Annotated in this window: 54 protein-coding genes and 2 pseudogenes (2 of these 56 only partly in view); 32 read left to right on the top strand and 24 right to left on the bottom strand. The window is 74.3% G+C overall.

Annotated elements, in window-relative coordinates:
- Nucleotides 1-100, top strand: partial view of a ChaB family protein gene (locus tag D7193_RS23360; protein ID WP_120782168.1) — the end only. Its footprint begins 308 nt before the window's first position; only the last 100 of its 408 coding nucleotides appear in the window; its start codon lies off the left edge, out of view; its stop codon occupies nt 98-100.
- Between the two features lie 97 nt (nt 101-197).
- Here the strand turns inward: D7193_RS23360 and D7193_RS23355 are convergent, their stop codons facing one another.
- Nucleotides 198-2,357, bottom strand: coding sequence for an amylo-alpha-1,6-glucosidase (locus tag D7193_RS23355; protein ID WP_241563332.1), 2,160 nt, complete (start codon nt 2,355-2,357; stop codon nt 198-200).
- Nucleotides 2,358-2,658: 301 nt separating this feature from the next.
- Here D7193_RS23355 and D7193_RS23350 point away from each other — a divergent pair, with 301 nt between their 5' ends.
- Together D7193_RS23350 and D7193_RS23345 are read left to right on the top strand one after the other, a co-directional pair.
- On the top strand, nt 2,659-4,233 hold the full coding sequence (locus tag D7193_RS23350) for a Na+/H+ antiporter (RefSeq protein ID WP_120781680.1): 1,575 nt from the start codon (nt 2,659-2,661) through the stop codon (nt 4,231-4,233).
- Nucleotides 4,234-4,330: 97 nt separating this feature from the next.
- Complete coding sequence (locus tag D7193_RS23345) at nt 4,331-5,203, top strand: SDR family NAD(P)-dependent oxidoreductase (RefSeq protein WP_241563330.1); 873 nt, start codon at nt 4,331-4,333, stop codon at nt 5,201-5,203.
- 53 nt (nt 5,204-5,256) lie between these two features.
- Here D7193_RS23345 and D7193_RS23340 read toward each other — a convergent pair whose 3' ends face one another.
- Both D7193_RS23340 and D7193_RS23335 read right to left on the bottom strand, forming a co-directional pair.
- Nucleotides 5,257-7,305, bottom strand: a complete 2,049-nt coding sequence (locus D7193_RS23340) for a glycosyl hydrolase family 28-related protein (protein WP_120781678.1) — start codon at nt 7,303-7,305, stop codon at nt 5,257-5,259.
- A gap of 73 nt (nt 7,306-7,378) precedes the next feature.
- Nucleotides 7,379-9,748: a galactose-binding domain-containing protein gene (locus D7193_RS23335; RefSeq protein WP_120781677.1), complete on the bottom strand. Its 2,370-nt coding sequence runs from the start codon at nt 9,746-9,748 to the stop codon at nt 7,379-7,381.
- 197 nt (nt 9,749-9,945) lie between these two features.
- Here D7193_RS23335 and D7193_RS23330 point away from each other — a divergent pair, with 197 nt between their 5' ends.
- Nucleotides 9,946-11,139, top strand: a complete 1,194-nt coding sequence (locus D7193_RS23330) for a low temperature requirement protein A (protein WP_120781676.1) — start codon at nt 9,946-9,948, stop codon at nt 11,137-11,139.
- A 12-nt stretch (nt 11,140-11,151) separates the two neighbouring features.
- Here the strand turns inward: D7193_RS23330 and D7193_RS23325 are convergent, their stop codons facing one another.
- Nucleotides 11,152-12,336, bottom strand: coding sequence for a low temperature requirement protein A (locus D7193_RS23325; protein WP_147434436.1), 1,185 nt, complete (start codon nt 12,334-12,336; stop codon nt 11,152-11,154).
- Between the two features lie 172 nt (nt 12,337-12,508).
- Here D7193_RS23325 and D7193_RS23320 point away from each other — a divergent pair, with 172 nt between their 5' ends.
- From D7193_RS23320 to D7193_RS23275, 10 genes are all read left to right on the top strand, one after another.
- Complete coding sequence (locus D7193_RS23320) at nt 12,509-13,243, top strand: YqjF family protein (protein ID WP_241563328.1); 735 nt, start codon at nt 12,509-12,511, stop codon at nt 13,241-13,243.
- Nucleotides 13,244-13,355: 112 nt separating this feature from the next.
- Nucleotides 13,356-14,255 (top strand): alpha/beta hydrolase family protein, encoded by a 900-nt coding sequence (locus D7193_RS23315; RefSeq protein ID WP_120781673.1) that lies wholly within the window; start codon nt 13,356-13,358, stop codon nt 14,253-14,255.
- A gap of 198 nt (nt 14,256-14,453) precedes the next feature.
- Nucleotides 14,454-15,239: an ABC transporter ATP-binding protein gene (locus D7193_RS23310; protein ID WP_120782166.1), complete on the top strand. Its 786-nt coding sequence runs from the start codon at nt 14,454-14,456 to the stop codon at nt 15,237-15,239.
- Between the two features lie 76 nt (nt 15,240-15,315).
- Complete coding sequence (locus D7193_RS23305) at nt 15,316-16,050, top strand: ABC transporter ATP-binding protein (RefSeq protein WP_120781672.1); 735 nt, start codon at nt 15,316-15,318, stop codon at nt 16,048-16,050.
- A 20-nt stretch (nt 16,051-16,070) separates the two neighbouring features.
- Entirely contained in the window at nt 16,071-16,949 is an 879-nt protein-coding gene (locus D7193_RS23300) for a branched-chain amino acid ABC transporter permease (RefSeq protein ID WP_120781671.1), read from the top strand.
- The gene (locus D7193_RS23295) at nt 16,946-18,061 is read left to right on the top strand and encodes a branched-chain amino acid ABC transporter permease (RefSeq protein WP_120781670.1); all 1,116 of its coding nucleotides are present in this window, start codon (nt 16,946-16,948) and stop codon (nt 18,059-18,061) included. Before D7193_RS23300 ends, D7193_RS23295 begins: the two co-directional genes overlap by 4 nt.
- 75 nt (nt 18,062-18,136) lie before the next feature.
- Nucleotides 18,137-19,423 (top strand): ABC transporter substrate-binding protein, encoded by a 1,287-nt coding sequence (locus D7193_RS23290; protein ID WP_120781669.1) that lies wholly within the window; start codon nt 18,137-18,139, stop codon nt 19,421-19,423.
- 134 nt (nt 19,424-19,557) lie between these two features.
- Nucleotides 19,558-20,355, top strand: coding sequence for an SDR family oxidoreductase (locus D7193_RS23285; RefSeq protein WP_338324104.1), 798 nt, complete (start codon nt 19,558-19,560; stop codon nt 20,353-20,355).
- A gap of 106 nt (nt 20,356-20,461) precedes the next feature.
- Nucleotides 20,462-21,073, top strand: a complete 612-nt coding sequence (locus tag D7193_RS23280; protein WP_120781667.1) for a TetR/AcrR family transcriptional regulator — start codon at nt 20,462-20,464, stop codon at nt 21,071-21,073.
- Nucleotides 21,074-21,174: 101 nt separating this feature from the next.
- Entirely contained in the window at nt 21,175-23,913 is a 2,739-nt protein-coding gene (locus D7193_RS23275) for a helix-turn-helix transcriptional regulator (protein WP_120781666.1), read from the top strand.
- A 648-nt stretch (nt 23,914-24,561) separates the two neighbouring features.
- On the opposite strand, the pseudogene D7193_RS34750 reads toward D7193_RS23275, so the two are convergent.
- The 7 genes and pseudogenes from D7193_RS34750 to D7193_RS23240 all read right to left on the bottom strand — a co-directional run.
- Nucleotides 24,562-24,759, bottom strand: a pseudogene (locus tag D7193_RS34750) (MerR family transcriptional regulator); the annotation flags it as partial.
- Nucleotides 24,760-24,803: 44 nt separating this feature from the next.
- Complete coding sequence (locus D7193_RS23265; RefSeq protein ID WP_120781665.1) at nt 24,804-25,565, bottom strand: ABC transporter permease; 762 nt, start codon at nt 25,563-25,565, stop codon at nt 24,804-24,806.
- A gap of 9 nt (nt 25,566-25,574) precedes the next feature.
- Complete coding sequence (locus D7193_RS23260; RefSeq protein ID WP_120781664.1) at nt 25,575-26,423, bottom strand: ABC transporter ATP-binding protein; 849 nt, start codon at nt 26,421-26,423, stop codon at nt 25,575-25,577.
- 61 nt (nt 26,424-26,484) lie between these two features.
- A complete protein-coding gene (locus tag D7193_RS23255) occupies nt 26,485-27,261 on the bottom strand; it encodes a GNAT family N-acetyltransferase (protein WP_120781663.1) in 777 nt (258 codons plus the stop codon).
- 75 nt (nt 27,262-27,336) lie between these two features.
- Nucleotides 27,337-28,410, bottom strand: coding sequence for an alcohol dehydrogenase catalytic domain-containing protein (locus tag D7193_RS23250; protein ID WP_174242710.1), 1,074 nt, complete (start codon nt 28,408-28,410; stop codon nt 27,337-27,339).
- Nucleotides 28,407-29,825 carry an aldehyde dehydrogenase family protein gene (locus D7193_RS23245; RefSeq protein ID WP_120781662.1) on the bottom strand — a complete coding sequence of 473 codons (1,419 nt, stop codon included), beginning with the start codon at nt 29,823-29,825 and terminating at the stop codon, nt 28,407-28,409. The genes D7193_RS23250 and D7193_RS23245 overlap by 4 nt, the downstream gene beginning before the upstream one ends.
- Nucleotides 29,826-29,872: 47 nt before the next feature.
- Nucleotides 29,873-30,538, bottom strand: coding sequence for a TetR/AcrR family transcriptional regulator (locus D7193_RS23240; RefSeq protein ID WP_120781661.1), 666 nt, complete (start codon nt 30,536-30,538; stop codon nt 29,873-29,875).
- Nucleotides 30,539-30,662: 124 nt separating this feature from the next.
- On the opposite strand from D7193_RS23240, the gene D7193_RS23235 reads away from it, so the two are divergent.
- The 5 genes from D7193_RS23235 to D7193_RS23215 are packed head-to-tail and all read left to right on the top strand — an operon-like array spanning nt 30,663 to nt 35,795.
- Nucleotides 30,663-31,811, top strand: a complete 1,149-nt coding sequence (locus D7193_RS23235) for an acyl-CoA dehydrogenase family protein (protein WP_120781660.1) — start codon at nt 30,663-30,665, stop codon at nt 31,809-31,811.
- A 16-nt stretch (nt 31,812-31,827) separates the two neighbouring features.
- Nucleotides 31,828-32,586 carry a 3-oxoacyl-ACP reductase FabG gene (gene fabG, locus D7193_RS23230; RefSeq protein ID WP_120781659.1) on the top strand — a complete coding sequence of 253 codons (759 nt, stop codon included), beginning with the start codon at nt 31,828-31,830 and terminating at the stop codon, nt 32,584-32,586.
- A gap of 34 nt (nt 32,587-32,620) precedes the next feature.
- The gene (locus D7193_RS23225) at nt 32,621-33,793 is read left to right on the top strand and encodes an acyl-CoA dehydrogenase family protein (protein WP_120781658.1); all 1,173 of its coding nucleotides are present in this window, start codon (nt 32,621-32,623) and stop codon (nt 33,791-33,793) included.
- Nucleotides 33,790-34,254, top strand: a complete 465-nt coding sequence (locus D7193_RS23220; protein ID WP_120781657.1) for a MaoC family dehydratase — start codon at nt 33,790-33,792, stop codon at nt 34,252-34,254. The genes D7193_RS23225 and D7193_RS23220 overlap by 4 nt, the downstream gene beginning before the upstream one ends.
- The gene (locus tag D7193_RS23215; protein ID WP_120781656.1) at nt 34,251-35,795 is read left to right on the top strand and encodes a long-chain-fatty-acid--CoA ligase; all 1,545 of its coding nucleotides are present in this window, start codon (nt 34,251-34,253) and stop codon (nt 35,793-35,795) included. Before D7193_RS23220 ends, D7193_RS23215 begins: the two co-directional genes overlap by 4 nt.
- Before the next feature lie 153 nt (nt 35,796-35,948).
- Here D7193_RS23215 and D7193_RS23210 read toward each other — a convergent pair whose 3' ends face one another.
- Entirely contained in the window at nt 35,949-36,218 is a 270-nt protein-coding gene (locus D7193_RS23210; protein WP_120781655.1) for a hypothetical protein, read from the bottom strand.
- A 25-nt stretch (nt 36,219-36,243) separates the two neighbouring features.
- Here D7193_RS23210 and D7193_RS23205 point away from each other — a divergent pair, with 25 nt between their 5' ends.
- From D7193_RS23205 to D7193_RS23190, 4 genes are all read left to right on the top strand, one after another.
- Nucleotides 36,244-37,035, top strand: coding sequence for a DNA-formamidopyrimidine glycosylase family protein (locus D7193_RS23205; RefSeq protein WP_206611950.1), 792 nt, complete (start codon nt 36,244-36,246; stop codon nt 37,033-37,035).
- Between the two features lie 176 nt (nt 37,036-37,211).
- On the top strand, nt 37,212-37,550 hold the full coding sequence (locus tag D7193_RS23200) for a PadR family transcriptional regulator (RefSeq protein ID WP_120781653.1): 339 nt from the start codon (nt 37,212-37,214) through the stop codon (nt 37,548-37,550).
- On the top strand, nt 37,547-38,374 hold the full coding sequence (locus tag D7193_RS23195; RefSeq protein WP_120781652.1) for an ATP-binding cassette domain-containing protein: 828 nt from the start codon (nt 37,547-37,549) through the stop codon (nt 38,372-38,374). The genes D7193_RS23200 and D7193_RS23195 overlap by 4 nt, the downstream gene beginning before the upstream one ends.
- Nucleotides 38,371-39,060, top strand: a complete 690-nt coding sequence (locus D7193_RS23190; protein ID WP_120781651.1) for an ABC transporter permease — start codon at nt 38,371-38,373, stop codon at nt 39,058-39,060. Before D7193_RS23195 ends, D7193_RS23190 begins: the two co-directional genes overlap by 4 nt.
- A gap of 40 nt (nt 39,061-39,100) precedes the next feature.
- Here the strand turns inward: D7193_RS23190 and D7193_RS23185 are convergent, their stop codons facing one another.
- The 7 genes and pseudogenes from D7193_RS23185 to D7193_RS33770 form a co-directional block, all read right to left on the bottom strand.
- A complete protein-coding gene (locus D7193_RS23185; protein WP_120781650.1) occupies nt 39,101-40,324 on the bottom strand; it encodes an RNA polymerase sigma factor in 1,224 nt (407 codons plus the stop codon).
- A gap of 4 nt (nt 40,325-40,328) precedes the next feature.
- Nucleotides 40,329-40,664: a YciI family protein gene (locus D7193_RS23180; protein WP_120781649.1), complete on the bottom strand. Its 336-nt coding sequence runs from the start codon at nt 40,662-40,664 to the stop codon at nt 40,329-40,331.
- 91 nt (nt 40,665-40,755) lie between these two features.
- Nucleotides 40,756-41,181: an isochorismatase family protein gene (locus D7193_RS23175; RefSeq protein WP_338324115.1), complete on the bottom strand. Its 426-nt coding sequence runs from the start codon at nt 41,179-41,181 to the stop codon at nt 40,756-40,758.
- On the bottom strand, nt 41,067-41,339 hold the full coding sequence (locus tag D7193_RS34745; protein WP_338324103.1) for a cysteine hydrolase family protein: 273 nt from the start codon (nt 41,337-41,339) through the stop codon (nt 41,067-41,069). The genes D7193_RS23175 and D7193_RS34745 overlap by 115 nt, the downstream gene beginning before the upstream one ends.
- Before the next feature lie 39 nt (nt 41,340-41,378).
- The gene (locus D7193_RS23170) at nt 41,379-42,785 is read right to left on the bottom strand and encodes an MFS transporter (RefSeq protein WP_241563324.1); all 1,407 of its coding nucleotides are present in this window, start codon (nt 42,783-42,785) and stop codon (nt 41,379-41,381) included.
- Nucleotides 42,782-43,225 (bottom strand): MarR family winged helix-turn-helix transcriptional regulator, encoded by a 444-nt coding sequence (locus D7193_RS23165; RefSeq protein WP_241563321.1) that lies wholly within the window; start codon nt 43,223-43,225, stop codon nt 42,782-42,784. Before D7193_RS23165 ends, D7193_RS23170 begins: the two co-directional genes overlap by 4 nt.
- Nucleotides 43,226-43,243: 18 nt before the next feature.
- Nucleotides 43,244-45,787 (bottom strand): annotated as a pseudogene (locus D7193_RS33770) (CDP-alcohol phosphatidyltransferase family protein).
- A 91-nt stretch (nt 45,788-45,878) separates the two neighbouring features.
- Between D7193_RS33770 and D7193_RS23150 the strand changes: the two are divergent.
- The 8 genes from D7193_RS23150 to D7193_RS23120 all read left to right on the top strand — a co-directional run bounded on the left by D7193_RS23150 (nt 45,879) and on the right by D7193_RS23120 (nt 52,287).
- Nucleotides 45,879-46,859 (top strand): zinc-dependent alcohol dehydrogenase, encoded by a 981-nt coding sequence (locus D7193_RS23150; protein ID WP_120781647.1) that lies wholly within the window; start codon nt 45,879-45,881, stop codon nt 46,857-46,859.
- 3 nt (nt 46,860-46,862) lie between these two features.
- A complete protein-coding gene (locus D7193_RS23145; RefSeq protein WP_120781646.1) occupies nt 46,863-47,261 on the top strand; it encodes a 6-pyruvoyl trahydropterin synthase family protein in 399 nt (132 codons plus the stop codon).
- A gap of 59 nt (nt 47,262-47,320) precedes the next feature.
- Nucleotides 47,321-48,346: a glycosyltransferase family 4 protein gene (locus D7193_RS33765; protein WP_241563425.1), complete on the top strand. Its 1,026-nt coding sequence runs from the start codon at nt 47,321-47,323 to the stop codon at nt 48,344-48,346.
- Nucleotides 48,343-49,158 (top strand): class I SAM-dependent methyltransferase, encoded by an 816-nt coding sequence (locus D7193_RS33760; protein WP_174242709.1) that lies wholly within the window; start codon nt 48,343-48,345, stop codon nt 49,156-49,158. The genes D7193_RS33765 and D7193_RS33760 overlap by 4 nt, the downstream gene beginning before the upstream one ends.
- Nucleotides 49,159-49,221: 63 nt before the next feature.
- Nucleotides 49,222-50,154, top strand: a complete 933-nt coding sequence (locus D7193_RS23135; RefSeq protein WP_120781645.1) for a lysylphosphatidylglycerol synthase domain-containing protein — start codon at nt 49,222-49,224, stop codon at nt 50,152-50,154.
- A 61-nt stretch (nt 50,155-50,215) separates the two neighbouring features.
- Nucleotides 50,216-50,869 carry a GTP cyclohydrolase II gene (locus tag D7193_RS23130; protein ID WP_120781644.1) on the top strand — a complete coding sequence of 218 codons (654 nt, stop codon included), beginning with the start codon at nt 50,216-50,218 and terminating at the stop codon, nt 50,867-50,869.
- 11 nt (nt 50,870-50,880) lie between these two features.
- On the top strand, nt 50,881-51,564 hold the full coding sequence (locus D7193_RS23125) for a RibD family protein (protein ID WP_120782161.1): 684 nt from the start codon (nt 50,881-50,883) through the stop codon (nt 51,562-51,564).
- Between the two features lie 132 nt (nt 51,565-51,696).
- Nucleotides 51,697-52,287, top strand: coding sequence for a VOC family protein (locus D7193_RS23120; protein WP_241563319.1), 591 nt, complete (start codon nt 51,697-51,699; stop codon nt 52,285-52,287).
- 13 nt (nt 52,288-52,300) lie between these two features.
- On the opposite strand, the gene D7193_RS23115 is transcribed toward D7193_RS23120, so the two are convergent.
- The 3 genes from D7193_RS23115 to D7193_RS23105 form a co-directional block, all read right to left on the bottom strand.
- Nucleotides 52,301-52,882 carry an HD domain-containing protein gene (locus D7193_RS23115; RefSeq protein ID WP_120781643.1) on the bottom strand — a complete coding sequence of 194 codons (582 nt, stop codon included), beginning with the start codon at nt 52,880-52,882 and terminating at the stop codon, nt 52,301-52,303.
- Between the two features lie 56 nt (nt 52,883-52,938).
- Entirely contained in the window at nt 52,939-54,039 is a 1,101-nt protein-coding gene (locus tag D7193_RS23110; RefSeq protein ID WP_206611949.1) for an L-dopachrome tautomerase-related protein, read from the bottom strand.
- Nucleotides 54,040-54,245: 206 nt separating this feature from the next.
- Nucleotides 54,246-55,205: an RNA polymerase subunit sigma-70 gene (locus D7193_RS23105; RefSeq protein WP_206611948.1), complete on the bottom strand. Its 960-nt coding sequence runs from the start codon at nt 55,203-55,205 to the stop codon at nt 54,246-54,248.
- A 201-nt stretch (nt 55,206-55,406) separates the two neighbouring features.
- On the opposite strand from D7193_RS23105, the gene D7193_RS23100 reads away from it, so the two are divergent.
- Nucleotides 55,407-55,847: an SgcJ/EcaC family oxidoreductase gene (locus D7193_RS23100; RefSeq protein ID WP_120781641.1), complete on the top strand. Its 441-nt coding sequence runs from the start codon at nt 55,407-55,409 to the stop codon at nt 55,845-55,847.
- A 61-nt stretch (nt 55,848-55,908) separates the two neighbouring features.
- Here D7193_RS23100 and D7193_RS23095 read toward each other — a convergent pair whose 3' ends face one another.
- Both D7193_RS23095 and D7193_RS23090 read right to left on the bottom strand, forming a co-directional pair.
- Nucleotides 55,909-56,418: a hypothetical protein gene (locus D7193_RS23095; protein WP_206611947.1), complete on the bottom strand. Its 510-nt coding sequence runs from the start codon at nt 56,416-56,418 to the stop codon at nt 55,909-55,911.
- Nucleotides 56,411-56,897: the 3' portion of a molybdopterin-dependent oxidoreductase gene (locus D7193_RS23090; protein ID WP_241563317.1), read on the bottom strand. 872 nt of this gene lie beyond the right edge of the window; only the last 487 of its 1,359 coding nucleotides appear in the window; the start codon falls outside the window, past its right edge — the gene reads right to left on this strand; its stop codon occupies nt 56,411-56,413. The genes D7193_RS23095 and D7193_RS23090 overlap by 8 nt, the downstream gene beginning before the upstream one ends.

Below are 56,897 nucleotides of genomic sequence, written 5' to 3'. Positions count from 1 at the left end.
CGGCGTCGAGAGCCCGGAGGCGATGGCGAGGGACGACCTGGTGCGGGCCATCGAGAAGGCCAACGCCCGGGCCACGGCCCGCGCCCGGCGCCGCCGCTGACGGCGCGGCCGGTCGGACCTCGCGCGGCGGGGCCCGCCCTCGCCTTCGACAGCGTCGCCTTCAACGAACTCTGGACGATCCCGCCTCGCGGTTGAGGTCAGCCGGCGGGGAGCACCTCGCCGTGGGTGCCCTCGGCCTGGATGTTCCAGCGCCGGCCGAACGCCGGTACCCCGAGCAGCCGGACTCCGCCGAGCGCGTCGGGGAGGTGCGGCTCGACCACCAGCCGGCCGTCGACCACGTCCAGGCCCAGCAGTGTGCGCAGGAACAGCAGCGGCGCCCCGCTGGCCCACGCCTGCGGGTTGCAGGCGGTCGGGTAGGGGACCGGTCGCCGGCCGAACGTACGGTCGTAGCCGGAGAACGCCTCGGGCAGCCGGTGCTCCGAGTAGGACGACGCCTCCAGCATCGCGGCGATGATGCGGTAGGCGTCGTCGTGCCGGCCGTAGCGGGCGAGGCCGGCGGCGATGATGGCGTTGTCGTGCGGCCAGACCGTGCCAAGGTGGTAGCCGATGGGGTTGTAGCCGCGGTCGTCGGTGCAGAGGGTGCGTACGCCCCAGCCGGAGAACATCTGGTCGGACATGAGCTGGTCGGCCACGAGCTGCGCCCGGTCCGGCGGGACGATGCCGCTCCAGAGCAGATGGCCCATGTTCGACGTCATCGAGTCGATCTGCCGCCCGTCGCCGTCGAGGCCGACGGCGTAGTAGCCGCCGCGCTCCGGCACCCAGAAGTCGCGGTTGAAGCGGTCCCGCAGGGCCGCCGCCTCCGCCCGTAGCCGCCTCGCCAGCGCCGGGTCCCGCCACGGGCCGTCGGCGAGTTCGGCGATCCGCAGCTTGGCGTCGTACGTGTAGCCCTGCGTCTCGCAGGTGGCGATGGGCAGCGCCGGGATGGTGCCGTCGGCGAACTGCACGCCGTCGCCCGAGTCCCGCCAGCACTGGTTCCCCAGACCTTCGAGGGACCGGGTCGCGTAACCGACGTAGCCGGTGCCGTGCAGGTCACCGAACTCGTCGATCCACCGCAGCGCGGCCTCGGCGTTGGGCCGCAGCTCGACCGCGAGGCCGTCGTCCCCCGTCCAGCGCCAGTACTCGGACAGCAACAGCAGCCAGAGCGCAGTGGTGTCGGCGCCGCCGTAGTAGGGCTGGTAGGGCTTCAACCCGAGCTGGGTCAGCTCGCCGGACCGGAACTCGTGGAAGATCTTCCCCGGCTCCCGGTCGGTGAAGTCGTCGTGGTCGCGGGCCTGGTGCGCGGCCAGCACGAGGAGCGCGCCCCGCGCCACGTCCGGGCCCAGGGCGACGGTCTGGTACGACGTGATCAGGGAGTCGCGCCCGAAGATCGTCATGAACCAGGGCAGCCCCGCGGCGAGAAGGACGACCGGCTCGCCCCGGATGCGCTTCTCGATGCGCATCGACACCAGGTCGGCAGTGGACTTCCGGTACGCCGCCACGAGCCGGTCCGACGCCGCCTCGAGCATCGGCTTGGCCGCGAGCCAGCGACTGGACGGGTCCTCGGTATCCCGTTCGAAGACGTCGCCGAAGGTGCGCGCGACGGGTATCAGGTCCTCGTCGCCGCAGCGCAGCGGCACCCGCAGCTCGCAGCGCCACGCCTGACCGCGGGACATGCGCAGGTGCCACACCAGCGAGTCGCCGTCCAACTCGTCCGCGGCCGGGTCGGCCCGCACCCGCACGGCTGCCGAGTAGTCGCCGTTGCGGTAGGCGAAGCACAGCAACGACCCGTCCGGCTCGTGGCTTCGGACGATCTCCGTGGACCGGTCCCGGCCCGACTCCTTGATCTCGAAGAGGTCCGCGAAATCGGTGCCCACCAGGAGGCGGAGGCGGAACTCGACCGGCTCGATGCCGAAGTAGCGCAGCTCGATCCGCTCGTACAGGCCGTCGCCCACGAACCGTTGCCGGCGGACCCCCACCCGGTTGGCCGGCAGGGTCGGCAGCGCGGCGTTGGCGAGGAAGAACGCGGCGGAGAACGCGTCGACCGTGCCGGAGCCCAGCACCAGCAGGGGGAGGTCGTCGATGGTGAGTTCCCACCGGTCGAGGAAGCGGGTGTCGTCGTGCACCAGTCCTCCGATGGAGCCCCTGGGCACGTCCCCGGCCGCGTTCGAGAACATGAAGGTGCGGCCCTCGAGCACGCTCACGGCGTCCGGTCCGAGTTCCGGAGGCAGGTCACGGCAGGCGCCGCTGCTCGCGATCCGCGCGGCGGCGCTGTCCGGCCACGGTTGCGCCGGCGTGCGTCGTGCACCCGCAGCGGTCACGTACACCTCCCGCCGGTGAACCGGACATGCCGTTCAGCGGAAGCCTATGTGCCGGTGGGCGGGTCGCGCCGCGCCATCGACCAACACGACGGCCGCCCGCCGCTCATATAGGTGACCCTGGATATCTCTGGCGCGTCGGCGTGTCCGCGCCGCGGCAGGGAGGTCCAGGCCGCCAACGGCACGATCGGCCAGCGCGATCCTCGTCGAGGGCCCCTGCTCAGCGAGTTCAGCCTCCGCGGGCCGCCCCGACCGGCGACAGTGGTGACGACAGGGTCACCGGTGCGACGGCGGGGGGTGCGAGGTGAGCGCGCTCGTACTGCTCGTGGTGCTGGGCGCCACCGTGCTGGTGGGCACCACGCTGGGCGGGCGCTACCGGGTCGCGCCCCCGGTCCTGCTCATCAGCATGGGCGGCCTGCTGGCCCTGATCCCCCCGCTGTCGCACGTGGTCCTCGAGCCCGAGGTCGTCCTGGTGCTCTTCCTCCCGGCGATCCTCTACCGGGAGGCACTCAGCACCAGCCTGCGCGAGATCCGGGCCAACCTGCTGGTGATCGGGCTTCTCGCGGTGGTGCTGGTGGGGCTCACGATGGTCACCGTGTCGCTGGCCGCGCAGGCCCTCGGCGTGAACCCGGCCGCCGCCTGGGTGCTCGGCGCCGTGCTCGCCCCGACCGACGCCGCCGCCGTCTCCGGCCTCGCCAAGCGGATGCCGCGCCGGCTGCTCACCACCCTGCACGCGGAGAGCCTGATCAACGACGGCACCGCGCTCGTGCTCTTCTCCGTCACGGTCGGCCTGCTCGCGGGCGGCGCAGTTCCGACCGCGCTCAGCCTCACCGGCCAGATCACCCTCTCCTTCGTGGGCGGAATCGCGGCCGGCCTGGCCGCCAGCCTGGTGGTGGTGCTCGTTCGCAAGCGGATCGACGACCCGATGCGCGAGGGCGCCCTGAGCGTCCTCACCCCCTTCGTCGGGTTTCTGCTCGCCGAGGCCGTGCACGCCAGCGGCGTGCTCGCGGTGGTCGTCGCAGGCCTGGTCCTCTCCTACGCCGGCCCGCGGGTGATCCGGGCCCGCTCCCGCGTGGTGGCCTTCGCGTTCTGGGACCTCTCCACCTTCCTCATCAACGGCAGCCTGTTCGTGCTGCTCGGGATGCAGATCCCCCGCGCGGTGCGCAGCGTCACCAGCGTCTCGACCCGGCGCGCGCTGGTCATCGCGCTGGTGGTCACGCTGGTGGTCGTGCTGACTCGGATGGCCTGGATCTGGGCGTCGACGTACGTCATCCGGTTGCTCATCCGCACCGAGGCGCAACGGCGGGCCCGGGTGCCGAAACGGGTGCGGACGGTGGCCGGCTGGGCCGGCTTCCGGGGCGCGGTGTCCCTCGCCGCGGCGCTGGCCGTGCCCCTGACCGCCGACGGCCACCCCGTCCGGGAGCGTGACCTCATCATCTTCTGCACCGCGGTGGCGATCCTGGTGATCATGCTGGTGCAGGGCACCACGCTGCCGCTGGTCGTCCGCTGGGCCGGGCTCATGGGTGACCAGCAGCGGGTCGACGAGGTCCGGCGGGCACGCGTGCGTGCCGGGCAGGCCGGCCTGTCCGCGTTGCCGGACGTCGCGTCCCAGGTCGGCGCCGACGAGGAGGTGATGGACCGTGTCCGCACCGACTACGAGGCGCTGCTGGACGACATCCAGGCCGCCGAGCGCGAGGAGGGCCAGCCGCGGGCCCGGGAGATCGAGCGCCAGCTGCGGCTCGGCGTGCTCGAACACAAGCGCCGGGAGATCACCCGGATGAGGGACGCGAATGAGATCGACGACGTGGTGCTGCGGGAGCTCCAGGCGACCCTGGACATCGAGGAGATCCGGCTGCTCGGGCCGACCCCGTCGGACTGACGGGCGCCGCGGGGAGCCGGCCGGAGGAGGCGGCGTTGCGGGGAGCCGACCGGAGGACGCAGGCGTGGCGGGGAGCGGCCACGGGAAGGAGGACGAGGTGGGCGAGGGACGAGGCGTGCTGGAGGGACGTACCGCCGTCGTGACCGGCGCGGCGCGGGGCATCGGGCGGGCCGCGGCGGTCGCGCTGGCCCGGGCCGGCGCCGACGTCGCGGGGGTCGACATCGCCGCGCCGGTGAGCCCGATCCTCGACTACGCGCCGGCCACGGGCGCGGATCTCGACGAGACCGGCCGGCGGGTCGCGGCGCAGGGGCGCCGCTGGCTCGCCGCGACCGCCGACCAGCGCGACATCGCCCAGGTGCGGGCGGTCGCCGACCGGGTACGTGACGAGTGGGGCGGGGTGGACGTCCTCTTCGCCAACGCGGGTATCCAGGCGTTCCGGCCGCTGCTGGAAATGTCCGACCCGGACTGGCACGACCAGATCGACGTGAACCTCACCGGCACCGCCAACGTGCTGCGGGTCTTCGCGCCGTTGCTGGTGGCCCGGGGCGGCGGCCGGATCATCCTCACCTCCTCCACTCAGGGCCAGCACGGCACCAAGGCCGGCGCGGCGTACTCGGCGTCGAAGTGGGGGATCATCGGCCTCATGAAATCGGCGGCGCTGGAACTCGGCGCGCACGGCATCACCGTGAACGCGGTGATCCCGGGCCTGGTCGACACGACGCTGACCCGACATCAGGACCGTTACGCGCAGGCGCTCAGCGAGGCCGGTCGCACCCCGACGGGCGACGTGGCCCGGGACGAGCCAGCCGCCGTCGAGGCGCTGCGCGCCCGTACGCCGCTCGGGGTGCCGTGGCTCGCGCCGGAGGACGTCGCCCCGCTCGTGGTGTTCCTGGCCTCCGACGACGCGCGGATGGTGAGCGGCACCGCGTTCGCCGCCACCGGCGGCGACAGCGCCCACGTCACCGCCTGACGCCCCGCCCGGGACGCCGTCGGCACCCGGCGGTGCCGACGGCGTCCGGTAGCTCACCAGCGGGACGGCGGCGGCGGTGGGACGACCGGCGGACGGTCGTCGCAGGTGATGGTGTTCGGCAGCTGCCAGTCGGCGAGCCAGCCACCGTCGTTGCCGCCGAGGTCGGCGAGGGTGAACTCCGAGCCGGCCGGCGTGAAGTGGAACGACCCGCAGTTGTTCACCCCGACCGCGCCCACGTGCCGCGCGTCGACGTTCTCGAAGGACGCCGAGCCGGCCGTGCGGGCGCTCACGACCGAGGTGCCGGTGCCGTCGACCCGGACGTCGCGGAAGTGCACGTCGCTGATCGAGTAGAGGTCCTTCACGGCCCACTCGCTGACCAGCATGATCGCGTTGTAGGTGTTGTCCAGGTACGCGTCGCCGACCACCTCGATCCGCGCGTCGATGCTGCGGTCGAGCGCGTAGAACCAGATGGCGCCGAGCCCGATCTTCCAGTTCAGCTCCCAGGTGCCGGCGCGGGCCGTGGTGTTGCCGGTGATCCGCAGGTGCCCGGTGAACGGCTCGGCGCCGAACCGGGACCCGACCTGGATGGCGCTGCCCTCCCGGACGGGGTCGGCGACCAGGTTGTTCGAGACGGTGGTGTCCGTGCCGCCGTAGATCGCGATGCCGTTGGCCAGCACCGGCGACTGCACGGTGTTGTGGTCGAACCGGTTACGGGCGTTCGCCGTCGTCTCCGACCACATGGCGAGACCGTCGTCGCCGGTGTTGCGCACGAAGGTGTGTGCCACCAGGGAATCGGTCACGCCGGTGTGGAAGTTCACCGCGTCGGCGATCTGGTCGACGATCATGGTGTTGGTGATCCGCACGTTGCGCATCGGGCCGTCCAGCCAGACGCCGACCTTCGTGTGCCGGATGTGCAGCCCGTCGATGGTCGAGTCGCTCAGCGCGCCGCCGATCCCGTTGACCTGGTCGGTGTCGATCCGCTCCCGCACGTCGCCCTCGATCGCGAAGCCGGAGAGGTGGACGTTGCGGCTGCCGCCGTCGGCGGCGTCGCGGCCGTAGAAGCCGACACCGGTGTGCACCGAGCCGTCCGGCGCGGGGCTGGGCAGGGCCACCTCACGGCCCCGGACGATCGTGTACCAGCTGCCGGCGCCCTCGATCGTCACGTCGTCCACGACGATGTGCCGGTTGACCTGGTAGGTGCCCGGCGGGAGGTAGACGGGAAGCCGGGTGCGCCGGGCGAACGCGATGGCGCGCTCGATGGCCGGCGCCGAGTCCCGGGCGCCCGTCGGGTCGGCGCCGAAGGCCAGCACGTTCGCGGCGAGCAGCCGCACCCGCGGCGGGCCGACCAGTTCGGAGTCGAGCAGGTCGACCACCGTCCAGGCGGCGGTGGTGCGCGGCGGCGCGGTGAGCCGGATCCGGTCACCGGCCCGGTACGTGCGGCCGAGCAGCAGCCGCTGCTCGTCGTAGAAGTGGCTGGGCCGGAAGGGCTTCTCGATGCTCGGGTACGGGGTGGTGGCCGCGGGCACGCAGGAGCACTCGGTGATCCACCAGTCAGGGTGCAGCAGGTCGGCGTTGGGGTCGTTGCTGAACGGGTACTGGTTGTAGAGCCACGCGTACTGCGAGGTGAGCGTCATCGTCCGGATCCGCTTGCCGTTCACGGCGACGTCGAGCGGAGCGGTGATGCCGCCGCCGGCGGGCGCGTCGGGAATGCTGTAGCGCACGGTGATCGCGTTGGCCGCGGCCGGCAGGGTGAACTCGACGTGCTCCCCGGGGTCGAGCCGTACCGCGCGCCGGCCGGAAGCCTCCGACGGGAGCGTGTAGGCGTTCCGGTCCGGCCCGATCACCTCGCCGTCGGTGGCGGCGTTCTCCGCCTCCTGTTCGAGGAAGTCGACGTGTGCGCCGCGGCCCGCGACCAGCTGGGGATCGAGGGCGGCCCGGGTCACCACCGGGCGCGTCCCGGGCCGGCCGGTCTCGCGGGCGGCGGCGCCGGCCGGGGCGCCGGGCAGCGCCGCGAGCGCCGTGGCCAGCGCCAGGACGGCGGCGACCATACGCCGTCGGCGTCGTGGGGTATGCGGCAGCGCCGCGCGGATGATCCGCTTCATGGATCAGCTCATCTCTACTCGGTGGGAGGTGGTGCGCCCGCCGCCCGGTGCGGTCGCGCCGGAGGGGCGGGGGTCAGGCGGCGTAGACCTCGAGCTGGGAGAGCTGCCCGGCGGGCCAGCCGGTGTTGCCGGTGACCTGGATCCGCACGTACCGCGTGGTGGCGGCGGTGAGGGTGAGCGTCACCTGGTTGCCGCTCGCGGGGTCGAAGACGCGCGGCGCGGACGCGGCGAGCGCGGTCCAGCCGGTGCCGTCGGTGCTGCCCAGTACGGCGAGGGTCTGCGTGCGGGTGGCCCAGGCCGGCGACGGGGGCAGCCGGAGGACGACCCGGCCGACCGTCGTGGCGGCGCCGAGATCGACCTGCACCCACTGGGGGAAGGCGTTGTTGGCGCTCTCCCAGTAGCTGTCCGGGTTGCCGTCGACCACGTTCGCGCTGCCGTACGCCTGGGTGTGGCTGCTCTCCGCGGTGGGTCGGCCCCGTGCCAGGTCGGTCTGGGCGGCCGGGTTGGTGGTGGCGGTGACCGCGGCCGACGGCGGTGACACGGCGCCGCCGGTGTCCAGGGCCACGACGGTGAAGGTGTACGTGGTGGCCGGGCTCAGCCCGGCGACGGTGGCCGAGGTGCCGGTCACCGAGGCGACCGTCTGGCCGCCCTGCCGGACCTGGTAACCGGCTACGCCGTCGGCGTCGCTGGAGGCGTTCCAGGCCAGCGACACGCTGGTGGCGGTCCGCCCGGTGACCGTGAGGTTTCCGGGGGCGGTCGGCGGGGTCGGTGTGCCGGTGGCCGCGTACACCTCGACCTGGGCGAGCTGGGCCGCGGGCCAGGCGGTGTTGCCGGTGACCGTCACCCGGACGTGGCGGGCCGTGGCGCCGGGCAGCGTGAGGGTGGCGGTGTTGCCCGTCGCCGGGTCGAACCGGATCCCGGCCGACGGGGCGAGCGTGGTGAAGGCGGCGCCGTCGGTGCTGCCCTGCACCGACAGCGTCTGGGTGCGCGCCTCCCACCCGGGAGGCAGCGCGAGCACGAGCCGGTTCACGGGATGGCCCGCGCCGAGGTCGACCTGCCACCACTGGGGAAACACGTTGGTGGCCGCCTCCCAGTAGCTGCCCCGGTCGCCGTCGACGGCGTTGCCGGCCACGAACGGGCCGTTCTGGCTGCTCGCCGTCGCCGGCCGGCCGGCGGCCAGGTTGCCCGTCGGCGGCTGGCCGCCTCCGGCGACCGGTGGCGTGGGGCGCACCGCGGTGAGCGGGAGCTGTCCCTTGAGCATCCGGCCGCCGTCGGCCGTGATGCGCAGGTAGTAGTCGGCCGAGCAGAAAGTGCCGTCCTCGTCCAGCGCCCGGATGCCCGCACCGGCGGGCGTCGTCGCCTGCGTCTCGGAGGTCTTCGCGATCTGGTTGCCCTCGTTGAACTCGTCGAACATGGAGATGTAGAGGCCCTGCGCCCCGAGGCGGATCATGTTGTAGAGGTGCCGCCAGTAGAAGTCGCCGTGCCGACGGTGGCCGGCCGACAGGTCGCCCGGCATGACGCAGGGCTGGTAGTCGATGCCGTTGGCGGCGCAGTCGGCGAGGTCGGGCACGTTGACGTTGGTGTGGAACCAGTCCAGGCCGTCGAGCGTGCCGGTGCGCCCGACCATCCAGGGGGAGATCATGTTGAAGGCGCGGTAGACCGCGCCGAAGCCGGGCCGGGAGTCGTTGATGCCCTGCCGCCAGTAGGTGGGGACCCCGCCGATGACGTAGCAGCCCTGCGCCTTGAACCACTGGATGACGTCGAGGCAGGGCTCGGGCGCGAACGGGCGTCCGTCGTCGTTGAAGCCGAAGCCCCAGATGCAGACCACCGGGCGGCCGTTCTGCCGGGCGTACGCCGGCGAGGCCGTGTGCGCCGACATCTTCGTCGTCCAGTCCTGCTTGAGCTGCGACTGCATCGACGTCCAGCCGGTGACGTCGTACATGATGTAGAACTTCCGCCCGAACCGCTCGGCCGCGCCGCGCACCTTGACCGCCATGGCGTCGCGGGTCGGCCCCTCGTCGCCGAAGGGGTTGAACCGTTGCAGGGCCGCGGTGTCGCAGCCGTGCTCCTGCATCCAGCGGAAGTGGGTGTCGACGGTCTGCTGGTCGTAGGAGGAGAAGAGCTGGGCCGGCTGGCCGTTGCCGAGGTTCGGGTAGGCCGTGGAGTAGCCGCGGGTGTACTCGCGCATGTCCGGCCAGGACACGATCGTGGTGTTGCCCGGTGAGGGGGGCTGGAAGCGGTCCCGGCTCCAGTGCCACCACCCGCCGATCGGCGCGCCGTCGCCCGGACAACTGAACCAGCCCTGGTAGCCGACGCTGATCTTGCCGACCACGTCACCGGGAGGGCTGGCCGCGGCGGCCGGTGCGGGTGCGAGGTCGGGCAGCGCGGCGAGCGCGGATCCCGCCGCCACGGAGCCGATGAGCGTACGGCGGGTGAGCGCCATGACGACCGCCCCTTCGTCGAGGTCGGAGGGAATTGACGGTCATCATGCCAGCAGCCGACGCCGAGCAGCAATACTCCGACTGCTTGCTGAAAGATTGTGGCTACACGCCTGTAAGAAACCGATGATACGGCCAGGGTGGTGGTGCGGCCCGTATCGTCGTCAGGCGGGGCGGGTACGGCGGGCCGGGGTGACGCGCGATGGCGATAGCGGCGGAGGGCGGCGCCGAGGCGGCCGGGCGCGCGGGACGGCCCGCGTCCCTGGAACTCCTCTTCGACCTGGTCTACGTCTTCGCGCTGGTCTCCCTGACCAAGACGCTGGCCGACGAGGTGAGCTGGACAAACGTCGCCCGCATGGTCGTGCTGCTGCTCGCCTTCACGCTCGTCTGGTCACTGACCACCTGGTCGGCCGACACCATCGGCCTGAACCGCCCACTGGTCCGGTGGCAGATCCTCGGCGTGGCGGCGGCCAGCCTGCTGCTGGCCGCCGCCGCACCCGACGCGTACGAGGAGCGGGGCCTGCTCTTCGCGGTCACCTACGTGACAATCCACCTCGGCTCGGGCACCTACTACCTGGTCGCCAACCTGCTGTCCGGCTCCGACCCGGCAGAACCGCGGCGCAGCGTCCGGGTCTTCCTCTGGGAGGCGGTGGCGGCCCTCGGGTGGATCGGCGGTGCCCTGGTCGAGGGCCCGGCCCGGCTGACGATCTGGGCGCTCACGGTGGCCCTCGAGTACGCGGCGGCGGTGCTCGGTTGGCCGCTGCCGCGCATCGGCCGATCCCGAGCCCGGGAGTGGCGGCTCACCGGCGAGCGGGTCGCGGAGCGCTACCGGCAGTTCGTCATCATCGCGCTCGGCGTGTCACTGCTCGTGATCGGCACGACGTTCAGCCAGGAGGAGTACACGCTGGACCGCGGCGTCGCGCTGGCGGTCGTGTTCACCACCGTCGTCCTCATGTGGCGGATCTACATCTACCGCGCCGGCGAGCTGCTGACCGAGGCGATCGCCCGGTCGACCAACCCGTCCCTGCTCACCCAGTCGGCCGCGCTCACCCACCTGATCATGGTGGCCGGCATCGCGGGCTCGGCGGTCACCGGTCACCTCGTCGTGGTACGCCCGTTCGGCGACACCCCGCCGTCCTGGGCCGCGGTCATCCTCGGCGCCCCCGCGCTGTTCCTGGTCGGTCGCGGGCTGCTCGACTACACCGTGTTCGGCCGGATCTCGCGTTCCCGGGTGGCCGGCCTCGCCCTGCTGGGCGCCCTGGCGCCGGTCTCGACCCTGATGCCGCCGGTCGTGGTCGCGCTGCTCGCGACGGTCGTCCTGGCGCTGATCGCCGCGGCGAACCTCGTGAGCACCCGGCTGCACGCCCGCGACCCGAGACCGCCGACGTTCGGCTGAGACGGCCGGGGCTCAACGGGCCGGAACGGCCGCCCGGACCAGCCGCGAGCGGGGCGCCGCCGCCTCCCCGACCAGCACGAGCAGCAGTACCACGTTCGCAGCCACCAGCACGGCCAGCGGCGGGAGCAGGGTCATGGCCGGGGCGACGGCGCCGAGCAGCACGATGCCGAGCACCCGGGACCAGAGGACCCGTCCGGTCAGCACCCCGTCGAACAGGCAGCTGCCGAGCAGGAACAGCGCGGGACCACCGAGGATGGCGACCACCCAGGCCGGCGGTACGGCGCCGAGAGGCCGCTCGATCACCGTCGAGGCGCCCGTCGAGATCAGCAGCACCCCGGCCACCATGACCAGGTGGCTGTACGAGGTGGCGGTGCCGGGCCGTACGCGCTCGACCGTCGTGACTCCCGACGGCGCGAGAAGTTGCTCCACCCGGTGGAAGTAGAGCCGGAAGAGCAGGACCACACTGGCGAACGCGACCGCGCTGGCGGTGACGCGGGCCGCCTCGAAACCACTGTCCGCCAGTCCCAGGCCGACGGTGAGGACCAGTTCGCCGAGCGCGATGACGAAGATCTCGCGGTGTCGTTCGGACAGATGCAACCCGGTGAAGATCTGGCTGGCCAGCTCCGTACGGCCCAGCCGCGGCGTCGGCCAGCCGATCCGGGCCGAGCCGAGGTCGACCACCACCGCGAGCGCCCACAGGGCGAGCCGGGCCGTCCCGCTCACCAACGCGCCGGCGACCCACGGAACGCTGGTGACGACGAACCAGAAGAACACCCGGATGCTGCGGGCCTGGATCGGGCGGTTCACCCGCGTGCCGGGAATGAGCACCGCGTCGCGGACGATGTGGATCGCGAAGTACGCCACCACGAACAGCCAGCCGTAACGGTCGAACGCCTGCGGTACGGCGATCGCCATCACGAGCGCGCCGAACATGACCGCCAGGACGGTCGCCTGGATGATCGGTAGCCGGGGGTTGAACAGGTCGGTGAGCCAGGCGGTGAGCACCCACACCCACCAGGCCGCCATCAGCAGGACGGCGGTCTCCGCGGCACCCGGGACGGTGAGGTCCTCGGCCAGCCCCGCGGCGAGCCGGGACAGCATGAAGACGTAGACGAGGTCGAAGAACAGTTCCAGGAACGTGGGATGTCCGGGCTCGCCGCGCCGGCGCAGGATGCGGGGGAGTGGACTGGACGTCACCGCGGCTGCCTCCTCTGGTCCGCGGGGGCGCCGCGACCGGTCCCGGGCCACCCGCCACGCTAGCGAGCGCACGACGGGCCGCGGGCCCGAAACGGCCGGGCCCACCCGGGCGTGGCCCGACACGCCGGTGTGCCCGGACCGGCGCCGCCGCCTCCCGCGCGACAATGCCGGGGTGGACGCCGAGGCGGTGACGGCCGAGGCCGCCCGGCCGGTGCGCCGGCCGGTGCTGGTGCAGTGGTGGCGGGACCTGGCGTTCCTGCACTGGGCGGTGGACCCGGCGGCGGTGGCGCCCCTCCTGCCGCCCGGGACGCGGCCGGACGTCCTCGACGGCCGCACGTACGTGGGCCTCGTCGCGTTCCGCATGGTGCGGCTCGGCCTGCTCGCCGGCCCGGGCCTGCCCTACCTGGGCACGTTCTGCGAGACCAACGTCCGGCTGTACAGCGTCGACACCGCCGGCCGGCGCGCCGTGGTGTTCCGCTCCCTCGACGCGGCCCGGCTGCTGCCCGTCCTCGCGGCGCGGGCCAGCCTGCGCCTGCCGTACCTGTGGTCGCGCATGCGCCTGCACCGCGACGGTGACGTCCTCACCTACACCTGCCGCCGGCGCTGGCCCGGCCCCCGCGGCACGCGCAGCGCGCTGTCCGTCCGGGTCGGTGCCCCGATCGCCGAGCCCAGCCCGCTGGAGCACTTCGTCACCGCCCGCTGGGGCCTGCACACCCGCGCGTACGGGCGCACCCTGCACCTGCCCAACGTGCACCCGCGCTGGCCGCTGCACCGGGCCGAGCTGGTGCACCTCGACGACCAGCTGGTCGGGGCGGCCGGGCTGGCCGCGCCGTCGTCCGGGCCGGTGAGCGTGCTCTGGTCGCCCGGCGTTCCGGTGCGCTTCGGCGCCCCCGCCGCCGTCCGCTGAGCGCCCGTACGACCCGCGGACGGGACCGGTGATTTCGCCGATGCGAGAGGCACCCCGGACACCGAAGACTGACGCACGTCGATACATCCCCCACCGCTAGGGAGAGCCCGACGTGTCATCACCAACCGCCACCCGTTCCCGTTCCGTCCTCTCGCGTGCCGCCCGCGGCGCGCTGGCCGCCGCGCTGGTCGCCGGCGGCGTCCTGGCCGCCGCCGGGCCGGCCCAGGCCGCGGACAACCCGTACGAGCGCGGCCCCGCGCCGACCGTCGCGTTGCTGGAGGCCAGCCGCGGCCCGTTCGCCACCGCGTCGCAGAGCGTCTCCTCGCTGAGCGTCACCGGCTTCGGCGGCGGCGTCATCTACTACCCGACCGACACCAGCCAGGGCACGTTCGGCGCCATCGCCATCTCGCCCGGCTACACCGCCGCGTGGTCCAGCATCAGCTGGCTCGGCCCGCGGATCGCCTCGCACGGCTTCGTGGTGATCGGCATCGAGACCAACACCCGGCTGGACCAGCCGGACAGCCGGGGGCGGCAGCTGCTCGCCGCGCTCGACTACCTGGTCGAGCGCAGTTCCGTGCGCACCCGGATCGACGGCACCCGACTGGCCGTGGCCGGTCACTCCATGGGCGGTGGCGGCAGCCTGGAGGCCGCCGCGTCCCGGCCGTCGCTGCAGGCCGCCGTGCCGCTCGCACCGTGGAACCTGGACAAGACCTGGAACACCGTCCAGGTGCCCACGCTGATCATCGGCGGCGAGTCCGACAGCGTCGCGCCGGTCGCCACACACTCGGAGCCGTTCTACGCGAGCATCCCGGCCTCCTCCGAGAAGGCGTACCTGGAGCTCAACGGGGCGAGCCACTTCTTCCCGCAGACGGTCAACACGCCCACCGCCCGGCAGATGGTCGCCTGGCTGAAGCGGTTCGTCGACAACGACACCCGCTACGAGCAGTTCCTCTGCCCGGGGCCGAGCGGCCTCGCCATCGAGGAGTACCGCAACACCTGCCCGAGCGCCTGACCTCGGGGGACGGGGCGGCCGCGGAGGCGGCCGCCCCGCCGCGTGCGCGCCGCTCCGGCGTGCCCGGACGGACGCCGACCGGTGGTCGGGCGCAGCCGTCGACGGTGGCCGGATCGAGACATCGAAGCTATTGACGCGGTGATCGAGAAACGTACACTGCGAGTGTAAATAACACCCGCCGTGACCGAGGGATGGGTGATGGAGCAAGGGCTCGCACTGCACCACATCGGGGTGCGTTTCGGTGGCCTCACCGCCCTCGACGACGTCTCGCTGCGGGTGCCACCCGGCCGGGTGGTCGGCGTGATCGGCCCCAACGGCGCCGGCAAGACCACCCTGTTCAACGTGATCTGCGGCTTCGTCACGCCGGAGACGGGCTCGCTCACCCTGGACGGTCGCCCGCTGCGGCCGCGGCCGCACCGGCTCACGCGGCTGGGCATCGCCCGCACCCTGCAGGGCACCGGGCTCTTCGCCGGCCTGACCGTCCTGGAGAACGTCATGGCCGGCGCCTCACACACCGCGCGGGCCGGCTTCCTGCCGGCGCTGCTGGGGCTGCCACGCAGCGATCGGGACGAGGCGCGGTTGCGCCGCGAGGCCCTCGACGTCCTCGACGGGCTGGGCATCGCCCGGCACGCCGGCGCCGCGCCGGGCACGCTGCCCTTCGCCGTACGCCAGCGGGTCGCCCTGGCCCGCGCGCTCGCGGCCCGTCCCCGGCTGCTCCTGCTCGACGAGCCCGCGGGCGGCCTCGGCGGCGACGACATCGCCGAGCTGGCCGAGCTGATCCGCCAGCTGCCCCGTCGTGACCCCGACCCGTGCGCGGTGCTGCTCGTCGAGCACCACATGGATCTCGTGATGGCGGTCTGCGACGAGCTCGTGGTGCTCGACTTCGGTCGGGTGATCGCCGCCGGCACCCCGGACGAGGTCCGGGACGACCCCGCGGTCACCGACGCGTACCTCGGCGCCGCCGTCGACGAGGCGGCGGCATGAGCGAGCGTAGCGAGCGAATCGTGCGGCGCAGGGCGGTCGAGCCTCGTGCCGCCGCCGACCGGAGGGAGGCGGCGGCATGAGCGAGCGCAGTGACCAGGGTGATCTGCTCGTGGTGCGTGGCCTGGTGGCGGGCTACGGTGCCGCACCGGTGCTGCACGCCGTCGACCTGACCGTGCCGGCGGGCACGATCGCGGCCGTGGTGGGCGCCAACGGCGCCGGCAAGACCACGCTGCTGCGCGCGATCTCGGGCATGCTGCGTCCGCTGGCCGGCGGGGTCCAGCTCGCCGGGGAGGACCTGCGCGGCACACCCGTCGAGCAGTTGGTGCGCCGCGGCATGGCGCACGTGCCCGAGGGACGCGGCGTGATCGGCGAGCTGACGGTCGACGAGAACCTGCGCCTCGGCGGGCTGTGGCGGCGCGACCGGGCCGACGCCGCCCGCGCCCTCGACGAGGTCTACCAGCTCTTCGAGCCGCTGGCCCGACGCCGCCGGCACCTCGGCCACCAGCTCTCCGGCGGCGAGCGGCAGATGCTCGCGCTCGGTCGGGCGCTGGTCGGCCGTCCCCGTCTGCTGCTGCTCGACGAGCCGTCACTCGGCCTCGCGCCCCGGGTGGTGGCCCGCACCATGGCGCTGCTGCGACAGCTGCGCGACCGCACGGGCCTCACCGTGCTGCTCGTCGAGCAGAACGTCCGCAGCGCGCTGTCGGTGGCCGACCAGGGCGTGGTGATGGCCCTCGGGCGGGTGGTCACCACCGCCCCGGCCGCCGACCTGCGTGACGACGCCGACCTGCGCCACGCCTACCTCGGTTTCTGACCACCCCGGAGGGAGAACTGTTGGACCGCTTCGTCTTCCTCACCCTGGACGGCCTGTCCAGGGGAGCGGTCTACGCCGCGTTCGCGCTCGCCCTGGTGCTGATCTGGCGGGCCGCGCGGGTCGTCAACTTCGCACAGGGCGCGATGGCCGTGGCCGCCGCCTACGTCGCGTACAGCGTCTCGGCCGCGACCGGCTCCTACTGGCTCGGCTTCCTGGCCGCCCTCGCGGCCGGGCTGCTGTTCGGCGCCGTGGTCGACCGGGTCGTGATGCGCTACGTCGACCACGCCTCCCCGCTGAACCCGGTGATCGTGGCGCTCGGGCTGGTGCTGCTGATCCAGGCCGTGCTCGGCATGGTCTACGGCAGCGAGTTCCGCCCCGCCGGCACGCCGTTCTCGCGGGAGGGCTTCACGGTGGGCGGGCTCGCCCTGCTGTCGCCGTACGACCTGTTCGTCTTCGCCGCGGTGGCGGTGGTGGTGAGCGCGCTGGCGTGGATCTTCGCCCGTACGGCGGTCGGTCTGCGGATGCGGGCGGCGGCCTTCGCCCCCGAGGTGTCCCGTCTGCTCGGGGTGAACGTCGGCGGCATGCTCACCCTCGGCTGGGCGCTCGCCTCCGGCGTCGGCGCGCTGGCCGCCATGCTGGTCATTCCGACCGAGCTCGGCCTGCACCCCCACGCGATGGACCTGGTGTTCGTCTCGGCGTTCACGGCGGCCGTGGTCGGCGGGCTGGACAGTCCACCGGGGGCGGTCGTCGGCGGCCTGGTGGTCGGCCTGGTGCTGTCGTACGTGAGCGGCTACGCCGGCAGTGACCTCACCCCGCTCGCGGTGCTGGTCCTGCTGCTGGCGGTGCTGCTGGTCCGGCCCGGTGGGCTGTTCGCCCCGGTCGCGGCGAGGCGGGTGTGAGCGCCACCCGGGCGGCGGCGCCGCCGGCGGACGGCGCTGTCGACCCGGCCACCCCGCCCGACCTGCCGCGCCGCCGCGGCAACACGCTGCTGCGGCACCTCGCGGTCGTGGCCGTCGCGGGGCTGGTGCTGGTCGGGATGAGCTACGCGCTCGAACCGTTCCGCAACTTCCAGCTCGCCACCGTGGCGGCGTACCTGTGCGCGACCGCGGGGCTGACCGTGCTGACCGGGCTCAACGGTCAGCTCTCGCTGGGGCACGGCGCGCTGATGGCCACCGGCGCGTACACCGTCGCGTTCTGCCAGACCGCGTTCTCCGACCGGGGCGTCACCGGGCTGTGGCTGCTGCCGGTCTCGCTGGTCGCGGCGGTGGCCGCAACGGTCGCGGTCGGCGCCGTCGTCGGTGTGGCGGCCGCCCGGTTGCGCGGCCCGTACCTGGCCGGCGTCACCCTGGCGGTCGCGGTGGTGGTGCCGGCGCTGACCGTCACGTTCGACGGTGTCTTCAACGGCGAGCAGGGGCTGTCGGTGCCCGTCGAGCCGCCGCCGCTGGCGCTCGGCCCGTACTTCCCGTACGAGCGGTGGCAGCTCTGGGTCGCCGGCGCGGCCACCCTGCTCGCCCTGCTTCTCCTGGCCAACCTGGTCCGCAGCCGGTACGGCCGCATGTTCCGGGCCGTGCGCGACGACGAGGTGGCGGCCCGCCTGGCCGGTATCCACGTCGCCCGTACCCAGGTCATCGCGTTCGTGGTCAGCGCCGCCACCGCCGGGCTGGGTGGTGCGCTGCTGGCGGTGCTCGCGCAGAGCGTGTCGCCCGGCGCGTTCTCGCTCACCCTGTCGCTCTTCCTGCTCATGGCCGTGGTGATCGGGGGCCTGGGGCGGCTCGCCGGCGCGGTGTGGGGCGCCGTCCTGCTGGTCGCCCTGCCCGACCTCAGCCACGCGCTGACCGAGCAGCTCACGCTCTCGCCGGCGGCGGCGCAGCGGCTGGAGGGGAACCTCCCGCTGGCGATCTTCGGGATCACCCTGATCGTCGTCATGCTCGTCGCGCCCGGCGGCGTGCAGGGCCTGCTGTCCCGACTCGGCCGCGCGGTGTCCGCCCGCTGGCGGGCCCGCCGGTCCTGAACTCCGGTCCGGCCGTCCCCCGGGCCGGGCGCCACACCACCACGAAACCCCCACCGAGGAAAGGTCGGTGTTCCCATGCACCGTACGGCACGACGCGGTCTCGCGATCGCCAGCACCATCGCCCTGCTCATCGGCGCCGCCGCGTGCAGCGGCGACGGCGGTTCCACCTCCGGACGCGGGTCGGTGCCGGGCGTCACCGACACCGAGATCCTGGTCGGCACCCACATGCCGCTCACCGGCCCCGCCTCGGCCGGCTACTCGAAGATCGCCCCCGCCACGAAGGCGTATTTCGACTACGTCAACGCCAACGGCGGCGTGCACGGCCGCAAGATCACCTACGAGATCATGGACGACGGGTACAACCCGGCCAACACCCAGCAGGTGGTTCGCCAGCTCGTCCTCCAGGACAAGGTCTTCGCGATCCTCAACGGGCTCGGTACGCCGACGCACACCGGCGTGCTCGACTTCCTCAAGACCAACCGGGTGCCCGACCTGTTCGTCGCCTCCGGCAGCCGCAGCTGGGACCAGCCCGACAAGTATCCCGGGACGTTCGGGTTCAACCCCGACTACACGGTGGAGGGCAAGATCCTGGCCAACCACGTGAAGACCGCGATGCCGGGGCGCAAGGTCTGCTTCCTGGGGCAGGACGACGACTTCGGCCGGGACAGCCTGGCCGGCGTCGAGAAGGTGCTCGGCGCGGACGGCGTGGCCGTCAAGCAGACGTACGTCACCAGCAACACGAACGTGGCGCCGCAGATCGGCGCGTTCAAGGCGGCCGGCTGCCAGGTTGTCGTCCTCGCCACCGTGCCCGGGTTCACGGCGCTGTCCATCGGCACCGCGGCTCGGCTCGGGTTCCGTCCGCAGTGGATGGTGTCGAACGTGGGCGCCGACCACCCGACCCTCGCCAAGCAGCTCGGCGAGGCCGCGCCGCTGCTGGAGGGCATGATCGGCGCCAACTACCTGCCGATGCAGAACGACAAGGCCAACCCGTGGATCCAGCTCTACACCCGGATCAACAAGGAGTACAACGGGGACGCGCCCTTCGACGGCAACACCGTCTACGGCATGTCGGTCGGCTACCTGTTCGTGCAGGCGCTGCTCGCGGCCGGCAAGGACCTCACCCGGGAGTCCGTGATCGAGGCGGTCAACAAGGGCGGGTTCCAGGGGCCCGGCCTCGCCCCGCTGCGCTTCTCGAAGACCGACCACTCCGGCTACGGCGGTGAGCGGCTCACCACGGTGACCGGGGGAGTGCAGAACTACTTCGGCCCGGCGTACGAGACCGACGAGGCGGACGCCCCGGTGGCCGAGTACACGGCAGCCCCGGTCCAACCCCCCGCGAACGGCATCCCCACCGTCTCCTGACCCCCACCCCTCGCCCGCCCCTCCCGCCCGCGATCTTGCACTTTGTGCCCCGGCATAACGGTTGAACCGGCACAAACAAGGGGCCACAAGTGCAAGATCGCGGGTGGGTCGGGGCGGGCGGTGCGTTGACCGGGGTGCGCGGCGCTTCTAGTATCTGCACTGTGAATGCATATTCTGGTCGGCTCGCGGGTCGGGTGGCTCTCGTCACCGGCGCCAGCCGGGGGATCGGGCTCGGCATCGCGCAGCGGCTGGTCGCCGAGGGCGCCCGTGTCGGCCTCACCGCCCGGCATCCCGAGGCCCTCGCCGAGGCCGTCGCCGCGCTCGGTGGCCCCGGGCACGCGGTCGCCGTGGCCGGCCGCGCCGACGACGCCGCGCACCGGGCCGAGGCGGTCGCGCGGCTCGCCGAGGCGTTCGGGCCGGTCGACGTCCTGGTCAACAACGCCGGCATCAATCCCGCGTACGGCCCGCTGGCCACGCTGGACCTGGCCGCCGCACGCAAGATCCTCGACGTGAACCTGATCGGCGCGCTCGGCTGGGTGCAGGAGGTGTACGCCGCCGGCATGGCGCAGCACGGTGGCTGCGTCGTCAACGTCTCGTCCGTCGCGGCCCTCGCCCCGCCGGCCGGCATCGCCTTCTACGGGGTGAGCAAGGCCGCCCTCAACCACCTCACGGCCTGCCTCGCCGCCGAGCTGGCCCCGGCGGTCCGCGTCAACGCGGTCGCGCCCGGTGTCGTGAAGACGCGCTTCGCGGCGGCCCTGTACGAGGGGCGGGAGGCCGAGGTGGCGGCCACGTACCCGCTCGGGCGGCTCGGCGTGCCGCAGGACGTCGCCGGCGCGGTCGCCTTCCTCGCCTCGCCCGACGCCGACTGGATCACCGGCCAGACCATCGTCTGCGACGGCGGCGCCACGTTGACCGGCCGGGGGGTCGAATGACCCCCGACGTGGCCGCGCCGGCCACCATGATCCCGCTGACCAGCGCGCGTCTAGACTCGCCGGTGCCGTCGGGTGGGCCGCGGCGGTGGTGAGGGGGCAGAAGCGGATGGGCAGCACGACCGCGCCGGGCCGCGTCGACGGGCGGATGCTGCGGTCCGAACGCACCCGCGCCGCGATCGTCGAGGCGCACCTCGCCCTCATCTCCGAGGGGGACCTGCGCCCGACCGGGGAGCGGATCGCCGAGCGGGCCGGCATCTCGCTGCGGACGCTCTGGACGAACTTCAAGGACATGGAGACCCTGTTCGAGGCGAGCGGCGCGGAGGTGCTGCGCCAGCAGGACGCCGCCTACCGGCCGGTCTCCCCGGCCCTGCCGCTGGCCAAGCGGGTCGACGCGTACTGTCGGCAGCGGGCCCGGCTGCTCCAGCTCATCGCGCCGTCGGCCCGGGCCGCGCAGATGCGCGAGCCGGTCTCCGACCAGCTGCACCGCAACCGCCTCAAGCACATCGAGCGGGTACGCGACGAGGTCGAGCAGCTCTTCGCCCCGGAGCTGGCGCAGGCCGGACGGGGTCGCAAGCAGCTCGTCGACGCGATCGTGGCGGCGAGCATGTGGCCGGCCTGGTCGATGCTGCGTGACGGGCTGGGCCTCGGCGTGGATGCGGCGCGGGGCGTGATGGCCCGTACCGTCGGCGCCCTGCTCGCCCAGGTCACCGAGGTCTGACGCCGACCCGCGCGCCGCCCGTCGAGGACGGGTGGGAGCCCTCGTGCCGGCGGGACCCGTCACCTCTTTCCAACGGGTTACGGATAGGTGACACTGAATGCATGGTTACTGCATCAACAGTGCAAATAACCGTGCTGCGGGGCCGCGACGAGGAGTGCCGGGCCATCCGCCGGCTGCTCGGTGACCTGCCCGACCGCGGGGGAGCCCTGGTCTTCGAGGGCGAGCCGGGCTCCGGCCGTAGCGCCCTGGTCGGTTACGCGCACCGGCACGCCGACCGGTGCGCCGTCCTCGCCTCGGCGGGCCTCGCGGGGGAGGCGGCACTGCCGTACGCCGGGCTGCAACGCCTCCTCGACCCGGTGCTCGACCGGGCCGACGAGCTTCCCGGACCGCAGGCGCGACTGCTGCGCCGCGCACTGACCGGCGGCGGTTGCCCCGCGCAACGCCGGCTCGCGCTCGGCCTGGCCGTGCTCCGGCTGCTCGCCGTCGCCGCCCGGGACCGGCCGCTGCTGTGCACCATGGACGACGTCGACCGGGGCGACCTGCCGACCGCCCAGACCCTCGCGTTCGTCGCCCGGCGGCTGCGCCGGCTGCCGGTCGCGGTGGTGCTCACCGCGACCGTGGCCCCCGACGGGCTGCCGGGCCACCGGCTGGATCCGCTCGACGAGCGGAACAGCGCCACCGTCCTCGCCGACCGGCTGCCCCACCCACCCGTGCCGCCGGTGGCCGTGGCGTTGGGCGCCGCCGCCCGCGGCAACCCGCAGGCCCTCGTCGACCTCGCGGCCGTGCTCACTCCCGCCCAGTGCCGGGGGGACGAGCCGCCTCCGGACGCGCCGCCGGCCGACGGCGCGCTGGGCCGCGCGTACCGGGCCCGGCTGGACGAGCTGCCGGCCGACACCCGCGGCGTGCTGCTGCTCGCCGCCCTCGATGAGGACGGCGACCCGGAGACGCTGGTTCGGGCCGCCCGGGCCGGCGGCGCCACCGTCGCCGCGCTCGCACCGGCCGAGGTGGCCGGGCTGGTCCGGGTGGACGCGCACCGGGTCGACTTCCCGCACCCCGTCGCCCGGGCCGTGGTCGTCGCGGCCGCGCCGCTCGCCGAGCGCCGGGCCGCGCACCTGCGCCTCGCCGGCGTGCTCGACGGCCCCGATCACCGGTTGGGTCGGGCGCTGCACCTCGCGGCGGCCGCCGCCGGTCCCGATCCGGCGCTCGCCGCCGAGCTGGAGCGGGCGGCGGTCACCGCCGGTGGCCCCCGGGCCTCCGACGTGCTGGAACGCGCCGCCGAACTCACCGACGATCCCGCCCACGCGGCCGCCCGGCGGGTGGACGCCGCCGCGTACGCCTGGACCGCCGGTTCGGTACGACGGGCCCGGCGGCTCCTGTCCGGCCTCGCCGCGGGCCCGGTCCCGGCGCCCGCCGCCGCCCGCGCCGAGCTGCTGCGCGGCGAGGTCGAGCTGCGCTGCGGCCGGACGCCGACGGCCGTGCGGACGCTGCTCGGCGCGGCCGACGCGCTGGCCGCCACCGACCGGCCGCTGGCCCTCGCCGCGCTGGCCCGGGCCGGGGAGGCCCTGTGCGTCGGCGGCGAGCAGTACCGCTACGCCGACCTCGCCCGGCGGGCCCGGGCGCTCGCCCGCCCCGGTGACCCGCCGGCCGTCGAGCTGACCAGCGCCTACCTCGCCGGGGTGGCCGCCACCCTGAACGGCGATCTCCACCAGGCCGGCCCGGCCCTCCGCCGAGCCGTGGTGCTCGGCGGCCAGCTCGCCGACCCGGCGCGCACCCCGGCCGCGCTGTCCTGGGCGGCGTCCGCCGGCCTGCTGGTGGCCGTGGACGGCGCCGCGCACCGGCTGGCCGAGCACGCCGTCGAGGTGGCCCACGCGCGCGGCGAGCTGTCCGCGCTGCCGCGGGCCCTGGAGCTGCGGGCCATGGCCGAGTACTGGCTGGGCCGGCACGAGGCCGCCGCCGACAGCTCCCGCGAGGGGCTGCGGGTCGCCCGGGAGACCGGTCAGGCCAACGCCGCGGCCGTCCACGTCGGCCTGCTCGCCGTGCTCGCCGCCGTCCGGGCCGACCGGGAGACCTGCCTGGGTCGCCTCCGCGAGATCGGGGAGGGGCCCGCGCCGCACAGCCGACCCCGGGCGCTCGCCCAGTGGGCCCTCGCCGTGCTCGACCTGACCGACGGCCGGCACGCCGACGCGGCGACCCGCCTGGCGGCGCTGGCCCGGCCCGGCACCGGACGCGGGCAGGTCCTCGTCCAGGTCATGGCCACCCCGTACCTGGTGGAGGCGGCCGCCCACCTGCCGCACCGGCCGGCGGCGGCTGCCGCGCTCGCGCTCTTCGACAGGTGGGCCAGCAGCACGGCCAGCCCGTCACGGCGTGCCCTGTCGGCCCGCTGCCACGCACTGCTCGCCCCGCGCGGCAGTGCCGAGGCCGAGGAGCGGTTCCGGGCGGCGCTGCGCCTGCACCCCGCGGATGCCGGGTTCGAGCGCGCCCGGACCGCGCTGCTGTTCGGCCGGGAGCTGCGCCGGGCGCGCCGGCCCCGTGACGCCCGGACGCACCTGCACGACGCCTGGGAGGCGTTCACCCTGCTGGGTGCGGACGCCTGGGCCGACCAGGCCACCGCCGAGCTACGGGCGGCCGGCGAGTCGGTCGCCGCTCCCGCCCCGGCCGCCGCCCACCTGCTGACCGGCCAGCAGCTGCGGATCGCCCAGCTCGTCGCCGAGGGGGCCACCAACCGGGAGGTCGCCGCCCGGATGTTCCTCTCCACCCGTACCGTCGACCACCACCTGCGCAACATCTTCCACCGGCTCGGCATCCGCTCGCGGACCGAGCTGGCCCGCGCCCTCACCTAGTCGCTGCGGTGGGGAGGACCGGCCGGCCGATGCGGGCGCCGGAACGACGTCCGCGCGTCGGTCGGGCCGCCCCGCCAGCCGCTTCGGCCGGGTCCGGGTCCAACTGGCCCAGCCCCGCTCGCGCATCAGGTCCAGCAGCCGTTGCGCCCGCGGGTCGGACTCGACGGCAAGCGCGTCCAGCAGGTCGAACGGTATCTCGTAGCGCGCCTCCTCGTCGGGATCGATCTCACCGGAGGTGTATGCCTGCTCGGCCATGCCGACCAGGATGTCGACGGCCTCCTCCAGGCGCGGGTCGTCGTCGGCCGCGTCGCTCTCGAGGAGCTCCGACCCGAGCCGATAGAGCCGGACGAGTCGCGGGTCGTCGAGCTGGGCGAACTTCGCGGACATCATCTCGCGGATGCCTTCGGGCCAGCGGGCCACCACGAGGATCCACCCGTCCCGCTCCGCCTCCACCAGCCGCTCCGACGCCCCGATCTCCCGGAGCCGATCGAGATAGGAGGTCACCTCCGGTGGGAGCGTCAGAGCGTCCCCGGCAGCGAGCTGCGCGATCTGTTTCCGGCTGGTCTCGAGCCGTTTGATTTCGTCGCGCAGGTGGTCGTCGATCCTCCGGACCGCTTCGGCAAAGGTCGAGGTGTCGGCTTCGAGCATCCGACCGATCTGGGACAGCGGCACGCCGGCGTTGGCGAGGGTGCGGATCTTGATGAGGGACACGACCGCCTTCGCGCCGTATCGGCGGTAACCCGAATCGTCCCGCTCCGGCTCGGGCAGGAGCCCGACCTGGTGATAGTGCCGCACCGCCCGCACCGTGACGCCGGCGTACGCCGCCAGTTGACCGATCGTCAGCATGCTCTGATCCTGCCTCAACCCGCCCGGACCCGGCCGAAGCCGGATCAGGAGATCCGGCGACGGTAGGAGATGGTGGCGAACACGTAGGCGACGACGAGGATGCCGACGCACCAGGCGAGGGCGGTCCAGATGTCGGTGCCGACCGGCTGCCGGGTGAACAGGTCCCGGATCGCGTTGACGATCGAGGTCACCGGCTGGTTTTCGGCGAAGGCGCGCACCGGGCCGGGCATCGTGTCGGTGGGCACGAAGGCCGAGCTGATGAACGGCAGGAAGATGAGCGGGTAGGAGAACGCGCTCGCGCCGTCCACGGACTTCGCGGTGAGGCCAGGGATCACGGCGATCCAGGTCAGCGCCAGGGTGAACAGGACGAGGATGCCCGCGACCGCGAGCCAGGCCAGCACCCCCGCGCCCGAGCGGAAGCCCAGGAGGAGGGCGACGCCGACGACGACCACGAGCGAGATCACGTTGGCGACCAGCGAGGTCAGGACGTGCGCCCACAGCACGCCCGACCGGGCGATCGGCATGGACTGGAACCGCTCGAAGATCCCGCCCTGCATGTCCGTGAAGAGCCGGAACGCGGTGTAGGAGATGCCCGATGCGATCGTGATGAGCAGGATGCCGGGAAGCATGTAGTTGACGTACGAGACGGACCCGGTGTCGATCGCGCCGCCGAACACGTAGACGAACAGCAGCATGATGGCGATCGGCGTGATCGCGGTCGTGATGATGGTGTCCAGGCTGCGCGTGACGTGGCGCATGGTCCGTCCGGTGAGGACCGCGGTGTCGCCGAAGAAGTGCGTGGTCATCGTCGTTCCTTACTTCCTGCTCGACCTGGTCATGCGGTCCTGGCTCCCCGTTTCGGCGTCGCCCCTGTGGCCGTCCCCGGCGGCGTCGCCGACGACCGCGAAGAAGACGTCCTCGAGCGAGGGCTGTTTCTCGACGTACTCGACCTTGGCGGCCGGCAGCAGCTGTTTGAGCTCGGCCAGAGTGCCGTCGACGATGATCCGACCCTGGTGCAGGATCGCGATCCGGTCGGCGAGCTGCTCGGCCTCGTCCAGGTACTGGGTGGTGAGCAGCACGGTCGTGCCGCCCTGGGCGAGCGCCTTGACGGCCTGCCACACCTCGATGCGCGCCTCCGGGTCCAGGCCGGTCGTCGGCTCGTCGAGGAAGATGACCGGGGGATTCCCGATGAGGCTCATCGCGATGTCCAGGCGGCGGCGCATGCCACCGGAGTACGTCGCCACCCTCCGGGAGCCCGCCTCGGTCAGCGAGAAGCGCGTCAGCAGGTCGTCCGCGATCGCGCCCGGGTCGTCGAGGTGCCTCAGCCTGGCGACCAGGACGAGGTTCTCCCGCCCGGTGAGGATCTCGTCGACCGCCGCGAACTGCCCGGTGAGACTGATGGACTCGCGTACGCGGGCGGCCTGTGTCACGACGTCGAAGCCGTTGACTCGGGCGGTTCCCGCGTCGGCCTTGAGCAGCGTGGACAGGATCTTCACCACGGTGGTCTTGCCCGCCCCGTTCGAGCCGAGCAGGGCGAAGATGCTGCCTCGCGCCACGTCGAGGTCGACGCCGCGTAGCACACGCAGCTCCTTGTACGACTTCTCCAGGCCCTGCACGTGGATCGCAGGTCCGTTGACCTGATTGGTTGTCGGCCGGATGTTCATGGCAGTCAGCATGGAGGGTTGACGCAGCGTCAGGGTCAAGCCCGGACTCTGGAGTACCGGCTCAATCGGCGACGCGGTAGTGGTAGCCGTACCGTTCCCGGAAGCCCGCCCGCCCGTACAGCCGCAGGGCCGGCGCGTTGCCGCGCTCCACCTGGAGGTACAGCCGGTCGGCGCGGTGCCCGGCGGCCCAGCCGGCCAGCCCCGCGAGCACGGCGCGCGCCGCGCCCCGCCCGCGCACCCCGGGCAGCGTGGCCATCCCGAACATGCCCGCCCACCCGGTGTCGGCGACCGCCCGGCCCACCGCGACGACGTCGCCGTCGAGCACCGCGCAGGCGTACGCGGCCGGCCGGTCCACCCGGTCGAGCATGGCCCGCTCGGCGCCCGGATCGGTGCCGTCGCCGTGCACGGCGTGCCAGACCTCGAACCAGTCGGTGGTCGGGCGGTCGGTCGTCCGGACCGGCGGCGCATCCGGCGGGGTGGCGTCCGCGACGGCCGCGGTCGACGCCACCTGCAGTGACATCGGGCTCTCCAGCCGGTACCCGCGTGCCGCGAGGAACCCGTCGAGCCCGTCGGGGCACGCGCCCGGGCAGATCTGGAACCGGGCGATGCCGTCCCGGTTGGCGTAGAAGCGCTCCGCCGTGGCGACCCGGTGCGCCAGCTGCCCCGGGTCGGCCGGGCCGTGCGGCAGCACCGACCCCACCCACCAGGAACAGCGCGGGGCGTGGCGCAGCCACCACCCGTCGACCCGTGTCACGTGCTCGGCCGGTAGCGCGCGGGCGGCCCGCTCCTGAAGGCTGTGCGGCACCGTCGCGCGGTCCGCCTCGGCCGGCGCCCACATACCCACCCCCGGCGAGACGTCGTATCTGCCGTCGATCCTGCCGCACCCGCCGCCGAGGGTCGCGGCCGGCCGGGCTCAGGGGACGACGACGGTACGGGCGCCCTCGCCCCGGGCCATCCGGTCGAACGCCGCGGCGGCGCCGTCCAGCCCGGTGCGGTCGGTGATCAGCGGCGCCAGGTCCAGGCTGCCGTCGAGCACCGAGCGGGCCAGCTCGGGCACGTCCCGGTCGGGGTCGGAGGAGCCGTAGACCGACGACCGCAGCGTGCGGGCCGAGTGGAAGATCTCCAGCGCGCCGAGCGGGACCACGTCGTCCTTGGCGCCCATGCCCACCACGGTCACCTTGCCGCCCCGGCGGGTGGCCCGCCAGGCCGTACGGATGGTGCTGCCCCGCCCGACGCACTCGAAGGCGTGGTCGACGCCCCGGCCGTCGGTCCGCTCCCGTACGCCCCGGCTCAGCGAGTCGTCGGCGAGAAGGAACTCGGTGGCGCCGGCCGCCAGCGCCAGCTCGGCCTTGGCGGGTGACACGTCGACGGCCAGCACCGGGCCGGCGCCGGCCGCCCGGGCGGCGCCCACCACCGACAGCCCCACCCCGCCCAGGCCGATCACGGCGACCGATTCGCCGGCGGCCACGGCCGCGGTGCGCCGGACCGCGCCCGCACCGGTCAGCACCGCACAGCCGAGCAGCGCCGCGGCGTCGAACGGCAGCTCGGCGGGGACGGGGATGACCGCCTCCTCGGGTATCACCACCTCCTCGGCGAGGGCGCCGAGGCCGAGCGTGACGTGCAGCGGCTCGCCGGCCGGCGTGCGGCCACGGGCGGCCGCCGGGGTGCCGCCCCGCTCGCAGAGCCAGGGCTCGCCGTGGCCGCAGTACCAGCACCGCCGGCAGGGCGGGGCCCAGTTCAGCACCACGTGCGCGCCGGGCGTCACCCGGGACACGCCCGCGCCGACCTCGGCCACGACGCCGGCCGCCTCGTGGCCGAGCACCAGCGGGTACGGCGCGGCGATCGTGCCGTTCACCATCGACAGGTCGGAGTGGCAGACACCGGCGGCCCGGACGGCGACGCGTACCTCGCCGGGACCCGGGGCCGGCAGTTCGACCTCCTCGACCCGGGGCGGCTCGCCGGCCCCGCGGACCACGAGCGCCCTCACCGCTGGATGGCCTTGGTCTGGAGGAACTCGGCCAGCCCGTGGCGGCCCAGCTCGCGGCCGATGCCGGACTGCTTGTAGCCGCCGAACGGGGCGAGCGGGTTGAACGGCGCGCCGTTGACGTCCACTGCCCCGGTCCGCATGCGCCGGGCCACCCGCACCGCGCGTTCCTCGTCGGTCGACCAGACCGCGCCGGCCAGTCCGTACCGGGAGTTGTTGGCCACCGCGACGGCATGGTCGTCGTCGTCCACGGGGATCACCGCGAGGACCGGGCCGAAGACCTCCTCCTGGGCCAGCGCGCTGTCCGGGTCGACGTCGGCGATCACGGTGGGGGCCACGAACCAGCCGCGGTCGGGTACCGGGGCGTCCGGGCCGCCGGCGACCAGCCGGCCCCCGTCGGCCAGGCCGCGGGTGACGTGGCCGAGCACCCGCTCCCGCTGGGTGGCCGAGACGAGCGGCCCGAGCCGGGTCGCCGCGTCGAACGGGTCGCCGAGCCGGTAGCCCCCGGCGGCCTTGGCGGCCAGCTCCACCGCCTCGTCGTAGCGGGACCGGTGCACCAGCATCCGCGTCCAGGCGGTGCAGGTCTGCCCCGAGTTGAGGAAGGCGTTGCCGACGCCGACCTTGACCGCGGTGGCCAGGTCGGCGTCGTCGAGGACCACGTTGGCGGACTTGCCGCCCAGCTCCAGCGCGACCCGGGCGATGCGGTCCGCCGCGAGGTGGGAGATGCGCCGGCCGGTGGCGGTCGAGCCGGTGAACGACACCATGTCGACGTCCGGGTGGGCGGCGATGGCCTCGCCGACGACCGGGCCGGTGCCGGTGACCAGGTTGACCACCCCCGGCGGGAGGCCGGCCTCGTGGATCGCGTCGAAGAGCAGGTACGACACCAGCGGGGTCAGCTCGCTCGGCTTGAGCACCACCGTGCAGCCGGCGGCGAGCGCCGGGGCGAGCTTCGCCACCACCTGGTGCAGCGGGTAGTTCCACGGCGTGATGGCGCCGACCACGCCGACCGGCTCGCGGACCACCGTCGTGTTGCCGACCGTCTCCTCGGCGGGCGGCCGGGCGGCCAGTTCGACGTAGCTGTGCAGGACGGCGAGCGGCAGGCCGGCCTGCACCCGGGTGGCGACCTTCATTGGCGTGCCCAGTTCCAGGGCGACGGTGCGCGCGATGTCGTCGGCCCGCGCGGACAGGGCGGCGTGCAGCCGGTCCAGGTGCGCCGCGCGCTCGGCCGGCGGGGTTGCGGCCCAGCCGTCGAAGGCGGCCCGGGCGGCGGCCACGGCCCGGTCGACGTCGGCGGGGGTGCCGGCCGGTACGGCCGCGACGACCTCCTCGGTCGCGGGGTTGTGCACCGGGAGTGTCTCGCCGCCGGAGGCGGTGACCCAGCGGCCGTCGAGGTAGAAGTCGGTCCGTGCGAGATCCATCGCGCCCCTCACGTACGTGGCCAAAACTAGCGGTGCAAGTTTGGACCCTAGTACGCGTCGGTCGCCGAGGGGAGGGGTGGCAGCGGCCCGACGTGACGCTCGTACGTGCGGGACAGGCCGTCGATCAGCGCGTCGAGGCCGAGCGCGAACGCCCCCTCGTCCACCTGCTGCTGGTGCTCGGCGAGACGGTGCGCCTGGGTCAGGTGCGGGTACTGCTCGGCGTACAGGCCCGGGTCCTCGACGAAGCCGCGGGCGAACGAGCCGAGCGCCGAACCGGCCACGAAGTAGCGCATCAGCGCGCCGATGTGGGTGGCCCGGGCCGGCGGCCAGCCCGCGTCGACCAGCCCGCCGTAGACGGCGTCCGCCATGGCGAGCGCCGCCGGCCGCCGGCCGGGGCCGCGGGCCAGGTACGGGACGATGTTCGGGTGCGCGGCGAGCGCGGCCCGGTACGAGTGCCCCCACCGCCGCAGGGCCTCCCGCCAGTCGACCCGGCCGAAGAACGACACGTCCACCTGACCGGTGACGCTGTCGGCGACCGCGTCGAGGATCTCGTCCTTGGTCGCGAAGTGGTTGTAGAGGGACGGCCCGCGGACGCCGAGTTCGGCGGCGAGTCGGCGGGTGGAGAAGCCCTCCAGGCCCTCGCTGTCGATGAGCGCCGCCGCGGCCTCGACGATCCGCTGCCGGCTGAGCAGCGCCTGCCGTGGCCGGGGCATCGGTGCCTCCTTCGGGCGGGTGGGCGACGGCGCGTGGCGCGTCGCCGGGCGTGACGGGTCCGTTCGGGAAACTCTGCCACAGCGGGTCTGGACGGAATTAAACTTGCACCGCTAGTTTATGTCCATGGACCTGCACCTCTCCGCCGAACAGGCGGCGGTCCGCCAACTCGCCGCGGAGTTCGTCGACCGGGAGGTCCGGCCACACGCCGCCGACTGGGACCGGCGCGAGGAGGTCGACCCGGCCATCGTCGGCAAGCTCGGCGCCCTCGGCTTCCTCGGCCTGACGATCCCCGAGGCCGACGGCGGCTCCGGCGGCGACCACCTGTCGTACTGCCTGGTGCTCGAAGAACTGGGGCGCGGCGACTCCGCGGTGCGCGGCATCGTGTCGGTGTCGCTCGGTCTGGTCGCGAAGTCGATCGCCGCGTACGGCTCGGCCGCCCAGCGGGCGCGCTGGCTGCCCGCGCTCTGCTCCGGCACCGCCCTGGGCTGCTTCGCGCTCACCGAGCCCGACAGCGGCTCCGACGCGGCGGCCCTGACCACCCGCGCGGCGCGCGACGGCGACGACTGGCTGCTCACCGGCACGAAGATGTTCATCACCAACGGCACCACGGCCGACGTCGCGCTCGTCTTCGCCCGCACCGGCGGCCCGGGGCACCGGGGCATCAGCGCGTTCCTGGTGCCCACCGACAGCCCGGGGCTGACCCGGCGGGAGATCCACGGCAAGCTCGGCCTACGCGGGCAGGCCACCGGCGAGCTGCGCCTCGACGGCGTACGCGTGCCCGACGCCGCGCGCCTCGGCGAGGAGGGCGGCGGGTTCCGGCTCGCGCTCGCCACCCTCGCCAAGGGCCGCATGTCGGTCGCCGCCGGCTGTGTGGGCATCGCCCAGGGCTGCCTGGACGCCGCGGTCGCCTACGCGGGGCAGCGTACCCAGTTCGGCAAGCCGATCGCCGGCCACCAACTCGTGCAGCAGATGCTCGCCGCCATCGCGGTGGACACCACCGCGGCCCGGCTGCTCGTCTGGCAGGTGGCCGACCTCATCGACCGCGGCCAGCCGTTCGCCACCGAGGCGTCCATGGCCAAGCTCTTCGCCAGCGAGGCCGCCGTGCGCGCCGCCAACAACGCGGTGCAGGTGTTCGGCGGCTACGGCTACATCGACGAGTACCCGGTCGGCAAGTACCTGCGCGACGCCCGCGTCGCCACCCTCTACGAGGGCACCAGCCAGATCCAGCACCTCCTCATCGGCCGCGCGCTCACCGGCGTGAACGCGTTCTGACCTCCAGGGAGCAACCGTGACCAGATTCGCCGACCGGGTCGCCGTCGTCACCGGCGCCGCGCGGGGCATCGGCGCCGCCACCGCGCACCGGCTCGCCGCCGAGGGCGCGGCCGTCGCCGTGGTCGACCTCGACGCCGACGCCAGCCGGGCCGTCGCCGACGAGATCGGGAAGAACGGCGGCCGGGCCGTCGGCATCGGCTGCGACGTGACCGACGCCGACGCGGTCGCCGCCATGACCGAGCAGGTGGTGGGGGCGTACGGCGGGCTGCACGTGCTCGTCAACAACGCCGGCATCACCCGCGACGACCTGCTGTTCAAGATGCCGCTCGCGAGCTGGGACGCGGTGCTCACCACCAACCTGACAAGCATGTTCCTCTGCTGCCAGGCCGCGCAGCAGCACATGGTGGCCGCCCGCTACGGGCGCATCGTCAACCTGAGCAGCCGCTCCGCGCTGGGCAACCGCGGCCAGGTCAACTACGCGGCGGCGAAGGCGGGCGTGCAGGGCCTCACCGCCACCCTCGCCATCGAGCTGGGTCCGTTCAACGTGACGGTCAACGCCGTCGCGCCGGGCTACGTGGCCACCGCGATGACCGCCGCCACCGCCCAGCGCGTCGGGAGCACCCCCGAGGAGCACCAGCGGATGGTCGCCGAGCACACGCCACTGCGCCGGGTCGCCCAACCCGCCGAGATCGCCTCGGTCATTGCCTTCCTGGCCAGTGACGACGCCTCGTACGTCAGCGGCCAGACCCTGTACGTCAACGGCGGCGCCCGCTGAGGCACGCGTACCCCACCCACCACCCGGAGGAACCATGGACTTCGCGCTATCCGACGAGCAGCGGGCCATCCGAGACACGGCCCGCGACTTCATCACCCGGGAGGTCGTGCCGCTGGAACAGGAGCTGCTGCGGCGGGAACGCGCGCACCGGCCCGGCCTGGAGCGCGGTGAGCTGCGCGAACTCCAGCTCAAGGCGCGCAAGTTCGGCTTCTGGGGCCTCGCCACACCCGAGGAGTACGGCGGCATGGACCTGCCGGCCGTCACCCAGTCGCTGATCTGGACCGAGATCGGCCGCTCGTTCGTGCCGTTCCGCTTCGGCGGCGAGGCCGACAACATCCTGTTCTACTGCAACGAGGAGCAGAAGCGGGAGTTCCTGCTGCCGACCATCGAGGGCGAGCGGTTCAGCTGCTTCGCCATCACCGAACCGGGCGCCGGGTCCGACGCGGCCAACATCAAGCTCAGCGCCCGCCGCGACGGCGGCGACTGGGTGCTCAACGGCGAGAAGACGTTCATCACCGGCGGCAACGAGGCGGACTTCGCGATCGTCATCGCGGTGACCGACCCGGAGAAGGGCGCCCGCCGCGGCGGGGCCACCGCTTTCCTCGTGGACCGGGAGATGGGCTGGCGGTCGGAGTTCATCCAGACGATGGGGGAGGGCGGTCCGGCGTCGCTGGTCTTCGACGACGTACGGGTGCCCGAGCGCAACATCCTCGGCGAGCTGGGCCAGGGCTTCACGCTCGGCATGGAGTGGATCGGCAAGGGCCGCTACACCATCCCGTCGCACGCCTTGGGCATCGCCGAGCGGGCGCTCGGCATGGCCATCGCGTACGCGAACACCCGCGAGACGTTCGGCCGCCCGATCGGGGAGAACCAGGCGATCCAGTGGATGATCGCCGACTCGGAGACGGAGCTGGAGGCGGCCCGCTGGCTCATCCTGCGCGCCGCGTGGACCGTCGACCAGGGCATGGACCCGCGCCACGCCTCGTCGATGGCCAAGCTCTACGGCGCCGGCATGGTCAACCGGGTGGTGGACCGGGTCATGCAGATCCACGGCGGCATGGGCTACACCCGCGAGCTGCCCATCGAGCGCTGGTACCGGCAGGTGCGGCTCTACCGGATCTTCGAGGGCACCGACGAGATGCAGCGGCTCATCATCTCGCGTGACCTGCTGCGCGGCTACACGAAGCTGGGAGGGCACCTGGCATGAGGACGTTCGCCTCCATCGACGAGCTGGCCGCGGCGACCGGCGAGACGCTCGGCCCGGGCCCGTGGCACCGGATCGCGCAGAAGCGCGTGGACCTGTTCGCCGACGCCACCGACGACCACCAGTGGATCCACGTCGACCCGGTACGGGCGGCGACCGGCCCGTTCGGCGGCACGATCGCCCACGGCTACCTGACCCTGTCCCTGCTGCCGGCGCTGGTCGGCGCGCTGTACCGGGTCGACGGGGTGGGCATGGGCGTCAACTATGGGCTCAACCGCGTGCGCTTCCCCGCACCGGTGCGGGTCGGAAGCGCCGTACGCGCCAGAGCCACGATCGCCGAGGTGTCCCCGGTGGACGGTGGGGTGCAGGTCGTCACCGCGGTCACCGTGGACAGCGACGCGGGCGGCAAACCGGTCTGCGTGGCCGAGACGGTCAGCCGCCTCTACCGGGCGGTGCCGCGGTGACCGCGCTGTCGCTGGCCATGGTGCTGGCCGAGTCCGCCCGCCGGCACGCCGACACCGTGGCCGTGGTCGACGGCGAGGCGCGGGTGACGTACGCCGAACTGTGGCTGGAGGCGCGCAGCTACGCCGCCGGCCTGCGTGAGCTGGGCATTGCCCCGGGCGACCCGGTGGCCCTGCTCGCGCCGAACGTCGTCGACTTCCCCCGCGTCTACTACGGCGCCCTCGCGGCCGGCGCGGTGCTGGTGCCGGTGCACCTGCTGCTCACCCCGGACGAGGCCGCGCACGTGCTGCGCGACAGCGGCGCCAAGGCGCTGGTGTGCCACACCTCGCAGCTCGCCCTGGGCGCCGCGGCCGCGGCCACCGCCGGCGTACCGCTGGTGACCGTCGGGCCGGCGGCGCCCGACGCCATCGCGCCGCGCCTGGAGGACCTGAGCGAGTCGGTGCCGCCGCTGCCGTCGTACCTGACCCGGTCGGCCGAGGACCCGGCCGTGGTGCTCTACACCAGCGGCACCACGGGCGTACCCAAGGGCGCGCTGCTGACCCACCTCAACCTCGTCATGAACGCCACCGTCAACGTCTTCGACGCCAACGACGCCCGCAGCAGCGACGTGGTGCTCGGCTGCCTGCCGCTGTTCCACAGCTTCGGCCAGACCGTGGCGATGAACGGCACGTTCCGCATCGGGGCGACGCTCGTGCTGCTGAGCCGGTTCACCGGGCCGGCGGCCATCGACCTGATGCTGCGCGAGGACGTGAACGTCTTCCACGGCGTGCCCACCATGTACGTGGCCCTGCTGGAGGCGGCCCGGGGCCGGGACGCGCTGCCCCGGCTGCGCCTGTGCATCTCCGGCGGGGCGTCGCTGCCGGTGGCCGTCCTGGAACGGTTCCACGCGGCGTTCGACACGACCGTCTTCGAGGGGTACGGCCTGTCGGAGACCTCACCCACGGCCACCACCAACCAGCCGCACTTCGGCACCCGCGCCGGCACCATCGGCCACCCCGTCTGGGGCGTGGAGGTGGAGATCGCCCGCGCCGAACTCGACGACCGGATCGAACTGCTGCCCACCGGCGAACTCGGCGAGATCGTCATCCGCGGCCACAACGTCTTCGCCGGCTATCTGGGGCGACCCGAGGCCACCGCCGAGGCGCTGGTCGACGGCTGGTTCCGCAGCGGGGACCTGGGCCGCAAGGACGCCGACGGGTTCATCACCATCGTCGACCGGAAGAAGGACATGATCATCCGGGGTGGCTTCAACGTCTACCCCCGGGAGGTCGAGGAGGCGCTGGCCCGGCACCCGGCGGTCGGCCAGGTCGCGGTGATCGGCGTGCCCGACCCGCGGCACGGCGAGGAGATCTGCGCGGTGGTGGTGCCGGACCCGGGTGGGCCGGGCGCGCCGGCCGAGCAGGAGCTGATCGACTGGGCGCGGGAGCACCTCGGCCGACACAAGTACCCGCGCCAGATCCGGTACGTCGACGCGCTGCCCATCGGCCCCAGCCACAAGGTGCTCAAACGAGAGCTACGCCGAACCCTGTCCGAGCCCGCCTGACCCCGCCTCCCTCCGGCGTCGATCATGCAGTTCTGGCGCCCGAATGGTCCTGTCTCGCGGCCTTTGTGGGGCACCACAACTGCATGATCGGCGGGGCGGGGACGGGCGCGGGCGGGGAGGGGCGGGGTGGGGTGGGGTGGGGACAGGGTGGGGTTAGCCGTCGCGGTGGTCCTCGTCGGCTGGGATGATCGACTCGCGTTGTTCGAGGGCGTCCGCCGGGTTGGCGTCCTCGGGCAGGGAGGTCAGCACGTCCTGCTCACCGGCCGGCGGGGAGCCCTGCTCGGCCACGTCGGCCTCGGTGGCCTCCATCGGCGGGCTGGTCGGGGTGACGTCCTGGTCGGCGTCGTCCACCACCGGCTGCGCCTGCTCCATGGCGTCGGCCTCGGGCGGTTCGCGCAGCGGGTCGTCCGGGTTGACGGTCATGTCGCCTCCTGTGTGAGCGGGCCGGATGGGCACGTTCGCCCCTTATCTTCCCCGGGTACCCGCCGGCATGCCCGAGGGTCACCTCATCCACCGGTACGCGCGGGAGCAGCACGCCGCGCTCGCCGGGAGCGTCCCGGCCCTGTCCAGCCCGCAGGGCCGCTTCGACCCCGGCCCGTACGCCGGGCGGACGCTGCGCGCCGTCGAGGCGTACGGCAAGCATCTGCTCTACCACTTCGACGACAGCCCGGCCCTGCACGTGCACCTCGGCATGCGCGGGCTGTTCCTGCGCCACGACGACCCGACCGTGCCGCCCCGCGCCGGGGTGCGGCTGCGGCTCGCGGGCGCGGCGGCCGCGTACGACCTGATCGCGCCGATCCGGTGCGAACCGCTACCGCCCGACGGCGAGCGCGCCCTGCGCGCCTCCCTCGGTCCTGATCCGCTGCGTGACGACGCCGACGACGCCGACGCGGTCCGCCGGCTGGCCGCGGCGGGTGGCGCGGTCGGGGCGGCGGTGCTCGACCAGTCGGTCTGGGCGGGGATCGGCAACGCGTGGCGCGCCGAACTGCTCTTCCTCGCCGGTCTCGACCCGGACACGCGCGGGATCGGGCCCGAGCCGGCGCGGCGGCTCTGGGATCTCGCGGTGCGGTACCTGGCGCTGGGCCGCGACGCCGGGCAGGTGGTGAGCGATCCGACCGCCCCGGACGAGCGGTGGGTCTACAAGCGCGACAGGTGCCGGCGCTGCAATGCGGAGGTACGCCGCTGGACGCTCGGCGCCCGAACCGCGTACGCCTGCCCGGTGGACCAACCCCCGCGCTGAACCCCCGGCGATCTTGCACTTTCTGCCCCGACCTAACGGGCATAAGCCACAGGACGGGGCCGAAACTGCAAGATCGCGGGGGGATCCAAGGGCGCGGTAGGTAGTTGCGCTATCTAGATGGTGCGGCTAGGGTCCTGGGCGTGATCTTCGGCGTGGCGGCGTCCCGGTAGGGGCGGATGGACCAGGAGCGGCGGGCGCAGTGGCTGCGCGGGGTGCTCGACCTCTGCGTGCTCGGGCTGGTGAGCCGGGGCGAGTCGTACGGCTACGAGCTGTCCCAGGCGCTGCGGGCGCATGGCATGGGCACGGTCCAGGGCGGCACCCTCTACCCGGTGCTGCTGCGGTTGCAGCGCTCCGGCCTGCTCACCGCCCACTGGCGCGAGGGCGCCACGGGCCCCGCCCGCAAGTACTACCGGATCAGCCCGGCCGGCAGCGCGGCGCTGCGCGCGGCGGCCACCGACTGGACCGCCTTCGCGGCGAGCGTGGGCGCGATACTGAGCGAGGAGCCGAAGCGGTGAACCACAACGCCTGGCTCGCCGCCCTCACCGGCGAGCTGCGCCGGCACGGGGTGGGGCCCGACCTGACCGGACACGTGGTCGCCGAGGCGGCCACCCACCTCACCGAGAGCGGGGAACATCCACTGCGGGTCTTCGGCCCGCCGGACGCGTACGCCCGGGCGGTCGCCGACAGCCTCGGCGGGCCCGACCGGCGTCCGCCCCACCGCCGGCCCGGCCCGGTGCGGCTCGCCGCGCAGGGCATCACCAAGCGCTACCGCGGGCGGACCGTCCTCGACCGGGTGGATCTCACCGTACGCGCGGGCGAGATCGCCGCGGTGGTCGGCGCCAACGGGTCCGGCAAGAGCACCTTCCTGCGGATCTGCGCGGGCCTGGTGAGCCCGGACGCGGGCACCGTACGCGTGCACGGCGCGCTCGGCTACTGCCCGCAGGACGGGGGCACCGCCGAGTTCCTCGACGCCGACGAGCACTTCGCGCTGGTCGGCGGCGGTCGTGGCCTCACGCGGGACACGGCCCGCCGGGCCGGCCGCGCCGGGGCCGCCGCGCTGGACTGGTCGCCGCCCGCGGGCACCCAGGCGCGGCACCTCTCCGGCGGCACCCGGCAGAAGCTGAACCTCGTGCTGGCCCGCCTCGGCGAGCCGGAGGTGCTGCTGCTCGACGAGCCGTACCAGGGCTTCGACCGGGGCACCTACCTCGACTTCTGGCACGAGGTGTGGCGGTGGCGCGACGCCGGCAAGGCCATCGTGGTCGTGACCCACCTGCTCAACCAGCTCGACCGCGTCGACCTCGTGCTCGACCTGACCACCCCCCGGGAGCGCGCCGCATGACCAGGACCCTCGTGGTGGCCGAGACCGCTCTGCGCGAGCTGGTGCGCCGTCGCTCCGTGCTCGTCATCCTCCTGCTGCTGCCGCTGGCCTTCTACCTGAGCCGCCGCGGCGACCACCTCGGCCAGTCGATCCGTTTCGTCTGCCTGGGTGTGGGCTGGGCGTTGAGCACCGCGGCCCTGTTCGCCGGCAGCGCCGCGCGGGGCATCGAGCCGCGGCTGCGGCTGTCGGGCTACCGCAGCCTGCACCTGGTGCTCGGGCGGCTGCTCGCCCTCTGGACGGTCGGCGTGGGCCTGTCGGTGCCGTACTTCGTGCTCATCCTCGTCGACCAGCGCGACGTCCGGTACGGCGCGATCGCCCTCATCATGGCGCTCATGGTGGCGGTGGCCGCCCCGTTCGGCCTGCTGCTCAGCGCCGTGCTGCCCCGCGAGCTGGAGGGGACGCTCGTGCTGCTCACCGTGGTCGGGTTGCAGATGGTGATGGACCCGGCGGACACCGCCTCCCGGGCGCTGCCCTTCTGGTTCAGCCGCGAGATCGGCACGTACGCCATCGACCACACCGACGGCGGCTACCTGACCCGCGGGCTGACCCAGGGGATCGCGTTCGCGGTCGTCCTCACGCTGCTCGTGGTGGCGGCCTCGGCCGTCCGGCTGCGCCAGCGCCGGCACCTGCGCTTCGTGGGGGCGTGACAGGGCACGTCCAGCCGGGCTGCGGCGGAGCGGCGGGACGTCAGCGCCGGCCCTCGGCCAGGTCGTCGGCCCGATCCCGGAGCGCCCGACGTTCGGCCGGCCCGTCGCTCAGGTCCGCGGCGGCCCGGAACAGCATCACCGCCCGGGCGCGGTCACCCTGGCGGGCGGTCAGCTCCGCCTCCACGGCGAGAGCCGCGGGGTAGCCGTCCAGCGCGCCGCCGGCCCGCGCCGCGTCGAGCAGGTCGAGCCCTGCGGCCGGCCCGTACGCGTAGCCGTGCGCTACGGCCCGGTTGAGCCGCACCACCGGCGTCGGCTGCCGCTCGACCAGCCGGTCGTACCAGCCGGCGATGGCCGGCCAGTCCGTGTCCGCGCTGCTGGGGGCGGTGGCGTGGCAGGCCGCGATGTGGGCCTGGATGGCGTACGGCCCGTCCTGGCCGGCCCGGGCCAGCGCCTCGACCCCCTCGGCGACGGCGGCGCGGTCCCAGCGGGACCGGTCCTGCCGGTCCAGGGTGAGCAGCCGACCCTCGGCGTCCCGCCGGGCGGCCCGGCGGGAGTGCTGGAACAGGAAGAGCGCGAGCAGCCCGGACACCTCCGGCTGGCCGGGCAGCAGCGCCTCGACGAGCCGGGTCAGCCGGATCGCCTCGTCCGCGAAGGCCGGCTCGCCGTCCGCGTCGTGGCCCCGGGTGAAGAGCAGGTAGAGCACGCCCAGCACGCCGGGCAACCGCTCGACCAGCGCGGCCCCGGCCGGCACCCGGTACGGGATGCCGGCCTGGGCGATCTTCGTCTTGGCCCGGGTCAGTCGCCGGGTCATGGTCGACTCGCTGACCAGGAAGGCGCGGGCGATGTCGGCGGTGGGCACGCCGCAGACCGTGCGCAGGGTGAGCGCCACCCGCGCCTCCAGGGCGAGCGCCGGGTGGCAGCAGGTGAAGATGAGCCGCAGCCGGTCGTCCACCACGTCCCCCTCCCCGGCGTCGGCCGGCGCGGCCTCCGGTTCGGCCAGCAGCGCCAGCTCACGTAGCTTGCGCCGTTCCACGTCGGCGCGGCGGAGCACGTCGACGGCCCGGTTCCGGGCGACCGTCATGAGCCAGCCACCCGGATTCGCGGGCACGCCGTCGCGCGGCCAGCGCTCGACCGCGAGCGCCAGCGCCTCCTGGGCGCAGTCCTCGGCCAGCGTCCAGTCGCCGGTCACCCGGATCAGCGCGGCCACGATCCGCGCGAACGACTCCTGACCGGCGGTGGCAACCGCCCGGGACGCGTCCGACACCGTGTCAGGCGTCCGGGTTCCAGAACGGGCGCAGCTCGATCCGGCCCGCGTACGCCATGGGGTGGTTGCGGGCCACGTCGATCGCCTCGTCCAGATCGGCGCACTCGAGCAGGTCGAAGCCCACGATCACCTCCTTGGTCTCGGCGAACGGCCCGTCGCTCACGAGCAGCTCGCCGCCCCGGACGCGGACCGTGGTGGCCGCGGTCGGCGGAGCCAGCCGGTCACCGGCCAGCCGCTGGCCCCGGGCGTCGCGCTCGGCCACCCACTTCTCGATGTCCGGCGCGGCGCTCGGGTCGGTGTCGGGCTCGGTGTCGGTGCAGACGAACATCAGGTACTTCATGGCTCGCTCCTCGGTGTCGTGCGGTGCTTCACCAGGGTGACGAACGGGCCGGCCCGGACCGGACAGCGCCCGGAGAAAAAAATACGACGGATCAGCCGCGGGTCCGGGCCAGCAGCTCGACCACCTCCGCGGTGGTGCCGGTCTCGCCGAGCCGGGGGAAGATCCGCTCGACGCTGGCGCGGTGCCCGTCCGCGTCGAGGTCGGTCATCGCGTCGGTGGCCAGGGTGACGTGGTAGCCGTGCTCGTACGCGGCCCGGGCGGTCGACTCGACGCCGATGCTGGTGGCGATGCCGCCCAGCACGATCTGGGTCACGCCCCGGCGGCGCAGCTGGAGATCCAGGTCGGTGCCGTAGAAGGCGCCCCAGTTGCGCTTGGTGACGACGACGTCGCCGGGGTGGCCGGTCAACTCGTCGACGAGCACGTCCCACCCCTCCGGCCGGCTGCCGCCCGCCGGGCCGCGGTCGGTGCGGCCCGGGGCCGCGTCCGACCCGTCCGCGGCGGTCGTGACGCGGACCAGGACGACCGGGAGCCCCGGGCCCGGAACGCGTCGGCCAGCCGGACGCCGCGGGCCACCACCTCGGCCGCCGGGTAGGGGGCGGTGGGGGCGGCCACGATGCCGCGCTGGAGGTCGATCAGGACCAGGGCGGTACGCGGGTCGAGCGTGGTGAGGGCCATGAGGGTGTCCTTTCGGTTGGTGACAGGGGTGGCGTCCGGTCAGCCGGAGGCCGCCCCGGCGGGCGCGCCGATGCGGCGCAGCGAGCGGTCCAGGAGGACGACGACCAGCAGCAACGCGGCGCTGGCGAGCATCACGAACGCCAGCGCGTGCAGGCCGGCGGTGTCGGCGCCCGGGCCGAACGCGGCGGCGCTGGCCGCGGCGGCCACCATGGCGCCCAGGTACGTGAACGTGCGCAGCAGCCCCGCGGAGGATCCGATGCGGGCCGGGTCGGCCTGGTGGTAGAGCGCGTTCTGGTTGGCCAGGCCGAGTAGACCCTGTGGTACGCCGGCCAGCACCGCCACGGTGACCAGCAGCCAGGTGCCGGTGCCGGGGTGCACGGCGAGCAGCAGGGCGCACGCCGCGATCTGCGTGGCGGCGCCGACCAGCAGCTTGCCCCGTACGCCCCGACGCCGGCCGGTCAGCGCCGACACGCCGATCGCGGTCACGAACAGCGGCAGCAGGACGAGCCCCGCCGCCGACGCCGACAGGCCCCGACTCTCCTCCAGCCACTGCGTGTACCCGTACAGCCAGGCGTAGGAGACGGTGAAGGTCAGCAGGTTGCGGGCGTACGTGGCGATCAGCGGCAGGTTGCCGCCGAGCACCCGCAGGTCGAGGAAGGGGTCGGCGGTGCGCAGCTCGCGCACGACCAGCCCGGCGCCGGCCGCCACGGCCACCGGTACCAGGTAGAGGTTCCCGACGCGGGGGCTCATGAGCAGCAGCAGCACGGCGGTCAGCAGCGCGGTGAACAGGGCCATGCCGGGCAGGTCCAGCCCGCCGCTCGGCGCGCCCACGGTGGCCTTCGGCATCCGCCGTACGCCCAGCACGAGACAGGCGAGGGAGAGCGGGACGTTGACCGCGAAGATGGTGTGCCAGCCGCCGAACCCGATGAGCAGGCCGCCGAGAGTCGGCCCGACGGCGGCGACGGTCTGTGCGGAGATCGCCAGCGCGGTGAGCACGCCACCGGGGTTGTCCTGGCCGGTGCGCCGCGACTCGTGCCGGAGCAGGGACATGGCGGCGGGGTAGCCGGCGCAGGTGCCCAGCCCGAGCAGCACCCGGGCGACGATGAGCACACCCAGCGACGGCGCGACCATGCCGATCAGCCCGGCGACCCCGGTCAGCGCGGTGCCCACGAGGTAGAGCCGGCGCGCACCGTAGCGGTCGACCAGCCGTCCCACGACGGGCTGGCCGACGGCGGTGGCGAGGTAGAGCGCCGAGACGAGCCAGGCCGTACGCGACGGCGGCGCGCCGAACGCCTGCCCGATCGGCACCAGCGCCACGGCGATCATGGACGAGTTGATCGGGTTGAGCACGGCGCCGAGGATCATCGGGGCGATGAGCCGGCGGTCGAAGCCGGACGGGCGCTCCGCCGCCCGCGCCGCCTCGGGTTCGGTGGCGCGGGTCGTCACGACTCGGTGAGCCGGTCCAGCAGGGCCAGCGCCTCGATGATGGTGCCGCGTTCGGCGTCCGTGTAGCGCTCGGCGAGGGCCCTGGCCAGCCACTCCTCGCGGGCCCGGCGGTCACCCCGGACGAGCGACCACCCGGCGGTGGTCAGCGAGACGAGCTGACGCCGCCCGTCGGTCGGGTCGGGCGCCTTGCCGACCAGCCCCTGCTCGGTGAGCGCGGCGAGGATGGCGGCCATCGACTGCGGCCGGACGCGCTCGGCGGCGGCCAGGTCGCTGGCGGACGCCGGGCCGGCCGTGGCGAGACGGCTGAGCACGGAGGTCTGCGAGGCGGTGAGGCCGTCGCGGTCGGCGACCTCGCGCAGCCGGCGACGCAGCCGGCTGAACACGACCCGCAGCTCGTGCGCGGCGCGCACGGCCTCGGCGGAGATCCGGGGATCGGTCACCCCGCAACGCTAGGACCGTCAGTTGAAACTGAACAGTCCAGACTGACGATTGTGAGGCGGGGAACAGCCCCGCCGCCTACCGGACCGACCGGGCCGCCGACGGGTGCGCCGCCGGCCCGAACGCCGCGAGGAAACGGTCCCGGAAGGCGTCCATCGGCCAGACCGGCGCGTCGTGGCCGGGGCGCAGCCCGTCCTGCCAGCCCCAGCCGGAGATCCGGTCGAACACCGCGGGATCCCGGGCCACGACCGTGATCGGCACGTCCCGGCTCGCGTCCGGCCCGGTCACCACCGGTGCCGGCTGGTGGTCGCCGAGGAAGACCAGCACCAGATCGTCGTCCCCGTACGTCTCGACATAGGAGACCAGGCTCTCCAGCGAGTACGCGATGGCCTGCCGGTAGCCGGCCCGCGCCTGGGCGGTGGCGCGCCCCGCCTCCGGCGGCCCCTCGACGCGGGCCGCCGGGTTCGCGTAGATCGACCCGTCGCCCACCTCGTCCCAGCCGACCATCCGCGGCACGGCCGTCCAGGGGGAGTGGCTGGAGATCAGCGGGATCTCCGCCATGACCGGCGGGCGGTCGACGGGCGCCCGCTCGGTGCGCTGGAACGTGGCGAGCGTGTACTGGTCGGGCATCGGGGCGTAGCTGAACTTCGGGCCGCGGTAGCCGAGGGCGGCGCTGTCGTAGTAGCCGTCGTAGCCGAAGAAGACGCCCTCCGGCCAGGGCTGCGTGGCGGCCGGCATCACCCCGACCGTGCGCCAGTCGGCCCGCCGGAACGCGCCGTTCAACGTCAGCCGGTCGCTGGCCAGCAAGGCCCGGTGCCGCTGCTCGTTGTCGATCCAGAGGCCGGACAGCAGTGTGTCGTGCGCGAGCCAGCTGCCGCCGCCCGCCGTGGGTGAGGTGAGGAACCCGCTGCGGGCCGCGTACCCCCGGGCGCGTAGCCGCTGGTAGCCGGCGTCGAGCACCGGGTTCACCTCGGCGGCGAGCCCCGGGTCCTCCACCGCGCTGCGTCCGTAGCTCTCCACGAACGCGAGGACGACGTCCTTGCCGCGCAGCGCGGTGAGCAGCTGGTCGCCGGGCACGTCCCGGTACGGGTCGGCGGCGATCGTCGCGCCGAAGGCGCCCCGGTCGCGCAGCCGCTCCCGCACGGCGGCGGCGTGCGCGCCGACCAGGGTGGTCGTGCCGGCGTCGGCCACCGGCACGCCGAACGCGGCGCACGCCACCCACGCGACGGTCAGCGCGGCGACCACCCGCGTCGCGGCCCGGTCGTGCCGCGCCGCCGACCGGGCGACCCGCCGCACGGCGAGCGTCATGAGCAGCAGCAGGGCCGCCGCGAGCAGCAGCGCGCCGGCCGCCGCCGCGACCGCGCCGGCCCGACCGGCCGCGTCGCGGAGGAAGCCGTACGCGTCGTCGAGCAGCACCCAGTCGAGCACCAGGTCGAACGGCCGGTCCAGCGCGGTCCGGAAGCCCAGGTCGGCGAGCTTGAGCACCGCCAGCAGGCCCAGCACGGGGCCGGCCACCAGCACCACCACCCGCCGTCCTCGCGGGGGCAGGGCGATCAGCAGCGCGAGGCCGAGCAGCCCCTCCAGGGGGATGCGCAGGAACGCGCCCGGGCCGAGCCGGTCGAGCCGGTCGGGCCCCACCAGCACGGTGACGACCAGCAGGACGGCGAGCGCCGTGAGCACCCCGCCCGCGACACGCCGGCCCCGCCCCGGGCCGCGGGCGCCGTCCGCTGCGGCCACCCCGTCCGGCGTACGTGGCATCAGTGTCCCCAGCGCTCGGCGCGGGCGCCGCCACCGACCAGCGCCGGCGGGCGGGGCGGCGTGCTCACGGCCACCGCCACGGGCCGCGCCGGCAGTGCCGCAGGGCGGTGCCGGTGCCGCAGCGGGCGGTGCCGCCACAGCCAGAGCACGTCCCGGCCGAACGACTCGACGAGCAGGACCAGCGCGGCGGCCACCAGCAGCGCGGCCGGCGTCGCCGGCAGCAGCACGGCGGCAACGAGAACGACGCCCTGGGTCGCCGCCACCACCTTGCGCCACAGCCGCGGCGGCAGCGTCCCCCGCATCCACGGCAGTGCCCACCCCGCCACCACGAACGCGTACCGCATCCCGCCGACGGCCAGGACCCACGGCCCGACGGCCGGGGTGACCTGCGCGCTGAGCACGAGCAGGAGGAACGCGTCGACCTCCATGTCGAAGCGGGCGCCGAGCGCGCTGGCGGTGCCGGTGCGGCGGGCGACCCGGCCGTCGACCGCGTCCAACGCGAGCGCCACCGCGGTGAGGCCGACCAGCAGCGCGACGGGCGCGGGTCGCCCCGCGGTCCCGTCCGCCACGAGGGCGGTCACCGCGCCGACGAGCACCGACCGGCTGAGCGTCACCCGGTCGGCCGGGCCGAGGCGCAGGGCACCGGCCCGCCGCAGACCCCGGGTGAGCGCCACGCAGCTCACCACGCCGTAGCCGGCGCCGGCCAGCCAACCCACCCCGCTGAGGCCGACGGTGCCGGCCAGCACGGCGAGCAGGACGATCTGGGCGGCCAGCCCGACCGACGGACCAGTTCGAACCGTACGCACCGTGCCTCCGTGTTTATGATCGACGACCCTGTGAGGGAACACGGATGGCGAGGCCGTTCGGTTCGGTCGGAGCGCCAGTGAGGAGCAGCCGGTGACCCGTGAGGCACACGCCTTCTGGCTCCGCTCGCCCGGGCAGGGGGAGATCCGCCCGGTGCGGCTGCCCGACCCCGGCGGCGACGAGGTACGCGTCCGCACCCGCTACTCGGGGGTGAGCCGCGGCACCGAGACGCTGGTCTTCGCGGGTCGCGTGCCACCCGACCAGTACGCGGCCATGCGCGCGCCGTTCCAGGAGGGCGACTTCCCGGCGCCGGTGAAGTACGGCTACCTCAACGTCGGCGTGGTCGAGGAGGGCCCGGACGACCTGCTCGGCCGGACCGTCTTCTGCCTGTACCCGCACCAGACCGGGTACGTGGTGCCCGCCTCGGCCGTGGTCCCGGTGCCCGACGGGGTGCCACCCGCCCGGGCGGTGCTGGCCGGCACCGTGGAGACGGCGGTGAACGCCCTGTGGGACGCCCCGCCGCTCGTCGGCGACCGGGTCACCGTGGTGGGCGCCGGCATGGTCGGCTGCTGCGTGGCGGCCCTGCTCGCCCGCTTCCCCGGCGTACGCGTGCAACTCCTCGACACCGACCCGGGCCGGGCCCGCATCGCCGAGGCGCTCGGCGTCGACTTCGCGCACCCCGACGACGCGGCCGGCGGCCGGGACCTCGTGGTGCACGCGAGCGCCACCGCCGCCGGCCTGCAACGCTCGCTGGACCTGCTCGTGCCCGAGGGGACGGTCGTGGAGCTGAGCTGGTACGGCGACCGGGCGGTCCAGGTGTCGCTCGGCGGGGCGTTCCACAGCGGCCGACTGACCATCCGCGGCAGCCAGGTCGGCATGGTCGCTCCCGCCCGGCGCGGCAGCCGCAGCTACGCCGACCGGCTGGCGCTCGCCCTGGACCTGCTCGCCGATCCCGCGTTCGACGCGCTCATCACCGGCGAGTCCCGCTTCGCCGACCTGCCCACCGTGCTGAGCCGCCTGACCTCGGGCGCCCTGCCGGCCCTCTGCCACCTCATCACCTACGACGGGGAGTGATCCGTGTTCAGTGTGACCGTCCGTGACCACATGATGATCGCCCACAGCTTCCGCGGGGACGTCTTCGGGCCCGCCCAACGCCTGCACGGCGCGACGTTCGTGGTGGACGCGACGTTCCGCCGCGCCGAGGTGGACGCCGACGGCATCGTGGTGGACATCGGCCTGGCCACCGAGCAGCTGAAGGCGGTCCTCGGCGACCTCACGTACCGCAATCTCGACGACGAGCCGGCGTTCGCGGGCGTCAACACGACCACCGAGGTGCTGGCCCGCACGGTCGCCGACCGGCTCGTCGAGCGGGTGCACGCCGGCCAGCTCGGCGAGGGCGCCCGCCAGCTCGCGGGCATCACCGTCACCCTGCACGAGTCGCACGTGGCGTGGGCCAGCTACGAGCGCACGCTGTGAGTGCGCGGCCGGCCACCTCGGTGGCGGCCGCGGGCCCGCCGGGCGCCGGTGTCGGCGAGGTGCACGTGGTACTGCCGAACGACATCGACGACCCGGCCTCGCCCAGCGGCGGCAACCACTACGACCGGCGGCTCTGCCGGGGGCTCGGCGAGCGGGGCTGGACCGTCCACGAGCACCCGGTGGCCGGCGACTGGCCCCGACCCGACGCGTCCGCCCGCGGCACCCTCGCCGCGGCGCTCGCGGCCCTGCCCGACGGCGCGGTCGTCCTGCTCGACGGGCTGGTCGCCTCGGCGACACCGGAGGTGCTGGCGCCGCAGGCCGGCCGGCTGCGGCTGGTCGTCCTCGTGCACATGCCGCTCGGCGACGACACCGAGGCCCGGGCGCTGACCGCGGCACGGGCGGTGGTGACCACCAGCGGATGGACCCGCGAGCGGCTGCTCGACCGGTACGACCTGCCACCCGCGACCGTCCACGTCGCCGTGCCCGGGGTGGACCCGGCCCCGCCCGCCGTGGGCACGGGCACGGGTGGGGCGCTGCTGTGCGTCGCGTCGGTCACCCCCACGAAGGGGCACGACGTCCTCGCCGGGGCGCTCGCGCTGGCGGCGGAACTGCCCTGGACCTGCGTGTGCGTCGGCGCGCTCACGCGGGACCCCGGGTTCGTGGCGGACCTGCGGGCGCGGTTGGCGACCACCGGGCTCGCCGACCGGGTCCACCTGGCCGGCCCCCGCACGGGCGCCGAGCTGGACGCCGCGTACGCCGCGGCCGACCTGCTGGTGCTCCCGTCGCGCGCCGAGACGTACGGCATGGTGGTCGTCGAGGCCCTGGCCCGCGGCGTCCCGGTGCTGGGCACGGCGGTGGGCGGCCTGCCGGAGGCGCTGGGCCGGGCGCCGGACGGCGAACGCCCGGGTCTGCTCGTGCCACCGGACGACCCGCCGGCGCTGGCCGCCGCGCTGCGGCGCTGGCTCGGCGACGCCGACCTGCGCGACCGGCTCCGCGGCGCCGCCCGGGCCCGGCGCGCCACACTCGCGGGCTGGCCCGCCACGGCGGCGCAGGTCGCCGCAGTGCTCGCGGAGGTGGGGGCGTGAGTACGGACGTCCTGTCGCCGTTCGCGGCGTGGCTCGGGCTCCGGGAGACCGCCGACGCGGCGGCCCGCGCCGCCGACCTCGTCGAGGCGGTACGCGGCCGGCTGCCCGCCGGCGGGCCCTCGACCATCCACGACCTTGGCTCCGGCACCGGGTCGATGCTCCGCTGGCTCGCCCCGCGCCTGCCGGGACCGCAGCGCTGGGTCCTCTACGACCGTGACCCGGAGCTGCTGGCCCACGCCGCGGCCGGGACCGTCACCGCCGCCGACGGCGCACCCGTCACCGTGCTGACCCGCTGCACCGACCTCACCCGGCTCACCGCCGCCGACCTCGCCGCCGCCGACCTGGTGACCGCCTCCGCGCTGCTGGACATGTTCACGGCCGACGAGGTCGAGCGGGTGGTCGCGGCGTGCGCCGGTGCCGGCCGCCCGGCCCTGCTCATGATCTCCGTTACTGGCGGGGTCCGGCTCACCCCGGCCGATCCGCTGGACGCCGAGATCGCCGCCGCGTTCAACGACCACCAGCGCCGCACGGCGGGCGGGCGACACCTGCTCGGCCCGGACGCGGTCGACGCCACGCTCGCGGCGTTCGCCCGCCACGGTGTGCCCGTCCGGACCCGGCCCAGCCCATGGCGGCTCGGCCCCGAGCAGGCCGAGTTGACCGCCGAGTGGTTCCGCGGTTGGGTCGGCGCGGCCTGCGAGCAGCGGCCGGAGCTGGCCGACCGGGCAGCCCGGTACGCCCGCCGGCGGCTCGCCGAGGCCGCCGCGGGCCGCCTCACGGTGGTCGTGGAGCACCGGGACCTACTCGCCGGGTGAACCGTTCGGGCCCGCCGCCCGTGCCTAGAAAGAGAACGATCTTTCGATGGGGAGGCCGGGCGGATGGTCTGGGCATGGGCACGCGCGCTCGGCGGGGTCGGCTTGCTCGGCGCGTTGCTGTGGCAGGTGGGCAGCGGGCCGTTCCTGGCCGGGCTGTCCCTGATCGACGCCCCGGCGCTCGCGGCGGCCCTCGCCATCGGCGCCCTGACCACGGTCTGTGGCGCGTGGCGGTGGAGCCTGGTGGCCGACGGGCTGGGAGTGCGGCTGCCGCTGCGGACGGCCGTGGCGCACTGCTACCGGGCGGTGTTCCTCAACGCGACGCTGCCCGGCGGGGTGCTCGGCGACGTGCACCGGGCGGTCCGGCACGGCCGGGACGCCGGTGACGTCGGCCGGGGCGTCCGCGCGGTGGTGTGGGAGCGTACGGCCGGTCAGGTCGTGCAGGTGGCCCTCGCGCTCGTGGTGCTCGCGGCCTTCCCCTCGCCCGTGCGCTCCTACCTGCCGGCGGCGGCCGGGGCGCTGGGGGCCGCCGGCCTCGGCCTGGTGCTGCTCGCCCGGCTGGTCCCGCACGCCGGCCCGTCCCGCTGGGCGCGGACGCTGCGCGCCGCGGTCCGGGACGTACGGTCCGGGCTGCTGGCCAACCGGGCCTGGCTGGGCGTGCTGCTGGCGTCCGCGGTGATGGTCGCGGGTCACCTGGCCACGTTCCTGGTGGCGGCACGGGTCGCCGGCGCCACCGCGCCGCTGTCGCGGCTGCTGCCGCTGACCCTGCTCGCCCTGCTCGCCATGGGACTGCCGCTGAACGTCGCCGGCTTCGGGCCGCGCGAGGGCGTGGCCGCGTGGGCGTTCGGCGCCGCCGGCCTGACCGCCGAACAGGGCGTGGCCACCGCCACCGTGTACGGCGCGCTCGTGCTGGCGGCCAGCCTGCCCGGTGCCGCAGTCCTGCTCAACCGGCGGATGCGAAAGCCGCTCGGGCGGCGGGAAACAGCCGTGCGTGGTTGAGTGTTTGTCACGGTGCCGGTACGCGCGGTCGGACCAGGGCCGCGCTGGACGAAGGAGCCCCATGCCTGAAGCACTCCCTGTCGCGACGGTCCGCACCCAGGTGACCGTGCCGCTGAGGTTTCCCGACGGGTACTCCACGACCGCCCGCCTGTTCACCTTCAAGGGGCTGGTCGACGGCCGGGAGCACCTCGCGTTCGGCCTGGGCGACTGGGCGGGCGCGCTCGACCGGTACGCCGCCGGCGGTTCCGCGCCGCTGGTGCGTCCGCACAGCGAGTGCCTGACGGGGGACGTGTTCGGCAGCCAGCGTTGCGACTGCGGCCCGCAGCTGCGCGAGGCGGTCGAACGGATCGCCGAGGCCGGTGGATTCCTGCTCTACCTGCGTCAGGAGGGCCGGGGCATCGGGCTGTACGCGAAGCTCGACGCGTACGCCCTCCAGGACGCGGGGCTCGACACCTACGAGGCCAACGTGGCGCTGGGCCACGGCGAGGACGAGCGGGACTACAGCCCCGCCGCGCAGATGCTGGCCACGCTGGGCGTGCCGGCCATCACCCTGCTGAGCAACAACCCGGAGAAGGCGCTCCAGCTCGACCGGCTGGGCGTGACGGTGATCGAGCGGGTGCCCACCGGGCTCTACCTGTCCCCGGCCAACGCCGACTACCTGGCGGCCAAGGCCAGTCGGGCGGCCCGTACCCCCGACCTTCCCGCCCTCCGGTGACGCCGCGGCCGGTGCGGCCCTACGTGCTGCTGAGCTGCGCCACCTCGATCGACGGGTACATCGACGACAACACCGACCAGCGGCTGCTGCTCTCCAACGACGACGACCTCGACCGGGTCGACGAGGTGCGGGCGAGCTGCGACGCGATCCTCGTGGGCGCGGAGACCGTACGCCGGGACGACCCGCGACTGCTCGTCCGCTCGCCGCGACGGCGCGACGAGCGGGTGGCGCGGGGCGAGGCCGCGTCGCCCGCCAAGGTGACCGTCACCGCGCGGGGAGACCTCGACCCGGCGGCGCGCTTCTTCACCACGGGCGAGGCGGACCGTCTCGTGTACTGCGCGTCCGGCGCGCTGGAGAAGACGCGGGAGCGGGTCGGCCGGCTGGCCACCGTGGTGGACGCCGGTGAGCCCGTGGACCTGGGCGCGGTGCTGGCCGACCTCGACGGGCGGGGCGTACGACGGCTCATGGTGGAGGGCGGGGGCACGGTGCACGCGCAGTTCCTGGCCGCCGGCTTCGCCGACGAGCTGCACCTCGTGGTGGCGCCGTTCTTCGTGGGCGACTGCCGGGCGCCGCGTTTCGTGGGCGACGGCCGGTACCCGTGGCATCCGGGCCGGCGGGCCACCGTGGCCGAGGTACGGCAGATCGGCGACGTGGTGCTCGTCCGCTACGCCCTCTCCGACCGCTGCGAGGCCTGACCGCGCCCGTCACGCGCAGAGGCGCACCCGTCGGACCCGTGTGCGGGAACCGGCCGCCCGGCAGGTGCGGGGCCAGTAGCGTGGTGATCGGGAAACGCCTCTGCCGCCGTGACTCAGCTCCAGGGAGGCCCGATGGGCATCGCCGACGTCGACATGAAGCTCGAGGTGGTCATCATCCCGGTCGCCGACGTCGACCGCGCCAAGGAGTTCTATGGGCGCCTCGGCTGGCGGCTCGACAAGACCCCGCCCGGCATCGTCCAGTTCACACCGCACGGGTCCCCCTGCTCGGTCCAGTTCGGCGCCGACCTGATCTCGGCCGCACCCGGTTCCGCGAAGGAGTACCTGGTCGTCTCGGACCTCGAGGCGGCCCGCAACGCGCTGGTGGCCGCCGGTGTCGAGGTCAGCGAGATCTACCACATCGGCCCGGAGGGGCCCGTCAGCGGCATGGATCCCGAGCGCCGCAGCTACTTCTCCCGCGCCACGTTCGACGACCCGGACGGCAACACCTGGCTGCTCCAGGAGATCACCACCCGGCTGCCGGGTCGCGTCGAAGCGGCGGAGACGTCGTTCGCCTCGGTGAGCGATCTGGCGAGCGCGCTGCGCCGCGCGGCGGCCGCCCACGGCGAGCACGAGAAGCGCACCGGCAAGGCGGACGAGAACTGGCCCGACTGGTACGCCCAGTACATGGTGAGCGAGCAGAAGGGCGAGAAGCTGCCGACCTGAACGGGTGGTCTTCCTACTCGGCTCGCGGGGGAGGCGCCAACCAGGCGAGGGGTTGCCCGCTGAGCGCGGCGTCGGCGAGGCGGTGTGCGGACGCGGTCCTGAGCGCCGCGCGCGAGCTGTCGATCCATCGCTGGACGTTGTCGATGCCCTGGTGGCGGTACTCGACAGCCTGGACGAGGCACTCCAGCTTGTCGGCGTCGCGGGCCACGACGGCTTCCCGGGTCTCGCCCGCCTCGTACTCGGCGACGGCGGCGGTGATGGCCTCGGCAACGGGTGGCGGGCAGGCGGCGACCTGGTCGGCGGTCACCGCCGCGTTGGGCGCGGCGGTGAGGTAGCGCCTGCCGATGTGCGGGATGTCGGTGATCCGCGTTTCCTGCGTGTCGTGCAGGACGCAGAGCATGGACACCCGGGCCGGGTCGGCGCCCTCCATGGCCGCGAGCATCATGCCGATGAGCGCGGTCCGGAACGAGTGCTCGGCAATCGACTCGGGGTGCTTGACACCGGCGAACCACCAGCCGGTGCGGGACGCGCGCTTGAGGACGCCCGCTTCGAAGATGAAGTCCATCGCTCCGGCGGCATCGTGATCGTCGCTCATCTACCCGTCCCTGTGCCGGTGACTCCGTCTGCCCCGAGGCTGTAGACGATAGACGGTCAGCGCAGCAGCACCGGCCCCGCGTCGATCGGGGTCCGGAACAGGGCGTACGGCTTGCGCCGCAGGTCTTTTCCGCCCTGGTACCGGGGCTGCCGGTGCAGCTGGTTGGCGGTCACGTAGAGGTGCCCGTCGGTCGCCACGGACATCGTGTCGGGCCACAGCAGCCGCGGGTCGTGCACCAGCGTCTCCAACTGGCCGTCGGGCAGCCGCCGGAGGACGGCGTTCTGCTCGTACGCCGTGAGGTAGAGCCGCCCGGCGTCGTCGCTCTCCAGACCGTCGGAGGCGCTGCCCTTGTCGCCCTCGTCGACGATGGCGTCGGACGCCTCCTCGTCGGGCAGTGAGGCGTCGGCCAGCGCGTCCGTGGAGACGCTGTGCAGGCGGCGCGACACCAGCGCGCAGTAGTACAGCCGCGAGCCGTCGGCGCTGATGGCGATGCCGTCGGAGCCCATGGTCAGCTGCTTCGGCGGGCCGTCCGGCGGCCGGTCCATCAGCGGTCGCCCCTCGACGATGGGCCGGAATCCGTGTGGCGACGCGGCCTTCGTCGACGGGTGGTCGTGCAGCCGCCGCCAGGAGTGGCCCGACGCGAGGTCGACCACGATGATGCCGTTCGGGCCGGTGGAGGCCGAGTCGGTGATGTACGCGAGGCCGGCCGGCCCGCGCCGCAGGTCGAAGCGGACGTCGTTGAGGTACGTGGTGGGCAGCGCCACGTCGGCCGGGAACGTGATCACCTGCGTGACGTTGTTGGTGTTCAGGTCGACGCACACGAGCTTCGGCCCGCCGGGTTTCGTCGGCTGGAACATGGGGCTGCCGGTGTCCAGCACCCAGAGCCGGTCGGCCGGGTCGACCACCACGGACTGCACGGACACGAACGCCTGGTCGTCGTCGTTGCCCTGCGGCGCGTTCCAGCGCTCGTCCGGGAACGGCACCTCCGTGCCGTCGCGCAACTCGACCACGGTTGCCGGCGGGTTGTCGCCCCACTGGGGGAAGTTCACGAAGATCCGCCCGCGGTGGGAGACCGTCACCCCGGTCGGCATGGGCCCGGTGAACGTGTGCACCAGCTCCAGCTCACCGACCGGCTCGTCACCCACCGGCCCGTTCACGCCGCACCCCCGGTGTGCCGGCCCGTGTTGCCTGTCGCGGCCGGGATCAGGTCTGCCATGGCGTACTCCCTCGACGGTGGCGGGCGCGGGCCGGTGCCGCGACGGACCCCCCGTGCTTCCCGCCGTGGCGCGGCTGAAACCGGCGGACAACGCCCGCAACCGCCGCGCCGCCGCGCCGCCGGGCCCGCGACGCGGGACGGCAGCTCTCAGACCAGGGCGTCCGGCAGCCCGAACGCGCGGAACACGGCGGGGTCCTGGTAGACGACGTTGTGCCGGATCCCCTCGGTGGCCACGGTGAGGATCTGCACGGTGTGCAACCGGTGGATTCCGTCCTCCGCGCGGCAGTAGGCGGCCAGGGTCGGCTGGCCGTTCGCCCCGGAGGGGAGGATCCGCCAGTCGCGGCCACGCAGGGCGAACACCCGCGACATGAACCGCCCGTAGTCGACGCGGCCGGCGTACCAGAGCGGAACCGGCGGCATCTCCAGGATCACCGCGTCGGCGAGGAGCCGGACGAGCGCCGGCACGTCGGCCGCCTCGAACGCCCGGACGTACCGGTCGACGGTCGCGCGCACCTGCGGGTCGTCCGCCCGGAGCGTGTCCTCCCGCACGGGCGTGCCGGCCAGGCCGTCGCGGGCGCGTTGCAGCGCGCTGTTGACGCTGGCCACCGATGTGCCGAGCTGCCCGGCGACCTCGGCGGCGGTGAACCGCAGCACGTCGCGGAGGATCAGGACGGCGCGCTGCCGGGCGGGCAGGAGGTGCAGCGCGGCGGCGAGCGCCAGCCGGAGACTGCCGCGCTGCTCGACCACGAGCTGCGGGTCACCGAGCCGCGCGTCCGGCAGCGGCTGCAGCCACGGCACGTCCAGACGCGGGGTGAGCGGCGCGTCCGGATCGTCGCTGGGCTGCCCGAGGCCGGTGGGGAGCGGGCGGCGTTGCCGGCCCTCCAGAGCGGTGAGGCACACGTTCGTGGCGACGGCGTACAGCCAGGTCCGTACGGAGGCGCGCGCCGGATCGTAGCGCGACCAGGACCGCCAGCCGCGCAGCATGGTCTCCTGCACCGCGTCCTCGGCCTCGTCGACGGCGCCGAGCATCCGGTAGCAGTACGCCAACAGTTCCGGCCGCAGCGGTGCCGTCTTCCGTGTGAAGTCCTCGTCCACCGGCCCCCCCACGCCCGCATCGTGGCAGGCCGCAGCGCGCGGCCAGGGACCGGCCCCCGGGTGCGGAGATCCTGCCGCCGGAGCGATGAGTTCGCGGCCGCCCACCGGTAACCATCACGACCGCACCGATCACCCCGCCGTCCGGCGGGCGTGACGGAGCCCGGTCGCCGCGGTGCCGCCCGGCGCCGGGGCCGTACCCAGAAGGGACCCCACATGACCAGCACAACGTCCGTTCCGTCGACCGCCGTCGGTCAGACCGCCGCCGAACAGACCGCCGCCGACGCCACCGCCGCCGTCCGGGAGGTGCTGCACCGGCTGTACGCGGCCTGGACCGACAACGATGCCGAGGCGTTCGCCGCCCTGTACCGGGAGGACGCGACCGTCGTGATGCCCGGCGTCCTGCACCGCGGCCGGGACGCCGTCCGGGCGTACATGGCGGCCGCGTTCGCGGGACCGCTGAAGGGATCCCGGGCGCTCGACGAGCCGGTGGACATCCGGGTGCTCGGCGACACCGCGGTGGTGGTGAGTACCGCCGGGATCCTGCTGGCCGGCGAGACCGAGGTGCCGGCCGAGCGGCGCCGGCACGCCACCTGGACGCTGCACCGGCGGGACGGGGTGTGGTCGGTCGCCGCCTACGCCAACGCGCCGGCCTGACGGGGGCGGTGGGCGTCCGGTGACCGCGGCCGGACGCCCACCGGCGGAACCGCCGACGCCGTCACCCGCGCTCGCTCGTGCGCCACCGCAGCCACCTGATCACCAACGCAACGGCGCTGACCAGGAACAACACCCCGCTGACCGCGAGCCAGCGCAGCAGGTACGGCATCCGCTCCTGAGCCGTCGCGGCCCGGTAGGTCTCCGCGCCCCAGCCGAGCAGCCCGGGCAGGAACACCAGGAACAGCAGCCCGGCGGCGAGTGCCGGCGCCCGTACGTGGTTGAGCACGGCGAGGCGTACGCGCTCCGAACCGTCCCCACCCGACGCGGCCGGCCGCCGGGCCGTGCGGGTGACGCCGCGCAGCGCCCGGTCGACGGCGGCGTACACGGGGAAGAGGACCAGGTCGTGGAAGATCACCGCGCCGAGGAACCAGAGCAGCATCCGCCACGCCGTCGCCTCGCCGGCCAGCCGCAGCACGACCCATCCGGTGACCACGAAACACAGCAGCAGGACGAGCACGTGCCGGGGGCCGGCGCCGTACGTGGCCCGCAGCCGGGCGACCGGGTCAGCCATCGGTGCGGAAGTCGATGTCGGCCACCCACTTCGTGCAGTGCACGCCGGGCAGCGCCGGGACGATGATCCGGGCCGGGAAGCCGTGGTCGGGGGAGAGGTCGGCCCCGTTGACCCGCAGCGCCAGCAGCGAGTCCGGGTCGAGCACCTGGTTGGCCTGGAGCGTGGCCTGCCGGAACAGCCCGGAGCGCTCCATCGACCGGACGTGCGCCGAGGCCGGGTCCGGCGTCCCGGCGAGTGCGGCCAGGTCGCGCAGGCGTACGCCGGTCCACGTCTGCACGGTCGACCAGCCCTCGACGCAGGCGATCGGCAGGCGTGCCGTGTGCTGCGCCATGGCGAGCAGCGCGGCACGGTCGAGGGTCACGGTGCGTCCGGCGCCGTGCAGGGTAAGCCGCCAGCCGGGCCCGGTGTCGGCGGCCTGGATGCCGGCCGCCGCGGCGCTCCGGTTGATCTGGAACCCGTTGGGGCCGGCCCCGGGGTCC

Source organism: Micromonospora costi, assembly GCF_003626655.1.
GTDB classification, from domain to species: Bacteria; Actinomycetota; Actinomycetes; order Mycobacteriales; family Micromonosporaceae; genus Micromonospora; species Micromonospora costi.
Note: the sequence above shows the minus strand (reverse complement) of the source record. Positions and strands in the feature narration are given on the sequence as shown.

Coding starts and splice junctions, on each gene's coding strand:
- D7193_RS23330 (WP_120781676.1), top strand. CDS start 9,946: ATGGCGATAGCGGCGGAGGGCGGCGCCGAGGCGGCCGGGCGCGCGGGA.
- D7193_RS23190 (WP_120781651.1), top strand. CDS start 38,371: ATGACCAGGACCCTCGTGGTGGCCGAGACCGCTCTGCGCGAGCTGGTG.
- D7193_RS23180 (WP_120781649.1), bottom strand. CDS start 40,664: ATGAAGTACCTGATGTTCGTCTGCACCGACACCGAGCCCGACACCGAC.
- D7193_RS23235 (WP_120781660.1), top strand. CDS start 30,663: ATGGACCTGCACCTCTCCGCCGAACAGGCGGCGGTCCGCCAACTCGCC.
- D7193_RS23115 (WP_120781643.1), bottom strand. CDS start 52,882: ATGAGCGACGATCACGATGCCGCCGGAGCGATGGACTTCATCTTCGAA.
- D7193_RS23255 (WP_120781663.1), bottom strand. CDS start 27,261: ATGTGGGCGCCGGCCGAGGCGGACCGCGCGACGGTGCCGCACAGCCTT.
- D7193_RS23310 (WP_120782166.1), top strand. CDS start 14,454: ATGGAGCAAGGGCTCGCACTGCACCACATCGGGGTGCGTTTCGGTGGC.
- D7193_RS23220 (WP_120781657.1), top strand. CDS start 33,790: ATGAGGACGTTCGCCTCCATCGACGAGCTGGCCGCGGCGACCGGCGAG.
- D7193_RS23210 (WP_120781655.1), bottom strand. CDS start 36,218: ATGACCGTCAACCCGGACGACCCGCTGCGCGAACCGCCCGAGGCCGAC.
- D7193_RS23100 (WP_120781641.1), top strand. CDS start 55,407: ATGACCAGCACAACGTCCGTTCCGTCGACCGCCGTCGGTCAGACCGCC.
- D7193_RS23275 (WP_120781666.1), top strand. CDS start 21,175: ATGGTTACTGCATCAACAGTGCAAATAACCGTGCTGCGGGGCCGCGAC.
- D7193_RS34745 (WP_338324103.1), bottom strand. CDS start 41,339: ATGGCCCTCACCACGCTCGACCCGCGTACCGCCCTGGTCCTGATCGAC.
- D7193_RS23240 (WP_120781661.1), bottom strand. CDS start 30,538: ATGCCCCGGCCACGGCAGGCGCTGCTCAGCCGGCAGCGGATCGTCGAG.
- D7193_RS23130 (WP_120781644.1), top strand. CDS start 50,216: ATGCCTGAAGCACTCCCTGTCGCGACGGTCCGCACCCAGGTGACCGTG.
- D7193_RS23225 (WP_120781658.1), top strand. CDS start 32,621: ATGGACTTCGCGCTATCCGACGAGCAGCGGGCCATCCGAGACACGGCC.
- D7193_RS23290 (WP_120781669.1), top strand. CDS start 18,137: ATGCACCGTACGGCACGACGCGGTCTCGCGATCGCCAGCACCATCGCC.
- D7193_RS23265 (WP_120781665.1), bottom strand. CDS start 25,565: ATGACCACGCACTTCTTCGGCGACACCGCGGTCCTCACCGGACGGACC.
- D7193_RS23135 (WP_120781645.1), top strand. CDS start 49,222: ATGGTCTGGGCATGGGCACGCGCGCTCGGCGGGGTCGGCTTGCTCGGC.
- D7193_RS23280 (WP_120781667.1), top strand. CDS start 20,462: ATGGGCAGCACGACCGCGCCGGGCCGCGTCGACGGGCGGATGCTGCGG.
- D7193_RS23340 (WP_120781678.1), bottom strand. CDS start 7,305: ATGAAGCGGATCATCCGCGCGGCGCTGCCGCATACCCCACGACGCCGA.
- D7193_RS23335 (WP_120781677.1), bottom strand. CDS start 9,748: ATGGCGCTCACCCGCCGTACGCTCATCGGCTCCGTGGCGGCGGGATCC.
- D7193_RS23305 (WP_120781672.1), top strand. CDS start 15,316: ATGAGCGAGCGCAGTGACCAGGGTGATCTGCTCGTGGTGCGTGGCCTG.
- D7193_RS23095 (WP_206611947.1), bottom strand. CDS start 56,418: ATGGCTGACCCGGTCGCCCGGCTGCGGGCCACGTACGGCGCCGGCCCC.
- D7193_RS23205 (WP_206611950.1), top strand. CDS start 36,244: ATGGGCACGTTCGCCCCTTATCTTCCCCGGGTACCCGCCGGCATGCCC.
- D7193_RS23120 (WP_241563319.1), top strand. CDS start 51,697: ATGGGCATCGCCGACGTCGACATGAAGCTCGAGGTGGTCATCATCCCG.
- D7193_RS23200 (WP_120781653.1), top strand. CDS start 37,212: ATGGACCAGGAGCGGCGGGCGCAGTGGCTGCGCGGGGTGCTCGACCTC.
- D7193_RS23245 (WP_120781662.1), bottom strand. CDS start 29,825: ATGGATCTCGCACGGACCGACTTCTACCTCGACGGCCGCTGGGTCACC.
- D7193_RS23260 (WP_120781664.1), bottom strand. CDS start 26,423: ATGAACATCCGGCCGACAACCAATCAGGTCAACGGACCTGCGATCCAC.